This is a genomic window from Labrenzia sp. THAF35, assembly GCF_009363595.1.
GTDB lineage: Bacteria > Pseudomonadota > Alphaproteobacteria > Rhizobiales > Stappiaceae > Roseibium > Roseibium algicola.
Genome location: NZ_CP045380.1, coordinates 1615850 through 1670122 on the forward strand (window position 1 = coordinate 1615850; position 54273 = coordinate 1670122).

Below are 54273 nucleotides of genomic sequence, written 5' to 3' on the forward strand. Positions count from 1 at the left end.
ATGCGCGGGCAAAGCGGTCCGCCGCACGGTTGGTGCCCGGCAGCATGACGGTGCCGCCGATTTCCTTCCAGTACTGGTTCAGGGCCAACTGCTCTTCGAAGGTCGGCGAGTTGGTCATCACCTGGTAGGCGCGGCTGTGGTGGATCACCTGCTTGCCGTCGATATATTCCACGATGGCGCTGTCGCCGCTTGCATCCGACAGGGACAGGTGCAGGGTGGCGAGGCGTTCTTCGCCTGGAACATTGTCGCTGAAGAGGGTGAAGGGTTCGGCCTCCAGCGCGCGGACGGCCTCTTCAACGGTCGCGAAATTGTCGAGCACATATTGCGCCCAGGCGGCGATCGTCAGGCCGGGTTTGGAGCTGTCGTATTCTGGATACTCGGATTCCACCAGCCACAGCACATTGGCGACAAGCCCGGCTTCGTTCATGCCGTCGGTCGTTGAAATGTCGTAGCCGGAGGCAATGACACTGCCGTATTTCGAGGTCCATTCCAGGGAGTTTTCACCGGCCTCGCCGTTGCGCTTCATGCCGCGCGGGAACAGCCAGAGGTTCGTGCCGACATCGGTTTTCCAGTCCATCGAGCGGGCGGTGATCACCTGCTCGCTGGCACCGAGATAGACCACCCGGGTGCAGGCATCCGCAAGGCGTGGCGCCAGCAGGCCAGACGAGGCGATGGCCAATGCGCAGGCTGCCGTTACCGTGGTCTTGCCGATCTTCATGCGCCGTCTCCTTGCGGTTTGCCGATGGGGTGCCGAGTCGTCCCCGGCACAACTGGTGATATAGGGGCGGCCAGGTGTGACGCTGTCAAGACAGGCCGGCGATTGTGTGCCGGTTCGTCGGCAAACGGAAATGGCCCGCAATGTTGCCACTGCGGGCCCCGGACACGGAACTTGGGCGAGTTGGGTGAAACCCGTCCGGTCAAAGCGTCCGGAACAGGTTGACCGTGAAAAAGGCAAGCCCGGCGGTGACCGCGATCGCACCAACCGCGATGACGGGTTCCATCGCCGTATGGCCAAGCGCATAGGCGGCCAGCGCCGCCATCATCACCGGCAGTCCAAGCGCATGAAGCCAGAAGTGCAGGCGGGCAAACCTGTTGTCCGCCATGGCCGGGATTACCGTGTAGAGGAGCCCGGTCAGGGCCAGGGTTGCCCAGCCGAGAAGGTTGGCGTGCACATGAACCGGCGAGAGCGCGTGGTCATGGCTTGCCGCCATGACGATGCCGAGCACCAGTCCGATCAGCATCCAGAGAGCAGCAAGCCGGAACAGCCAGGCGGCCAGGGTTGGGATGCGGGTAGTCAAGTCTTTCGTCCTTTCTAGGAAGGTTGCGCCTTTGGGCACAAGCGGGGTGATGAAACCGGTGCGGACCGGGGGTAGAACGTGAGGGTGGAAGAAAGCCCGGGCAGGGCTTTCCTGAGGTGTCGAGGCTGGCGCGGTGCCGTCAGACCTGCCAGGCGAGGCGCAACCGCTCGCGGATATCGCCGAGCCTTTCTACCGGCTCGTTGGCGAAGACGAAACGCAGGTAGCGTCCGGCGATGTCCGCGCTGCCCCAGCCGGTCATCGGTGTTGCCGCGATCCGCCCCTTTTCGAACAGCAACCGGGAGGCTTCCACCGGGGAGTAGCCGAGCCCGGCGGTGTCGATCAGCAGCGACCAGCCGCCATCCGGGCGCACGACGGGCAGGTCCGACAGTGCCTGCAGGATGATGTCCCGGCGGGCTTTCCAGGTTGCCGTTGCAGTGGCGATGCCGTCGTCTTTCGCGGTGATGGCGGCCGCGGCACCCGGCATTGCGATGCCGACCTGGCAGACGACGTTGGTAAGGCTGACAAGGCCGATGTCCGCCATGATCGGGGCGGGGCCGACCGTCCAGCCGACCCGCCAGCCGATCATCCGGTATTCCTTGGAAACGCAGCCCACCGTTATCGTGCGCTCCGCCATGCCATCCAGGCTGGCCGGGTGGATCACCGGCTTGCCGGCGTAGAGAATCCGCTCCATGGCGGCGTCGTGCAGCAGGAACGCGCCGGTGTGCATCACGACTTCTGCAATGGCGTTCCATTCTTCCGCCGTGTGGACGATGCCAGTCGGCATGGACGGGCTCATGGTCAAAACGGCCCGGGTTCTGGCGCTGGCTGCGCGGCGCAGTTCTTCCAGATCAAGACGCCAGCCGCCGTCGACCACCCTCAGCGGAACCAGCTTCGGAACGCCGCCGGCCAGGCGGATGCGGTTGAGCAGGCCCGCATAGGCGGGATCGGTGATGATGACCTCGTCGCCCGGCTCCAGAATTGCCAGCAGGGCATTGAGGATGCCGGACAGGCCGCCCGCCGAAATGACGCATTGGGTATTCCAGTCGTAGGGCTGGCCGGTGGTGGCCGATATGCGGCTGGTTGCGGCCCTGCGGACGTCATTCGTCCCCAGGAACGGCAGATAGCTGTTGGCGTCATCCCGGCCGATGGCAGCCAGCGTTGCTTCCAGCGCCTCCTCCGGCGGGCGAAGGTCCGTATCCAGATTCTCCAACCGAAGCATGTCGGAATTTCCGACGTCATCGGCGGCCTGTCCCATCTTGTCCACGCCAATTCCCGGAATGTCCTTCAATCGCGAGACGGTCATCTGCAATATCCTTTTTGTATCCAAATTTAGAAACTGGATACATATTTGCCGGATTGCAGTCAAGTCGCTGATTGTCTACGAAGGCGGAAGGACCCAGCCGGACGGACAGATGACAGAGCGGACAAGCGCAAAAAGAACCGGAGATCAGGCCATTCGGGTGGCCGATGCCCTGCGGGAAAAGATCGTCTCGGGCGAGCTGAAACCGGGCGAGGCGCTGCGCCAGGAACGGCTGGCGGTGTTGTTCGAGACCAGCCGGATGCCTGTTCGCGATGCGCTGCGCCTGCTGGAGGCCGAAGGACTGGTGCAGATGCCGCCGAACAAGGGCGCCATCGTTGCTCCGCTTGATCCGGAGGAATTCAGGGAAGTTTACGAAATGCGGGCGGCGCTGGAGACACTGGCCTTGCGCCTTGCCATTCCGGAGCTGACCAACAGCCAGATCGACCGGGCCGCAGCCATTCAGGACAAGGCCGAAGCGTCGGACCTGGAAAACTTCGGAGCCTTGAACAAGGCGTTTCATTTCGCGCTGTATGAGCCCTGCGCAAGGCCGCGACTGCTGGCACAGATTGCCGCGCTCAATGAGGCCGGCGACCGGTACTTGAGGCTTGCGGCGGCGCAGCTCGACTACACCCGGCGCTCTCATCAGGAACACCGGGCCCTGCTTGAAGCCTGCCGCCGCCGGGACGGCGCGGAAGCCTGCGACATCCTGAGGCGACATGTCGAGGCTGCCGGAGAAGCACTGGTCGAGCGCCTGTCTGCAAGATTGCCCGCGCCGTGAAGGTGATCAGATGCGGCAGGTTGCGTCTGTCTCCCGCTGGCGAGGAAATGAATGTCTCGAAAAATCTACCGGATTGAAGCGGCAGTTGAGGCCGATGCGGAAAGGCTTGCCGACATTCGCGTCGAGGCAATGCGGCCGAGTCTCGAAGCCGTCGGGCGGTTTGACCCTCTCCGGGCCAGGGACCGATTCCTGGGCAGCTTTGTTGCCACAGACACAAGGATCATCCAGGTGGAAGAAGACATTGCCGGCTTTTTTGTCGTGCGCAGGCGCGCCGACCATTTCTATCTCGACCATCTCTATGTCAGCCCGGCCTTTCAGGGCCTTGGTCTTGGCAGAGATATCGTCGAGGGCCTGAAGGCTGAGGCAGAAGCGGCGGGACTGCCGATCCGGCTGATGGCCCTCAACGGCAGTCCCGCCAATGATTTTTACCTCGCCTGCGGGTTCCGATCCGTCTCGCAGGACGCACTGGACACCGTCTACGCCTGGATGCCCGGCACTTGAAGCCTGCCGGCCTGGAATCCGGCCGAATGGGCCGGGGATATTGCCCGGCCCGGTGTTGTGATGTCAGCTCGTCGCCGGGCTGCGCAGCTTGTCCGCCACGAATTCTCCGAACGCCTGCGTTGCGGCCGAGGGATTTGGCGACGCATAAGCCAGCGTGACGCCGATGCCGGGAAGCGGCGGCAGGCCGGCCTCCACGATGTGGAGATCATGCGGCACCGCGGAGCGGGTCACCACACTGATGGCCTGGCCGGACCGGGCAATCGCCAGCAGGCCCGCGAGGCCATTGCTGGCAAAGGCGATGCGATAGGGCTTGCCTGCCTGGTCCATGGCGGTGCGGGCGGCGCGATGGTCCAATGTGTCCGGCGCCGAAAGCGCAAGCGGAACAACATCCTTTCGCAGGACCTCCGGATCGGGACGATTGGCCACCCAGACAAAGCTTTCCGGCCTCAGGATGCGGGCGGACGCGTCTTCGCCGGGAACGGAAATCAGGGCAAGATCGATCCGTCTGCGCTGCAGCTGAAGGTGCAATTCCGTTGTCGGGGCACAGACCACCTCGATCTCGACATCGCCATGACGCGCGCCAAACCCTTTCAGAAGATCGGGAAAGAAGGCGGTCAGATAGTCTTCCGGGCAGCCGAAACTGATCAGACCATGCAGGCCTGCCCCCGGCAGGGTGGCAAGTGCTTCGTCGTGGACGGCAAGAATGCGTTCCGCCTGGACCAGAAACCTGTCACCTGCTGCCGTCAGTTCCACACCCCCGCGTGTGCGGCGCAGGATCTGCTGACCGACAATCGCCTCCAGCCGGTTCATCTGCATGCTGACGGCGGATTGTGTCCGCCCGACCTGCCGCGCTGCGGTGCTGATCGAGCCGCTGCGGGCGACTTCCATGAAACTGCGCAGCAAGGCGATTTCCAGAACAGGCATGAGATATCAATCCAATTGAATATCATAATCTAAATTATGAATTTTATTGAATGCAAGGCTTCTCCTAAACTTGCTGCAGTCAATTCAGCCGGCCGGATCAGGAGACGCATCATGGCATTGGAAAACGCCAGCAACAGCACGGATACCGGGTTCTGGTCCGACGTGTCGGATCACGTCCTGCGGTATGGCCCTGTGTTCGAACAACGTGTCATCGAACGTGCCGAAGGCAGTTATGTCTACGACAGCTCAGGCGCACCAATCCTCGATTTCACGTCCGGTCAGATGAGTTCCATCCTGGGGCATTCCCATCCGGATATCGTGCGCACCGTGCGTGAGCAGATCGGCCAGCTCGACCACCTGTTCAGCGGCATGCTGTCCCGCCCGGTCGTCGACTTGTCGAAGCGCCTCGGATCTCTTGTGCCCGGTCTGGAAAAGGTGTTGCTCCTGTCCACCGGGGCGGAATCCAACGAGGCCGCCATCCGTCTGGCAAAGCTGGTTACCGGCAAGCACGAGATCGTGGCCTTTACCAAGAGCTGGCACGGCATGACCGGGGCAGCCGCTTCCGCCACCTACAGTCACAACCGGCGGGGCTACGGGCCGGTCAATCCGGGGTCTTTTGCAATCCCCGCCCCCAATGCCTACCGGCCGCGGTTTACCGATGCGAACGGCAATCTGGCCTGGAAGACCGAGCTGGACGATGCCTTCGCGCTGGTCGACAGTCAGTCCACCGGCAATCTTGCTGCCTTCATTGCCGAGCCGATCCTGTCGTCAGGCGGCATCATCGAATTGCCGGAGGGCTATCTCGCGGCACTGCGCCAGAAGTGCGACGAGCGCGGGATGCTGCTGATCCTGGACGAGGCCCAGACCGGTATCGGCCGGACGGGGCATATGTTTGCCTTCCAGCGCGACGGGGTGACACCGGACATCCTGACTTTGTCCAAGACCCTGGGGGCCGGATTGCCGCTTTCCGCCGTGCTGACGAGCCGTGCCATCGAGGAAGAAGCGCACCGGAAAGGGTTCGTGTTCCTGACCACCCACGTGTCCGATCCTCTGCCCGCTGCTGTCGGACTGGCGGTGATGGATGTGGTGGAACGGGATGGACTGATCGGCCGTGCTGTTTCGGCGGGTCAGCGCCTGCAAGCCGGACTGGAAGGCTTGAAGCAGCGTTTTGAGTGTGTTGGCGATGTGCGCGGCCGTGGGCTGCTGCTCGGGCTGGAGATCGTGACCGACCGGGCCAGCCGCCATCCGGATCTCGCGATGGCAGACCGGATCGGCGCCGAGGCAATGGCACGCGGGCTCAGCATGAACATCGTCAAACTGCCGGCCATGGGCGCGGTCTTCCGCATCGCCCCGCCATTGACGATCTCGGATGACGAGATCGATCAGGGGCTGGACATCATGGCGTCGGCGATTGAAGCGGCTCGGGCCTGAGATGGCCCCTTAGGGTATGAGGCGATGCAAGGGAGCGTCAGCGCTCCTCTGCGGTCTGTCTTCTGCCGGTGAAATCGCTGCTCGGGATCCGCTCAATAAAGCGTTTTCCGGTAGGTCTCCTCCAGCGCAGCATCCAGCTTCTGCATTTCCTTTTCATCAGGCGCGCCGGTCGTCTGGTCCAGAATGATCTTGGAAAGCGAAGGCATTTCGCTGCGGTCCTGCTGGTGTTCGGGGTCCCAGAGGTGTGAGCGCCGGAACGCCTTGGCGCAGTGCAGGAAGACCTCGCTCACATTCACGACAATGGCGAGCCTGGGCGCACGGTCCTTCACGCTCATGGTTTGAAGAAGATCCGGATCGGTTACAAGCGTTGCCCTGCCGTTGACGCGCAAGGTCTCGTCAAATCCGGGAACAAGGAACAGAAGCCCGACATTCGGGTTGGCGACAATATTTGCCAGACTGTCGAGGCGGTTGTTTCCCGGACGGTCCGGAATGGCAAGCGTTTGCGGGTCGAGAACCTTGACGAAGCCGACCGGATCGCCACGCGGGCTGACATCCGCCTTGCCGTCCTTGTTCTGCGTGCCGAGGCACAGAAACGGCGAGCGGGCAATGAAGTCCCGAGCATGTTTGTCCAGTGCGCTCAGGCACTTTTTTGCTGCCAGCGGCGATAGCTCGGAATAGTGGCTCCGGAGCGTTTCCTCATCCGAAATGACGAACTCCGGGTTGATCTTGTAGGCTTCCATCACGCTATCCCTCGACCTTGATCCCTGTATGACCCTGCTTTGGCGGTCTTCGCCCGGCGGCTGATCCAGCGTTCGACTTGCCGAACACTGGGCCAATCTGCGTGGAAGGTAGCATAAACTGAGGTGCGTACATCAGAAATTGATAGGCCAAACATCGTAAGGTGGTAAGGGGCGGGTTGGGCATGTGATGCCCAACCCGTTTTTGCCGTCTGACCCGTGCGATGAAGCGTTTGCAGGGTCTGGTGCTAGTCCAGTCTGACTGCCTCGATCCTGCCTTCCAGCATATGCGGCAGGTAAAGGACGTCATCGTGGGTGGAAATATCGGCAAGGCCGGCGGGTTCGCTCATGATCTCGTTCGGTGTACCGTCAGAACCAATCTCGAAGACCTTGCCGTTGATCCAGTCGTTTAGGACGAGCTTGCCGTTCAGCCGTGCGATGCCATCGATGTTGCCGATATCCCGCGCCACGACGCTGATAGCCTTGGAGGCAGGATCAATGGCAAGCAGGCTGCCGGGTGCTTCAGTGGTGAAATCGGTCTTGAGGCCCTTGCCCCAGGCCCCGACAAGCAGGCGGCCGTTGTCCCAGTAAAGGCCGTTGGGGTGATTGAGCTCAGGGCTTTCCAGCCATTTTTCAAAAGTGCCATCTGCGTAACGCCAGATGGTGTTCGTCATCATGTCGGAAACGAAGATTTCGTCGCCGCTGGTGGTCACATCGTTCAGGAAAACCGAGCCTTCTGCAGGCAATGACTGCAGCAATTTGCCGGTTTGGGCGTCGACAACACGCAAACTGGTGAGATCGGCCGCGAAGACCTTGCCGTTCATCAGCGCCAGTCCCTTGGGAGCGTCCATTCCGGTTGCCCATTTGGCATCTATGATTTTCCCGTCCGTGGACAGAAGCGCCAGATGGCCGTTGCCGTCGACCGCATTCGGCGCGCCTTCCATGACACTGACGATGAGCCGGTTGCCCCCAGCGTCAAAGGCTACGGATTCAGGCATGTCGAAGCCGTCCGTTGACCAGAGTGAACCGGCTGATGAGGGGAGCGTTGAAAGGCCGAGCAGCAGCGCTGCGGCCAGGGGTTTGAAGGTCTGCATGGGACGTCCTTTCGCAGAGTTGAACTGGATCTCTCCTGCAGAAGACGAACTTTTCTTGCAATTGATGATGATTTGGTATCAAAAAACGATACTCAAACTGTTGAGTTCGGGATCAGGAATATGCGCGGTGATACCTTCAAGATCTTGCAGGGCGTGCTGAAGGCACGTGGCATGACCTATGCGGATCTCGCAAGCCGGATGGAAATATCGGAGCCGACGGTCAAGCGGATCTTCGCGGGGCACGATTGCAAGCTAAGCCGGTTGCTGGAGATCTGCGAAATTCTGGAGGTGCCGCTGGCGGACGTATTGCATCGGGCAGAGCGGAATTCGGAAGAGGCAAGCGTCCTGCCGGTGGCAACGGAAGCGCGGCTCGCTGCGGATCCGTCGCTGTTCTATCTCTTCATCCTGCTGCGTGAGCCGATCCCGCAACAGGAAATCGAGCGCCGTTTTGATCTCTCGGGAGGGGACATGTTCCGACTGGGCCGGGTGCTGGAGGCGCTGGGGCTGGCAGAAGTGCATCCAGGCAACCGCATCAAGATCACGCGCAAGGAGCCCTTCAGGTTCCGTCCGGACGGGCCGCTGATCCCGCTGCTGAAGGAAATCAACATGCGCTTTCTGGGGCAGGTGATAGCCAATCCGGGTGGCAACCAGTCCCTGTTCTTCACACTCTCCCGCCGCATGCTGCCGGACACGGGGGCGTTCATCCTGCGCGAGATCGAAACTCTGAAGGAGACCATCGCCGAGCTGGCCCGTCAGGACCAGCTGGTCTCGCGCGAGGAAGACCTGACCACCTTCAAGCTGACCGGAGCCTTCGCCCCCGTTTCCTTTCCGGACATTCTGACGATCGAACCGGGCCGGTGATAAGCGTCAGGTCCAGAATTTCGGTGTTTTCCGGGTTGCTTCCCAATACCCCTTGGCGTGCTGCCACATGGCCTGGCATTGGGCCTCGTGCCAGCCGATGACAAAACCGATGGCCTGGTTGGTTGCCAAGGCATTTGCCCCGCTGACCTTGCATTTCACCGGCAGTTGTTCGGCCATGGCGACATCGTTGAGATAGCCGAAGATATCCTGCAGCTTCTTCATCCGCTTCAGGAAGGGCTTCACGGTATCTTTCGGATAGAGGCAGCCGAAAAATTCGATGCCGTAGCGCATCTTCTTCATCGCCTTGCGCATTTCGTGGCGTTCGGGAACGGTAAGTTCTTCCAGTCGCTTGCCGTATTTCAGAACCTTCTTCCACTGCTTGGCAAGAGCTTCGCCGGCGTGAGTCTCGACAGGTTGGGCCAGAAGCTGCGTCTGGCCGAAGTTTTCCGGGTCCAGCCAGCCGCGCCCTTCCGTGTAGGCTGCAAGGTCGAGCAGGAAACCGTTGACCTCTTCCGATTGCAGGTGATCCGTCAGCGTGGTGCGGGTGCTTTCGTCCCGGAGTGCATTGAGATTTTTCAGAAGAGCGTCAAAGGAGAGGGTTCCGGGCGCCCTGTCGACCAGGGGCATAACGATCTCGTCGACCAGGACGTCGAGATCCCGCAGGGAACCGGCTTCGGTGGCAATGACCTTCGCGGTCCTGTCGAGCGGTGCCATGGTCGCCGGGTTCAGGATTGGCCGGAACAGGCGAAACGCACTGCGCAGGCGGCGCAGGCCTACCCGTAGCTGATGCGGGCCTTCCGGATCGTCCGACGACAGGACTGCAAGCCGGTTTTCGGAAATCTGGGTCAGGCAGGAACGCAGCACGTCGCGAAAGGCGTGCTCGGTGGTGATGCCGCTGTCGAAGGAAACATTCTCGGCAAAATACGGTGTCCGTTCCGCAGGCGCGGTACCCTCGGCAAAACGGTACCCGCGCTCGGCCTTGCTATAGGGCGAAAAGCGGAAGGGGATGTCCTTCAAAAGAGCCTTGGCCGCCTCGAAAAGGGCAAGGCTCGGGCCGGACTTCAATTCCATTTCGAGTTCGGTCAGCGGCTGGCTGCCGCTGCCGGCCAGAATATTGCCGCTGTCGAAGGCGAGTTCGATGAAGGTGCCGTCACTGTCCCGGGTCAGATTGCGTACGGTGCGCTTCATCACCGTTTCAAAGCACTCCGACAGGGGGGCATCGCCGATGATTTCCAGAAGACGGTCGTGGACGGCGGGGTCTTCGATGACGGAAAAGTCGAGCGCACGGCCCTTGACCGGATGTTCGGCTTCCACCGGCGAGGACAGGCCGCCCATGACGCCCGTGCCGAGCTTGACGGTCTGAACCCAGCTGTTGCCGGACTTGCGCACGCGAAGGGAAATCCTGGCCTTGCGAAGCGCCTGGTCCGGCGTGTCGAAATAGATCGACTGCAACGTCTTGTTCACGGCGCGGCTGGCAGTGAATCCGTCTATGGAACCGGCACGTTTCAAAGCGTCCTGTGCCGTCGTTTCCAGCTCGAGCTTAAGCTCAATTTCGCGTCCTGATTTGCTCATGCTGAATTTCTAGCCAAGCCATTTCTGCTTGTCCAGAAAAAGCGCACAATTTGCGCCTTTGTTTGCAGGCTAACAAATTCGCCCGCCGAAAGGCGCAGGGCGCCTTTCTTTCAAGACCTCATTCGGGAATGCGAGCCCGATATTTTAGCCGAAAAGTTTCTTCCCGACGCCTTTCAATCTCTCGAGGATGCGGGACTGATAATGCAGATACCAGGGAACCGGCTTCTGATTGAACGCAAGCTTGCGGATGTAGGTCGGCACTTCCCAAACGGCGGAAGTGCCTGCCGGGAAGAACAGGGTCACGCCGGGTTTGCCTTCATAGACATGGCCGGCCTCGTCGGTGATCCGGACTCCGCCTTCCAGAAACATGACCGACTCATCCCAGCCGTAGTGCCAGCGGAACTTGCCGGCAGTGCACGACCAGTGGCAGGCATCGCCCCAGCCGAACTTGTGCCTGGCCAGCACGGCGCACATGGCTTTCGGGTCGCCTTCAAGCACCCATTCGGGTCGGATCGGCGCTGGCATCAACTGTGATTTGTCAACGAAGGACTGTGTGAAAGCCTGCCCGTGCCGAGCGGCTTCGTTCACAGCAGAAGTTTTCGTGCGTTTCGCCTCTTGAAGGCCGCCAGCCAGTGTCATCCGTTTCTCCCAAACTTGTCTGACTGTCCACTTGCGCGAGCAGCAGTTGCAAACAGCTTAAATATGCGCCGGATTTCACCTTCTGAGGCTGTGTGGCAGGCGAATTCGCAGCCCAGGGTTAAGGGAGCGTAAAGAGAGAAGCTCAAATTCGATCAAATACGGCGCCCGCCGTACTTGCTGGCGGAAAGCCGCGGCGCGCTGGAACCGCTTGCATCGGACAAGGCCCCATGATAGGCACCCAATCCGATACCGGATTGCCCCCCTGGCGGAACTGGTAGACGCGCCGGATTCAAAATCCGGTTCCTTCGGGAGTGCCGGTTCGATTCCGGCGGGGGGCACCATCTCCAGCGGTTTGAATTGCTGCAGGAATGCGCCGGAGTGGTTCGAGGCTTGCCTCCCACCCGCACAGGTAACCAGCTACTTCAGCGTCACCGTGTCGAAGGCCAGGGAAGCGCTGGTCTGGTAGATGTCTTCCACTTTCTTGATGCGGCCCTGACGCGGGTGGCCGATTGCAATGCCGACGATGCCTCTCTGGCTGTCGGGCTTTGCCAGCGCGACCAACCGCACGAGGAGCTGGTCGCCATCCTTGTTGATGAAGTTGCCGACGATTTCGGATGCAGGCAGATCGCCCAGTGTAATCTGGCGGCGGATATTCAGGCGTGTATCGTCTGTGGTGCCGAGCTGTTTCAAGAGCTCGATGGCAACATAGTCGCCCACCTCGAGGCGCTTTTGCGGATCATCGGTCTTCATGGTGTAGGTGACGATCTGCAGGGACGAATAGATGCGTTTGGTTTCGTCGTCGGTGGTGAAGAAGATCTTGATCGGACCGCCGCCGGCCGGTTTCGCCTGGGCCAGAATTTGCTGTGCCTCGCGCCGGGGTGCGGCAAGGCTGAACGGGACGGGGACCTCCACATCGTGTTTTGCGCCGAACGCCGCATCCACCGTGTAGATCGTCGACAGGGTTACGCCCTGTGCTTCAAAAGGCGTCAGCTTGACCGATCCTTCCAGCTCGACCTGCTGGGCAACTGCCGCAGCTGGCGCGCTCATCGCGAGAACCAATGCCAGTTTGGCGATGCTTGAGGCCGTTCCGTTCATGTCCCCCTCCCAACGTCGTGTGAAACCTGGCGAGGTTTCAATGCTACCAGATACGGGCGAAAAGTCTGCCTAGTGTCTTGATGCGCGTTTTTGAGGTGGCTTCACATCAGGCTGGGATCGTATGTGCCGGTGGCTACGCGACAACGTGCTGCTCGCGGTGCGCATTTCCCTAGGTGACTTTTTGCAGCGCAGCGGCTAAGGGAAGCGCCATGATCAGACGCCTCTACGACTGGACCTTGTCCCTTGCCGCCGGACCGCGTGCGCCTGCCGCACTCGGCACCGTATCCTTTGTCGAAAGCTCGGTGTTTCCGATCCCGCCGGACATCCTGCTGATCCCGATGGTGATCGCCCGGCGTGAGAAAGCCTGGTGGTACGCGCTGCTGTGCACGCTGACGTCGGTCGCCGGTGGTATCCTGGGATATCTGATCGGCCTCTTCCTGTTCGAACAGGTGGCGGTGCCGATCCTGACTTTCTACGGCAAGATGGGGTTCGTCGACGAGTTCAAAGACATCTATCATCAGTACGGCTGGTGGTTCGTCTTTATCGCCGGGCTGACGCCGTTTCCCTACAAGGTGATCACCATTGCCTCCGGTGCGCTGGGGCTCAGCCTGCCGGTGTTCATTGCCGCGAGTATTGTTTCTCGGGGGATCCGGTTCTTTGTCGTCGCCGGATTGCTCTATCTGTTCGGCCCGCCGATCCGCGATTTCATCGAAAAGCGGCTTGGTCTCATGTTCACCATATTTGTGGTGCTGCTGGTCGGCGGATTTGTTGTGCTTAGGTATATCTGACAATAAGAGGGTGAGATGACAGCCGACCGGATTTCGCGCAATCTGACGGGGCTCTTGCTGGTGGGCGGCCTGGCGGCAATCGCGACCGCCTGGGGCTTTCAGCTGATTGGCGGCTATGTGCCCTGCAAGTTGTGCCTCGAGCAGCGCATTCCCTATTACGTCGGCCTTCCCCTGGCGTTGCTAGCGCTTTTCCTGATGCAGGCCAGGCGGACCGGGTTGGCGTTGGCTCTGCTTCTGGTCGTTGCGGCCGTGTTTGCCTATGGTTCCGGCCTCGGCATCTACCAGTCCGGCGCCGAGTGGCAGTTCTGGGACGGCCCGAGCGATTGCGGTGGCGGCACCTCGACACCAACGTCTGCGGCCAACATGCTGCAGGCGTTGAAATCGACGCGCGTCGTCAGCTGCACCGAGGCTAGCTGGCGTATGTTCGGCCTGTCCTTTGCCGGCTGGAACGCGGTTGCGTCCGGCGGGCTTGCCCTTCTGGCGCTTTTGGCCGCTTTCGGGTTGAAACGCCGTGGCAACACGGCCAGTGTAGGTGCATGAGCGAGAACAAGCACCCGAAGGAAAAACTGCGCGATGAAGCGCTCCGTACACTCGACCGGGTGAATGCGGAGAGCGAGACCGTTGCCGGTTCAACCTTCGTCCGCATGGCCGATCGGGCAAAGGATCACCTGAGCGCCGCCGACAAGGACGAAGACGACCGGATCGAGGTTTGGGGCAGCCGGATCGGCCGAGGTCTCGGGCTTGTGTTCGCAATCGGACTGGCGATTTATCTACTGGTCACCTACGTACTGCCCAACACCTGAATGAACCGATCCGTCAAAGGAACCGATATGGCATCCGTCCGGCCGGTCAGCCACAGCAGCTGGACCGAACGCAAAGCACCTGACCTGGAAGACTTCGAGGCGATGGCGAGCGAGATCCTCTCCGGGCTTCCGGATGATCTTCTGCTGCGCTGTGGTCATCTGCAGATCAGCCTTGCGGACTATGCGCCCGACGACGTTCTGGATGAACTTCGCATCGAGGATCCGCACGACCTTCTGGGCCTGTTCGAAGGCCAGGGGCTGAGCGAAGGCGAAGAGACCGTGATGACCGGCCAGATGCCCAACCGCATCTGGCTCTTCCGCCGGCCGATCCTCGACTACTGGGCCGCGATGGACGAGACTCTGGGCGATGTGGTTGCCCATGTGCTGATCCACGAGATCGGGCATCATTTCGGCCTGTCCGACCAGGATATGGAGCGCATCGAGGCGGCAGCGGAACGCTAATTCTGACCCTTGCAATGAAAAAGGCCTCCCGCGTCTTGCGACACTCGGGAGGCCTTTTTGATTTCGTCCGTTCGGAAGCGCTTATTCAGCGGCTTCCTTCTGGGCGCGTGCGATCGATTCGACGATCAGCCGCTTTGCGGATTCGACACCTTCAACACCGGTGATCTTCACCCACTTGCCCGGCTCCAGATCCTTGTAGTGTTCAAAGAAATGCTTCACCTGGGCAACGGTGATTTCCGGAAGGTCGGTCACGTCGTTGATGTTGTCGTAGCGCTTGCTGAGCTTGTGGGACGGAACCGCGAGGATCTTTTCATCCTGGCCGGATTCGTCTTCCATCAGCAGAACACCGATCGGACGGCAGCTCATGATGGCGCCCGGAACGATCGGGCGCTGGTTGACCACGATCACGTCGATCGGGTCGCCATCGCCACACAGGGTGTGGGGAACGAAGCCGTAGTTGCCCGGGTACCGCATCGGAGTGTACAGGAAGCGGTCGACGTACATCGCACCGGCTTCTTTATCCATCTCGTATTTGATCGGCTCGCCGCCAACGGAGACCTCGATAATGACGTTGATGTCTTCCGGCGGATTCTTGCCAATCGGCACAGCGTCGATACGCATTTAGGAAACTCCTGTTATTCGTTGCTGCGTCTATCGCAATCCCGCCGAAGAAGTTCAAGTCCTTTATTTTTGCATTGCACCTAATTGATTAACATGCGTCTATTCGCGCGGCAGGCTCTGGAGGAGATAGATTTATGAAACGGCTTACTGTTTCCCTTTTGATGCTCGGCGGATTGCTTGTGTCTCTGCAGGCTGCAGGGGCAGCGTCGGTCGACAGTGCCTATACCAAGATCCTGCTGGACAGCTGCCGGCTGATCGAAGCCGGGGACGAGGAAGAAGGCACCTTCGGCGGTGCCTGGCAGTGCCCCGGCTACAACGGAGAGGGTGTCTATGTTGCCGAGGGCGACCTGCGCATGTTCGTCTCCTTCGGTCCCGACGCCGCCAACGAGCCCGCGGCAGGCCAGACCCTGCCCAATTTCAACACGGTCAACGAAACGCTGGAATGGCGCCTCAGGGGCGGTGTTCCGTTTGCGACCATCCTGCGCTGGTTTCCGAGCCTCGACGAGGGGGCCAAGACCGGCAGCGTGCTGATCGTGACCCAATTGCAGCCCGGTGGCGGCACCTGTCAGATTGCCCGGATCGATGCCCAGGCCAACAAGAACGCCAACGATTTGGCGCGCCAGGCCGCTGATACCATGGCCGGTTCTTTCGACTGCACGCAGCCCCCGCAGATCATCGGCAATCCCGGAATTCTCTATTAGGCAAGTGCCCTGTGGCTCAGGTGCTGATTTGCGGCCAGGCGTAGATGCTGAGCTCCAGCCTGCGGCCGCCGATCCTGTACCAGGACTTTGCCGCAAGTTTGCCACCGACGGCCTTGTAGAATGAGCGCGCGGGCTCGTTGGCGCTCAATACCTGCACGGCGACACCGGGCATGCTCTTCGCCGACAGCGTTTCCCGCACATTCTGGAAAAGGGCCCGGCCGAAACCGAGGCCCTGATATTCCGGCTTCAGGTAAAGCTCGTAGATTTCGCCATCCATGCCGGTATCCCGCAGTCGGCACGGCCCATAGGTCGCGTAACCGGCGGGAATTTCGGCGATGCTGAGGATCTTGATGTCGACGCCCCTCGCAAGGGCACCGCGCCACCAGCTGCTGCCTCGGCGCGAAATCATCTTCTGAAGATCGACACCGTGCAAGACGCCGCGATAGGCGCCCAGCCAGGCTTCGCTATGGATGCCGGCGAGTGCCTCACAATCGGCGGTCCGGGCCGCGCGCAGATCTATCAGGTCGGTTGTCATGCTTTTAGAAAGATACAACAAGCAATCCGACGGAAAAGAGGCAATCGCGTCGTAGAAACGCCAATTATGCCGATTTCATTGCGTTCGGCATCCGGGAGTTGATCGGCCGGAGGGGCAACACGGTAATAGTGCCGAGACCCCTCCGGTCGAACCTTGTCAAAAGGCCTCAGGCGTTGGCGCCTTGCCGCAGCCGGGCGAGAATTTCCTCGGCCAGATCCTGCCGCACCTTGCCAAGCGATTTCAGCTCATTGGCCACCAGGTCGATTTCCTCGCCGGTCGCGCCCACCATCAGGGCAACGTTCTGGGCGTGCAGGGCCATGTGGCCTTTCTGGATGCCGGTGGTGGCAAGCGCGCGCAATGCGCCGAAATTCTGCGCCAGGCCGACGGCAACGATGATCCGGGCCAGTTCGTCTGCCGTGGTCACGCCGAGAATTTTCAGGTTGGCCTGCGCGGTGGGGTGGATCTTGGTTGCGCCACCGACCAGTCCGACAGCCATCGGCAGCTCCAGGATGCCGACAAGATTGCCGTCGCCGTCCTTTTCCCAGCGGGACATCGAGCGGTAGCGGCCGTCTTTCGACGCGAAGGCATGGGCACCTGCCTCCACGGCTCTGGTATCGTTGCCGGTTGCCAGAACCACCGCGCTGATGCCGTTCATGATGCCCTTGTTATGGGTGGCTGCCCGATAGGGGTCGGCATCGGCAAAGTGATAGGCCGACAACATGTCGTCCCGAACCTTTTCGCCTCCGATTTCCTCCAGCGGCCAGACAGCCCGCACGCGTGCGACGCGGCGGTCGGCGAGGTTGGTCAGGATCCGCAGGAGACTGCGGGCACCGGTCCATTCCTCTAGCTTGGGTGCAAGGGCCTCGGCCATGCTGTTGACGGCGTTGGCGCCCATCGCGTCGCGCGTATCGACGATGATGTGAACGATGGTCATCGGTCCTTCGGCAGTGTCGATGACCCTTATGTCGAGGTCACGGAAGCCGCCGCCAAGCTTCACCAGAAGCGGATCGATCTCTTCGCAGATGGTTCGGATGTCATCGATGCGTTCAAAAACCTGCAGGCGGACGTTTTCAGGGTCGCTGGCGCCCAGAAGCTGGATCTGGGCTGCCATCAGCGGGCCGCTTGTGGAGGTCTTGAAGCCACCGGTCGGCCGGCAGCGCTTGGCCGAGTTGCACACGGCGGCGATGACGGAGGATTCCTCGCTGGCCATCGGCACCAGAACGTCCCGTCCGTCCACGGTCATGTTGGTCGCGATACCGACAGGAATGGACATGGAAGAAATGGCGTTTTCGACAAGGCGGTCGGCCAGTTCGATGTTTCCGGATGCCGCTTCCACAAGGTCGGAGACGGACTTGTTGTCGAGATTCGCCTGGCGCTGGACCGCCTGGAGCCGGCCGGCCGGGTCCAGCTTGTGAAAACCTTCAATACGGGACGAAGTGACGTCACTCATCGGGGGAAACCTGTCTGTCAATTGATCATGGATTGCGGCAGCCACAACACCAGCTCCGGAAACAGGGCGCAGATGAAGATACCGATGGCTTGCAGCAGGATGAAGGGAACGATGGCACGGTAGACCGTGCCCATGCCGATGCCGGCGGGCAGGACGCCCTTCATGTAGAAGAGCGTATAGCCGAAGGGCGGGGAGATGTAGGCCATCTGCGCCGAAACGAGGAACAGGATGCCGAACCAGAGCCGGTCGAACTCGAGGAAATCGATCACCGGCAGGAAAACTGGCACGCACAAGAGGATGATGCCCATTTCGTCCAGGAACATGCCGAGGAAAAACAGAATGCCCAGCATGATGGCGAGAACGATCCAGCGGTTGGCATCGAGATCCTGAATGAAGGACAGGAGGAAGTCCGCGCCGCCGGTGCCGGTGAAGATTGCCACAAAGGCCCGCGCACCGATGGTGATCCAGAGGATCATGGCGGTCACCTTGACCACGTCGAGGGCGACACCGGATATGAGCTCCCAGCCGAACCGGCGCTCGATGAGCGAAGACAGGAACGCCAGGAAGACGCCGACGGCGGCTGCTTCCGTGGGTGTTGCGATACCCATGTAGATCGTGCCCAGGACGCCGACGATGATCAGCAGCGGCAGGATGAGGGATTTCAGCGAGGCAATGCGCTCTTCCCAGCTGGCCGGGGCGTCGTTGTCCGGACGCGGGGCGATGGATGGGTTGAGCGCGGACCGCAGAACGATATAGCCGATATAGAGCGAGGCGAGCAGCAGGCCCGGCACCACGCCGGCGATGAACATCTGGCCGATAGAGGCCTGTGCGGTCACGGCATAGACGATGGTGATCACCGAGGGCGGGATCAGGATGCCGAGCGTTCCGCCGGCACAGATCGTCCCGATCGCGAGCTCCGGACTATACTTGCGCTTCAGCATGGAGGGCAGGGCCAGCATGCCCATGGCGGCAACCGCGGCACCGACGATGCCCGTCATGGCGGCGATGATCGTGCAGATGGCGATGGTGCCCACCGCAAGGCCACCCGGTAAACGCCGCGACCAGAGCTCCATGGCCCGGTAAAGGCTTTCGATGACGCCGGAACGCTGAAGAATACTGGCCATCATCACATAAAGCGGGATCGCGAGGAGCGATTCCGACGTCATGGTGGAATAGAGGTTGAGGACGGTAACGGAGAGGGCGGCGGGGCCCCACAGCGTTAGCGTGAAAACGAGCGCAAGTGCGCCAAGCGTGAAGGCAAGCGGCAGGCCGGTGAGCAGCAGGCCCACCAGGCTGGCGAACATGATGGCAAGAACGAATTCGGAGCTCATGCGCTTGCTCCCGTCTGTTCCTGCGCCGGGCGCGTTGCGCTGTAGGCTTCAACAAGGGCTTGCAAAAACAGGAGCGCAAAGGACAGCGGCACGACGAATTTCAGCCACCAGACGGGTGGGTTCCAGGCGGAAAAGCTGGTTTCGCCGAGGGAGTAGGCGTTGATTGCAAGCGGCCAGCTGACCCAGGCAAAAACGCCTGCAAACACAGCAATGACGGCATAGGAGAACACGTCGAGAACCACTTTTGGCAATCCCGTCAGTTTTTCGCTGAAGATGTCGACGGCGACGTGGCCCTTCAGGTGCAGAAGGTAAGGTCCGGCCAGCATGAAATGCGGGCCGAAGATCAACGTGCTGGCTTCCATGGCCCACACCGTCGGCGCATCGAACAGGTATCTTGCGACCACTTCGAAAAGCAGGATCGGCACCACCGCGAAGATGAGCGCCGCCGCAAGGAGGAAGAACAACCGGTTGACGCCGGTGACGATGGAACTGACGGATTTCATGAAGCTGAGCATTTGCCGATCGAAAGGACGACCGGACGGTAGACGGCAGGGAGGTGCCGTCTGCCGTCCGGTGGGAGGAAGGGTCAGATCAGCCCGAGGGCTGTCATGAACTCAATCTGGCTCGCGAGCACGCGATTCGCCAGATCGTCTTCCTTGGTAGCCTTTTTCCAGGACTCGACAGCCTTGGACCGGTTGGCCGCGACATCGGCCGGGTCGAGCTGGATGATCTCGACGCCTTGTTCGCCGTATTTCTTCAGGACATCGACATTCTGCACCATGATGTGCTGGCGCAGCGATCCGGAGATCTCCCGAGCCGCAACGGCAAGCGCTGCCTTGTAGTCGTCCGGCAGCGCGTCATAGGCGCCCTGGTTGGCGACATAGCTCGTGGCGGTGGTCGGCTGGTGCACGCCCGGCAGGATGATGAACTTGGCGACTTCGCCAAGGCCTGCTTCGTAGTTGGCGGTGAGATCGCCGCGGTCGGCAAAATCGATCAGGCCTTTTTCCAGCGCCGTATAGACTTCCGCCGTCGGCAGCGGGGTCACGGAAACGCCCTGGTCGGCCATGACCGCGGAAGCGAGCCCGACAAAGCGGCCCTTCTTGCCGGCCATGTCGGCGATGGTTTCCATCTTGACGGTCGAGTGGATCGGCTCTTCGCCATAGACGGTGGGGGCAATGTAGAAGAGACCGGCCCTTGCATAGGCTTCGCGGGCGAGATCCAGACCACCCTTTTCGTAGAACCAGGCTTCATACTGGTCGGACTCGGGGAAGCCGAACGGGATGGTGGACGTGAAGGCAAATGCCGGGATCTTGCCGGCTTCGTAGCCGTCGAAGGTCTTCATCAGCTGGAAGGCGCCGGCGCGAACGGCATCGAATGCCTGGTTGGCAGGCACGAGCTGGCCGGCGGAGAACAGCGTGATCTTGAAGTTGCCGTCGGTCAGTTCGCTGACGCGCTCGACAAACTTCTTCTCGAATTCGAAAGGTGTGGTGCCGGCGTCCCAGAGAGCCTGCATGCGCCACTCAACCGCATCCTGTGCCTTGGCCGCAATCGGTGCTGCGAGGGCGGTGCCGCCAACGGCTGCACCTGCAAGAAGGCTGCGTCTACTTACTTTGGTCATTTTTCCCTCCCAAGGAAATTGCCATTTGCTGGCGTAATGGGGCAAACTGTCATAAAAATGATTGGGACAATCAAGGGACAGTTGTCGGATTTATGGGCAGCACTGTCCCAGTAAATTTTGAGGGACAATGAGGGTTACGGGTAGCGGTCGGAAACTGTCTCGCGTCGATCAGATCGTCGAGAAAGTCGCGCTGATGCTGGAGGCAGGGGCGTACAAGACGTTTGAGCGGTTGCCTTCCATTCGTCAGGCCGCGCGGGAGAACGGCGTTTCGAAAAACACGATGGCGGAAGCTTACGACCGGCTGGTCGCCCGAGGGCTACTGGAAGCGCGGGCCGGCTCCGGATACTACATGTCACAGGTCGGACCGGCTTCCAAGACCCCGCCTGCGCCACATGTCACGGCTGCTGTCGACGGCATGTCGTTGCTGCGGGAGCAGCTGGAACAGCATTATGAAGTGCGTCCGGGAGATGGGCGCCCGCCGCCGTCGTGGATGGAGGGGGCGGAGCTGCGCCGCCATTTCGCCAACGCCAAGACGCCTTTTCCCGAAGCGATCGAATTCGGCTACGGCAGTTCGTGGGGATATGGTCCGCTGAGGGACCGGCTGCGGATGCAATTGCTGGAACGATCGATCCCGGCCGATCCGCAGGGGCTTCTTTTGACCCATGGCGTCAACCATGGACTGGATCTGATCATCCGGCATCTGACGGAGCCTGGCGATACGGTTTTTGTCGATGAGCCGGGCTATTATCCGCTCTTTTCCAAGCTGACCTTCGCCAAGGTGCAGATTGTCGGTATCCGGCGGGACAGGGACGGTCCGGACCTGGAAGACCTGACCGCCAAACTCGCTCTTTACCGGCCGAAGATGTTTGTCACCCAGTCCCACGGCCACAATCCGACCGGCGGTTCCCTGTCACCTTCGCGGTCATTCGGGTTGATGCAGCTTGCCGAGCGCTGGGGGTTTCTCCTGGTTGAAAACGATGCGCTTGCCGACATTCTTCCGGCCACGCTGCCAAGGCTGGCGGCGCTGGACCAGCTGGAGCGGGTGCTTTATCTCGGTACTTTTTCCAAGACACTGTCGGCCAGTCTCAGATGCGGTTACGTGGCTGGAAATCCGGACATCATCCGCCAGCTTGCCGATATCAAGATGCTGACGGTGGTCAATTCATCCGACCACGTCGAACGCTTCGTGTTCAATCTGATGCAGGCCGGCCATTATCTGAGACATCTGCGACGTCTCAGGAGCCGGGTGGAAGATGCCTACAAGGCATCCTTCGGGACACTGGAGGCGATCGGGTTGTCCGTGCGGGAGTGCTCCATACCCGGGTTCTATCTCTGGGTGGAGTTTCCCGATGATGTGGATGAAAGGGAACTGTGCGCCGCAGCCAGCAAGCAAAGCATTTTCATTGCACCGGGCGCCGTCTTTTATCCGAACCGGGAGACCCGGCAGAAGCCGGCAATGCGGGTCAACGTCGCCTATGGAACCGATGCGCGGTTCCTGTCGTTCCTCAGGGATTTTCTGAAGTAGTTTGAAAGCAGAAAAACAGGCAGGGCCACAAATGAAAAGGGCCGGCATAATGCCGGCCCTTCAGTTGCCCTGATGTTTGACTCACTAAATCTGGTTGGCCAGTAAAAACCCCGGGGGGCTGGGGGGCTAATGCATTCCGCGGATTCTACGGGCCATACCCATCAGGGTATGATCCTAATATGGGTGTCTAAAATGGCTGGCCAAGGGCTGGAATGCGGCAAAATCAAGGAAATTTATGCATTCTTTCTTGGCAAAGTGCCGTTGCGTTCGTTTTTGCTCTTCTTCCCGTAAAACTTATTGGCAAAATTACTCTGGTTTCGGACCTCTGTCTGTCAATATGACGTTGCGGGCTTGCCAGAATGGCTAAAGAAGACGCATCATGACAGCCAGGTGACAGGCGTCTCCCGACGATTCTCTTGTCGGTTACCTGTCAGCAGCGAAACCGCGAACGGAATGGAGGCGGAATGAGCGAAGCCGACGACAGCGCGTTTCAGCGTGGTGCGGGTGCAAGCCCGTCGCCACAACATCAACCGGCTCCCCCTCCCAAACCCATTGTTGCATTCAACAGGCGCGAACTCGATGTCATTCTGAGGCTCTACGGGCGCATGGTCGCCGACGGCGAGTGGCGGGACTATGCCATCGACCTCCTGAAGGACCGGGCAATCTTCTCCGTGTTTCGCAGATCTTCCGAAATGCCGCTTTACAGGATCGAGAAGGACCCGAAGCTTGCCCGCCGCCAGGGCGCTTATTCGGTCGTGGCGACCGGGGGCATGATCCTGAAGCGTGGCCACGATCTGGCGCAGGTGCTGAGGGTTCTGGAGAAGAAAAAACATCTTCGGGTGGTCGACGCCTGACCAGGCATCCGGTCAGTCAGCTGATGGCCGGGTGAGGTTCATTCCCCCTGCGTTTATCCGGTCACAGGTATTTCCTTGATGGTGGCGTCAATGACCGGCCAATGCTGGTCGGTTACCCGCTGGCCGCGGACCAGACGGTTGGTTCGGCCAAACCTGGCAGCGCAGTGTTCTGCCGCTTCATTCCATTGATTTGCGCAAGGCTGGCGTTGACGCCCATTGGCGCAAGTGTCGGCGTGCGATGTGTCGGACAGTCGTTCGGCCACAAAAAAGCCCGGCACACGGCCGGGCTTTTCCGTTTGTTCAGTTTGGCTGCGCTTAGTCGCGGTTGCCGAACAGCTGCAGCAGCATGATGAACAGGTTGATGAAGTCGAGGTACAGACGCAGCGCGCCCATGACGGACTTCTTCGTGGCGACTTCACCGCTGTCGCCTTCGTAGTACATTTCCTTGATCTGCTGGGTGTCGTAGGCGGTCAGGCCGGCGAACACCAGAACACCGATCACGGAGATGGCGAACTGCAGGGCGGAAGATGCCATGAAGATGTTGACCAGCGACGCGATCACGATACCGATCAGGCCGATGAACAGGAACGAGCCCCAGCCGGAGAGGTCCTTCTTCGTGGTGTAACCGAACAGGCTCAGCGCGCCGAAGGTACCGGCGGTGATGAAGAAGACCTGAGCGATCGAACCCGGGGTGTAAACCAGGAAGATCGAGGACAGGGAGATACCCATTACGGATGCGTAGACCAGGAAAAGGGTCCGCGCTGCGCCGGCACTCATGGACTGAATGCGGAAGGACAGCCAGAACACCATTCCGAGCGGTGCGAGCATGACAACCCATTTCAGCGGGCTGCCGTAGATGGCAACACCCAGCTGGGTGAGCATGCGGCCGTTGCCAAGGCTGGCGACAGCAGAGTTCGGATCGGTGGTCGTTGCAAGCATGACCGTTGCCAGCGCAAGAAAGCCGGTCAGCGCAAGGCCGATGGTCATGTAATTATAGACGCCCAGCATGTAGGAGCGCAGGCCCTGATCGATGCCGGCCTCGGCGCGTGCGCCGGCGACGGTATACGCGCCTTGAGATTGACGGTCATAGGTCGACATGGTCGTAAAAATCCCCTTCTAGATAGACGTGCGCATGCAATCGCGCATGCAACACAACTCCCTCAACATATGGGAAAAGCCTATCCCGAGCACAAGTCGAATTCGATGAAAAATTCGTAATCTTTGCGCTCAGGACGTATTATTTGAACCTATCCTTAAAAACAGGCTCAGATTCAGTCGTATTATTTCATGGCTTTCAGTCGGGATTCGATCTGCCGGTCGCAGGTGCCGCCGGGGTTGCGAACGATTTCTTCCGACGCGAAATCGAGGATTTCCTTTTCCGGATCCTGCATCTGCTCGACAGTCACACCGGGCTTGAACCACTGCAGAACCGCATAGTCGCCACCAGCATCGGTGAGGAAAGCGATCGGCTTGCCATTTTCGGTAATGCCCATGCGGCCGACGCGGACTTCCGCAATCGATACCTTGCGCGCTTCGCCGTCGATGGTCAGCCGGTTTTTCGACACGTTCAGTTTCTTCAGCTTGGAGCCTTCAGTGCCGACCCAGTTACCGTAGAAGCGCTTGCCTTTTTTCTCGACGGAAAGGCAGGAGTTCTCGAAATTCGGGATGGAAAGACGAACGGCGGAAACCTCGATCGGATCCTCGCCCTTGGGCGCCAGCGTGTATTTCATTGCGTTGTCGCCGGTGCGGTACACCCGGATGCCGACCGGCGTATAGCCGGAATCGTTCATCGAACGGGTGAAGAAATCGAACTGGTTGGCGTCGTTGGTGCCGGCCCGGCGATAGAGCCAGCGCTTCGGCAAACCGTTTTCGAAGACCAGCCAGTCACTGACGACGAGGCCGCGCGGGCCTTCCGGCGTGTTCAACTGCCAGACCCCGGTATGAAACGGGCTTTCCGCCGACGCGGCAGGGGCGAAAGCCATAGCGGCAACTGCGGACAGGGCTGCAGCCCCGGCAATGGTCTTCAAACGAATTTTCGGGAGAAACTTGAACATGGAATGGCCCCTTCTTAACAAACTGCCCGGAGCTGAACCGGATAGCCAAGATCAATTCAGTATGCAAGTTGTGTGGAGCTGAAGTTTGTCGCGATTTGGTTGTATTTCAGGATTTTTTCCTGAACGAAGTTTGCCAAGAGCTGTGGGCGCCGGATCGAAATAGATCAGCGCCTGCCAAGAATTCGTTCGATCTTGTTTTCGGAAGTCTACCGGTTCACCGGAAATAGCCTTGCTGATCAAAGGAGGCACGACCGAAGCCGGCAAACGTCCTTTGATCAGCTATTTCCTGTGCGCACGTTGGCCGCTACAGCAGCTGACCGCATTTTGCGCTAGAGATTTCGCAGGACAGGTGCGGGCTTTTCACCCAGCACTCGCCATGTGCCGATGAGGCCGAAACCCACCGTCAGCACCAGCGCGATCAGCGCGGCACCTGCTGCGGTCACCGGCATCATCACGAACGACCCGTCCATGATCTGCGTTATCACGTACCAGGCGGCGACCCCTCCGGCCAGCAGGGCGAACACCGCCGTTGCAAGGCCCAGAATGGCGTATTCGAGTGCATAGGCGAAGATCAGGCGAGCCCGTGTCGCACCAATGGTTTTCAGAATGACCGCATCGTAGATCCGGCTGCGATGACCGGCGGCAAGTGCACCTGCCAGAACCAGAACACTGGCGATCAGCGTGATCGAGCTTGCGCCGCGGATGGCCCAGGCAAGCTGTGCCACCAGATCGTTGACCTGAGAGATCGCGTCCTTCACCCGGATTGCCGTCACTGTCGGAAAGGCGTTCGAGACCGTCTTCAACAAGGCAAGTTCCGTCTCTTCCGGCACATCATCGTCCCAGCCAAGGGTCATCAGATGGGCATGCGGGGCACCGGCAAAAGTATTCGGCGAAAACACCATCACGAAATTGATCGCAAGGGACTGCCATTCCACCGTACGCGTGTTGGCAATTTCCGCCGTGATTTCCCTGCCGAGCACATTGACCGTGATCCGGTCTCCGATCTTGAGGCCGAGATCGGTGGCGGCCTCTTCATCGAAGGACACCAGCGGAATGCCGGTGTAGTCCTCCGGCCACCAGGAGCCTTCTTCCAGCTTCGAGTTCTTGGGAAGACTTACATCATAGGTAATGCCGCGGTCACCGCGCAGCACCCAGCCGGAGCCTTCCTGGGCAGGGACGAACTTGTCGGCTGCAATACCGTTCAGCGAGACAATGCGTCCGCGCAGCATCGGGACGCTTTGCAGGTTGGCGTCGGATGCTTCAGCATTCAGCAAGGCCTCGAAGGCATCGCGTTCATGGCTCTGGATATCGATGAAGAAGAAGCTCGGAGCCTTGTCGGCAATGGTTGCGGTCAGCTCGCGCCGCAGGTTTCCGTCGATGAGGGCAAGCGCGACCAGCAGCGACAGGCCAAGTCCCAGCGACAACACGACTGACGGGGTCAGCGCTCCGGGGCGGTGAATGTTTGCAATCGCCAGCCTGAGCTCGGTCGAGCGGACACTGGGCAGGCGCCTGGCTATGGCCATGATCCCGCGTGCGACCAGCACCAGCAAAACGAACGCACCGGCGGATGCGGCGATGTAGGTGCCGGCCATGCGCTGGTCGTGGGCAAGCAGAATGGCGATGGCGGCAAGGGCAAGCACTGTTGCCGCGGTGGCAAACAGATAGCGTTTGCGCGGCAGCTTGGCGCCACCGGTCACGATATCCCGGAACAGGGCCGTCGGCGGTATGTCATGAGCCCGCCCCAACGGCCAGATTGCAAAGGCGAGAGCGGTCAGGAGGCCGTAGACGAGGCCAAGGGCAAGCTCGGTCGGATAGATGCTGGCCGCGAGCTTGACCGGCAGAACCGGCGCCAGTGCGGCATCGGCGGCAAAGGGGATCAGGGCACCCAGCACAAGGCCGACGACGATGCCGAGCAGCGCAAGCACCAGCATCTGAACCAGATAAATCTTGAAGACGAACCCGCCTGTCGAGCCCAGGCACTTGAAGCTGGCGATAACCTCGCGCTTGGTTTCCAGATAGGCGCGGATGGCATTGGCCACGCCAACACCGCCAACCACCAGCGCGGTGAGGCCGACCAGTGTCAGGAATTGTGCGAAGCGATCAATGCTGCGTTGAAGGCCTGGGGACGCATTGGCGCGGGAGCGGATACGCCATCCCGCGTCCGGCTGGGCGGATTTGGCCTCCTCAACGATCCCTTCCATTGCTTCCAGGTTGGGAGCCGGGGCCATTCGAACGCGGTAATGCCAGCGGACCAGGCTGCCGGGCTGGATCAGGCCGGTTTCAGGCAGGGCGGCATCGGAAATCAGAAGGCGCGGACCGAATTCCATGCCCCCGGCCAGTTTGTCCGGTTCATTGGCAATGGTGTCGGCAATTCGGATGGTGGCTCGCCCTAGGGACAGCGTATCGCCAACATTCGCACCAAGCCGCGCCAGAAGAGAAGGGTCCACAACGGCGCCCCAGGTCCCGTCTTTCCGGGCCAGAGCCGTTTCCAGGGCCTCTCCGGAGGCAAGTTCAAATGTACCGTAAAGGGGATAGGGACCGTCGACGGCTTTCAGCTCTACCAATGCCTGATCGCCGGTCTCAGGTCTTCTTGCCATTGCCCGCGTGGTCGCAACGCGGGACAGGTCACCAAGGCCGTTCAGATAGGCAAGTTGATCAGCGTCGGCCTGCCGGTGGATCAGGGAAAAATCGAGATCACCGCCCAGGATGGACTGACCTTCGCGCGAAATCCCTTCTGTAAGAGCCCGTGAGACAGACGTGACGCCTGCGATTGCCGCTACGCCGAGCGCGATACAGGCAATGAAAATGTAAAAGCCCTTGAGGCCGCCGCGCAGTTCACGAAAGGCAAACCGGGCAGCAAGGCGCATCGTCTGGTGGTTTGCCGGTGTGCTGCCCGGGACAAACGCGCTCATGCAGACACCTCGCGGCGGGCGCGGTCAGACGTTTCTTCTTCGATTTCTCCGGAGCGAACGCGGATCATGCGGTCGCAGCGGGCGGCAAGGCTCGGGTCGTGGGTGACCAGAACCAGCGTCGTGCCCCGGTTCTTCTGGGCGGTGAACATCAGGTCGACAATCTGTGCGCCGGTGCTTTCATCGAGGTTGCCAGTCGGTTCGTCTGCGATCAGGATCGCGGGTTCGACGACCAGCGCCCTTGCCACGGCGACACGCTGCTGTTCGCCGCCGGACAGTTGCGCCGGGTAGTGGTGCATGCGGTGGCCGAGCCCGACGGCATCCAGTTCCGCCTTGGCCTTGTCGAATGCGGCGGTATCCCCAGCAAGTTCCAGCGGCACGGCCACGTTTTCCAGCGCGGTCATGTTGGGAACAAGGTGAAACGACTGGAAAATGATCCCGACATTGCGGCCGCGAAACCGGGCCAGCTGGTCTTCGGACAGGGGGCCGAGTTCGGATCCGGCCACGTTGACCGAGCCTTCATCGGCGCGTTCCAGCCCCGCCATGACCATCAGCAATGTCGATTTTCCGGACCCTGACGGGCCGACAAGGCCGACGGAGGCCCCCTTCTCGATCTGAAGGTCGATCCCCTTCAGGATATGCACCCGCCCGGCGCCTTCGCCGAGGGTCAGGTGGACGTCTTTCAGGGCGATCGCGGGCGAATTTGTCATTCTCTGGCCTTTACAATGGGCGTGTGATCGTCTTCCTGACAGTCACAAGCCCTCGACAATTGGACGCTCTGCGACCATATGGGCCTGTTGAAGAGCGTCTTCCAGTCCCAAAAGAGTGTTCACGTGAACCGGTTTATTGCCTGCCTGACGATAATCATCCTGTCTTTCCTGCCAATGGCCGCCCAGTCGGCCGATCTGAAACTGGTGGTGCTGGGGGACAGTCTGTCCGCCGGCTATCAGCTGTCGGCAGGAGAGGGCTTCACGGATCAGCTCCAGAAAGCGCTTGATGCGAAGGGGCAATCGGTCGAGGTCGTCAATGCCGGCGTGTCTGGCGACACGTCAAGCGGCGGGCTGTCGCGGCTGGACTGGTCGGTGGGACCGGACACCAGTGCCGTCATCGTGGAGCTCGGGGCAAACGACGCGTTGCGGGGGATCTCTCCGGAGCTGACGCGCAAGAATATCGACGAAATCGTCCGGCGCCTGACGGAACGCGGGGTTGCCGTGCTTGTCGCGGGCATGCTGGCTCCGCGCAATCTTGGGCCGGAATATGCCGAGGCATTCGATCCGATCTACTCCGATGTTGCCAAGGCGCACGATGCGTTGTTTTATCCCTTCTTCCTCGAGGGTGCCGCCCTCAATCCCGATCTCAACCTTTCCGACGGTATGCATCCCAACGCCAAAGGGGTGGAAGTCATCGTCGAAAACATTCTGCCGAAAGTGGAAGAGCTTTTGGCCAAAGCCCGATCCTAGGGGCTTTGCTCTGGACCTGGGGTGGAAGCCGATCCGGCTTCCGGGACGCCCCGTTTTCAAAATTTGAAGGATAGTCTTATGGAAAAGCGCCGTCTTGGCCGCACGGATATACAGGTCAGCGCCCTTTGCCTCGGTACCATGACCTTCGGGGAGCAGAACTCCGAGGCGGAAGGTCACGCCCAGATGGACCACGCCGTGGAAAAGGGCATCAATTTCTTTGACGCGGCAGAACTTTATCCGATCCCGCCGAAGAAAGAGACCCAGGGCCGGACCGAGCGCATCGTCGGCACGTGGTTCAAGAAAACCGGCATGCGGGACAAGATCGTCATGGCCACCAAGGTGGTCGGGCGGACCGACATGGACTGGTTCCGTGAAAACGGTGCGAAGGCGAAACTGGTTCGCGAAGAGATCGAATTTGCGGTCGACCGCAGCCTGAAGAACCTGGAAACAGACTATATCGACCTCTACCAGATCCACTGGCCGGACCGGAACGTCGGCGGTTTCGGTTCAAACCCGACGCGCTGGGCGGATGTCGAACCGGCTCCGGACGAAAACAGCATCCAGTCGACGCTGGAAATCCTTGGGGATCTGGTCAAGGCCGGCAAAATCCGTCACGTCGGTGTCTCCAACGAAAGTGCCTGGGGCACGATGCGCTACGTCGCCGCGTCCGAGATGTATGACGTGCCGCGGATCGTCTCGATCCAGAACGCCTATTCCCTGGTCAACCGGACCTTCGAAACCGGCCTTGCGGAAGTTACCCGCCGGGAAGATGTCGGTCTTCTGGGATATTCGGCACTGGCCCAGGGATATCTGACGGGCAAATACCGCAATGGCGCCCTTCCGGCAGGTGCCCGCAAGACGCTGTTCAACCGTTTGCAGCGCTATGAGCACCCGCGCGCCATCGAGGCGGTCGATGCCTATCTGGACCTGGCGCAGGAGGCGGGACTTGATCCGTCGCAGATGGCACTTGCCTTTGCCATGTCGCGGTCTTTCATGACCTCGGTCATCCTGGGTGCGACGACCATTGAGCAGCTGGATACCGACATCGGAGCTGCGGACGTTGCGCTGAGTGCCGATGTTCTGGAGAAAATCGATGCGCTGCATCAGGAATTCGGCAATCCGGCGCCGTAACGGGTGTAACTTCCTGATCGATAAATCTTTTTAGAGAATCATCTGCAGATCGGAGGCCGGGCTGGTTATGAACCAGCCCGGTTTTCATTTGAGTGCGGCGCCGAATTTTTGAACGCGCTCAAAAACTTAGCTTTTTGTCTTGCGATTTTCATGAAGTTGATTCCTCATGGGATTCATCAGCGACAGCGGAGGGAACACCCATGCCGCGCCTATTTACAGGCCTTGAGATTCCGTCCCAGACGGCACTCATGCTTTCGATGCTCCGGGGAGGCCTTCGGGGCGCCCGCTGGATTGATCCGGAGAACTACCACATCACCTTGCGCTTCATTGGCGACATCGACGACCGTACGGCCGACGAGATCGCCGCCGCGCTTGATCGTGTCCGCAGGGATCCGGTGGAAATCCGCCTCAACGGACTTGGTTCTTTCGGCAACGGCAAGCCGCATGCGGTCTGGGCCCGGGTTGAGCCGACCGCTCAACTTGCCGAATTGCAGGCCGAGCAGGAACGCATCATCCAGCGTCTGCATCTGCCGGCCGAGCGGCGCAAGTATGTTCCGCACGTCACCCTTGCCCGTTGCAGGACCTCGACCAACGAGGACGTGGCCAAGTGGCTAAGCGAGCGCGGCAACTTCCAGGCGCAGCCCTTCATTGCCGGACGTTTTGTGCTGTTCTCGGCGAAATCAAGTGTCGGTGGCGGCCCCTATCTGGTGGAAGAGGCCTATCCGCTGGCCGCGTGACGCCCGCATTCTGGTGGCGTGCAGCGAGACCACAGGATTTGCGTATCGGCAGAATGAACCCAAGCCTCTGCCGGTTTTCGGGTCGCTTTTGGCTGAAACCCTGAAAAAGATTGCACCGACCCGACGCGAAAAAATGACGCACGCTGGCGTCCGCGCTCCTTTTGTGATGGTCAAAAGTGACAGGAGGGGGCCGAGAAACTGTGCGGTTTTTGGGCAGGCCGGAATTCCAGGGCAGTGAAAAAGGCTGTTTTGCCTAAATAATAAGTTGAATGAATTCTCTGAATGATTGAGTGGGTAGAAGTATAAACCTATGGTTTAGAAGATTAGTCGGCTCAGTATTCAAGTTGCGTAAAGGAAAATTAATGGCTTGAGCGTTTTCTGGACACACTGTGCAAGGCTCGACAAGAGCTGCCCCAAAAAAACGAGACCATTATGAAGTTCTTTGCAGATCTGCCCATCGCGGTGCGTGTCGGAGCGCTGTCCGCAATCGCCGTGGTTGCCATTGGCGTATTGCTTGGCACGGCGCTTTACAGCCAGCAAATCGTGTCGCACGAAATCGACAATCTGGCTGAATATTCGCAAATGGACTTCAAGGTGTCGCAGGTTCAGGCTCATGCCCAGAACATGCAGCGCAGCCAGAAGGACTTTCTTTTGAACAAGGACATGGCCTTTGTCGAGGAATACAAGGCCGAGTTCGAGAAAGCCCAGAGCAACCTGAACGATGTCGATACGAAGCCGCAATCGGCTTCCATCAAGGATAACATCGCCAAGCTTCGCGATGTTCTTGACCAGCACAAGGCAAAGTTCGACGCTCTGACCAGTGAGCTTACCCGAATGGGGCTTGATGAAAGCACCGGGCTGCAGGGGTCTCTGCGCACTGCCGTGCATGACGTGGAAAGCAAGCTGGATGCCGCCAATCTGGATGCCTTGACCGTCAAGATGCTGATGATGCGCCGTCATGAAAAAGATTTCATGCTGCGCGGTGACGAGAAATATATCGGCAGGATCAGCGAACGGCGGGCTGAATTCGCAGATCTGCTGCCGAAAAGCGGGTTGCCCGACGCCAAACAGGCTGAAATCGGCAAGCTGCTGGATACCTACCAGGCCTCCTTCCAGGCTTATGCCGAATTGTCCCTGAAGATTGCTGCCGACCTGGCCGAGATCGAGGCAATCTACGCCCAGGTTGCTCCGGAATGGGCGGTGATGTCAGAAGCGGCCTATGCGGGCAAGCTGGCCGCCGGGGAAACGCTGGACACTGCCCAGGCCTTCTCCAAAACAACATTCCTGACCGTCTCCGCCATCGCGCTGGTGCTGTCCATCGGGCTTGGCTGGCTGATCGGCCGCAGCATTACCAGGCCGGTGAAAACGCTTACCGGAACCATGGGAACGCTCGCTGGCGGATCCATCGACATCGACGTCCAGTACACCGACCGCAAGAGCGAGATCGGCAGCATGGCCCGCGCCGTGGAAGTTTTCCGCGCCAATGCCGTCCGGACCCGCGAACTGGAAGCGGAGCAGAAGGAACAGGCAGCAAGAACCGCCGCCGAGCAGAAGCGGATGATGATGGAGCTTGCCGATAGTTTCGAAAGCTCCGTTGGTGAAATCGTCCAGGCGGTATCGTCCTCGTCGTCCCAGCTGGAATCGAGCGCAAGTTCCATGAGCGCCACCGCCGAGCAGACCCAGCAACAATCCTCGAACGTTGCCGCGGCAGCCGAGCAGGCATCTGCCAACGTTCAGACCGTTGCCTCCGCAGCCGAAGAGCTGTCGTCGACGGTTTCGGAAATTTCCCGACAGGTCGCCCAGTCTTCAAATGTTGCTGCCACGGCAACGGCGGAAGCCAAGAAGACCAACGACCAGGTTCAGGGGCTCGCCGAAGCCGCTTCGCGCATCGGTGAAGTGGTGAAGCTTATTTCCGATATCGCCGAGCAGACCAATCTTCTGGCGCTCAATGCCACCATTGAAGCGGCCCGTGCGGGCGAGGCCGGCAAGGGATTTGCCGTCGTTGCGTCGGAAGTGAAGGAACTGGCCAGCCAGACGACCAAGGCGACCGAGGAAATCTCCCAACAGATTTCCGGTGTCCAGTCGGCGACCCGTGACGCTGTCTCTGCCATCGACGGCATCACCAAGACGATCTTCGAGATCAACGAGATTGCCGGCGGGATCGCGGCGGCTGTCGAAGAGCAGGGCGCGGCAACCACCGAGATCGCGCGCAATGTGCACGAAGCTTCCACCGGTACACGCGATGTGACCCGCAACATCAGCAGCGTCAGCGAAGCAGCCACCCAGTCGGGGCATGCGGCGGAAGAGCTGCAGGCGGCGTCCGGCACTCTTGCAAGCAATGCCCGGGCGCTTCAGGCCGAGGTCGACGGCTTCCTGGCACGCGTACGCGCCGGCTGAGATCAGGTGCCCAGCAGGCCGGCATAAACACCGAGCGTGCGGGCGCACATGGTTTCGACCGAGAAATTCTGGCGGACATGGGCGAGAGCCCGGTCCGCCATTTTGTTTTTCTCATCCACGTCCTGGCCCAACACACGGACAATGGCATCCGCCAGAGCCTGAGGGTCGCCCGGTGCCACCCGCCAGCCGGTGCGTTCGCTTTCGGCCGCATCGGGCGGGGAAAGGACGGTTTCAGGTACCGCCCCGAGGTTGGAGACGATTACAGGCACCCTTGCGGCCTGTGCTTCAACTGCCGCCCGGCCGAAGGCTTCCGGTTCGACAGAAGCAACAATCGCAATATCGGCCAATGCCATCGCAGCGGGAACGTCGGCACAGTGACCGACGATCCGGACCTTGTCCTGCAGGCCGTTGTCGGCAATCAGCTTTTTCAACTCCGCCAGATATCCGTCACGACCCTGGGCATCGCCCGCCAGAATGGCGATCGGGTCGGAAGGTAGCCTGTCTTGCAGAAGCGCCATCGCCTCGATCACGACACGCTGTCCCTTCCAGGCGGTCAGCCGTGCCATGTTGAGAAGTATCGGCCGTCCCGTCGGGATGCCCCACTGGTCCTTCAATGCCTGCAGCCGCAGGGCGCTGACATTGTCGGGTAGCAAGCCTTTCAGATCGGATCCGCGCTGGATGACGGTGATCTTGCCTTTTGCGAACGGGTGCCGGTCTTCGATCAGCCCGCATATGAAATGCGAATTGGCAATCACCGCATCCCCCCGCGCCATGACCGAATTGTACCAGCTCTTCAGTGCATTCGACTGGTTATATGTGCCGTGGTAGGTGGTCACGAAAGGGGTTCTGGTGCGCCGTGCGGCCCAAAGGCACGACCATGCCGGGGCCCGGCTGCGAGCGTGAAGCAGGCTGACCTTGCGTGTGGTCACGATGTCCGCCAGCCTGGCTGCATTCTTCCAGAGGGTTGCCGGGTTCTTCGACTTGACGGGCAGGACAATGTGTTCCGCGCCAAGGGCTTCCAGTTCCGGCACCATCTGGCCGCCCTGGCTTGCAACGAGAGCCTTTCCACCGGCTTCCACCACAGCTTTGGCAACGTCCAGCGTCGTGCGCTCGGCGCCACCGGAGTTGAGATCCGGGATCACTTGCAAAATCGTGGTCTCAGAAGGCAGATGAACCAAATCGGATCTCCGGTGAACTGGTCAAGGCGGGGCGTCTGTGCCAAATGGCATAAACAGAAAACATCTATCAGAACGAGAGCCTTAATATGGGTGATTCCGAACCGCAATTCATCCAGATCGGAAAAAACGACGCGAAACGCCGGATTGCCGTGCGGAATGCGCCGGGTTCCGGGGCAAGTTCGTTACCCGGCATCTTGTGGTTGTCCGGGTTCAAGTCGGACATGTCCGGCAAAAAAGCCGAGGCATTGGCCGAGGAGGGGGCACGAAACGGGCAGGGTGTGGTGCGGTTCGACTATTCCGGCCATGGCCTGTCGGAGGGTGATTTCGAAGATGCCTGTGTTTCCGACTGGCTGGAGGAAGCGCTTGCCGTTTTCGATGCTTGTTGCCCGGGCGAAACCGTATTGGTCGGCTCCTCCATGGGCGGCTGGCTCGCATTGTTGCTGGCGCTCGCCCGCAAAGACAGTGGCCGCATCAAGGGGCTGGTTCTGATTGCTCCCGCGGTTGATTTTACCGAAGAGCTGATGTGGAAGCAGCGCTTCAGCGATGAGATCCGTGCCGCTATTCTTGCCGATGGCCGCTGGGAACAGCCTTCAGCCTATAGCGGCGCGCCCTATGTGATCACGCGCAAGCTGATCGAAGATGGCCGCAATCACCTTCTTTTCGGGGCGCCGCTTCATCTCGGTGCTCCCGTTACGATCCTGCAGGGCGCGCAGGACCCGGATGTGCCGGAAAGTCATGCACGCCGCCTGGTTGAGGCCTTGCCGCTGGACGATGTCACCTTTTCGCTGGTGCCGGATGGCGATCATCGTCTGTCCCGGCCGGAGGACATCGATCTTCTGTTGCGGGCCGTTGCGGACATGTCGGCCCGATAAGGACCACACCCTAGACCGGCAGGGTTTCCCGGCCCTGTTTTTTCACCTTGTACCAAGCCCAGAAGAGACGGGCGGCGACAGCTCGGTGCGGTGTCCAGGCCTCGGCGATGACGTCGAGCTCTTTTGGTGCCGGACGTTCTGCCAAGCCGAGGGACTCCTGAACCGCAACTTGCAAGGCCAGGTCACCGCTCGGGAAGACATCAGGATGACCCGCGCAGAACAGCAGGAAGATATCCGCGGTCCAGCGGCCGATGCCCTTTATCTCGCATAATGCGCGGTGGGCTTCATCCGCCGGCGCCTGTGCCAGATGAGCAAGGTCGAGACCATTGCCGCATGCTTGCGTCAGCGCGCGCAAGGTCCGGATTTTCGGTCGGGACAGGCCGGCGCCTGCCAGTTGCTCGTCGGTGAAGGTTGCCAGGTTTTCTGCCGTCAGCGGCGCAATCAGCACCTGAAGGCGTGCGAAGATGGCAGCCGCGCTGGCAACCGACACCTGCTGTCCGGTGACAATCTGTGCAAGACCTTCAAAATTGGCCGCGCGACGGCGCAATGGGATCGGGCCTGCTGTTCCTGCAATTTCCTGCAGGCGCGGGTCGAGACGGATCAGCGCCTTGAGACCGGCTTCGATGTCTTCTTCGGTGGTAATCGGGGTCATGTCGGCGGGGCTTGTCCGGAGATGTCTTGAACTGCCGGGCGATACTGTCTCTTGCGCGGCGGCTGGGGAATGATAGGTAGGACTTCACTCATCAGCCCGCTCCGCGTCAACAGCCTTTGCCGATCTCATGACCCAGCCCGTGTTCCGCTTTGCTCCTTCGCCCAATGGGCACTTGCATCTGGGGCATGCGCTTTCGGCTCTCCTGAATGCGCGTGCAGCTGTTGCGCTCAGTGGCCGGTTTCTCGTGCGGGTGGAAGATATCGACCAGACCCGGTGCACACCGGACCTGGAACGGGAGATGTTCGAGGATCTCGCCTGGTTGGGCGTGCCGCTCGATGAGCCCGTGTTGCGCCAATCGGAAAATTTTCCGCAATACCGGGCAGCCCTGGAAAAGTTGCAGGACATGGGCCTGGTTTATCCTGCCTATCTGACCCGTGCTGAAATCAAGGCGTTCGTTTCAGCCAAGGAAGCCGATGGAGAAAGCTGGCCGCGAGATCCTGACGGTGCGCCGCTTTATCCTGGCGATGCCGCGGTTCTTTCGCCGGAAGAGCTCAGGAGCCGGGCGGCCAGCGATGCGCCGTTCTCACTGCGTCTCGACATGCAGCGCGCCCTCGCGCAGATCGGAAAGGCGCTGTCGTGGCAGGAAACGGGGGCGGAAGGCGAAAGCCTGTTTGCCGAACCTGTCGCGGTGCCTGTCGAGGCGGCAGCGTGGGGTGATTTTATCCTTGCCCGCAAGGACACGCCGACGAGCTATCATCTGTCGGTGGTGGTCGATGATGCCAGGCAGGGCATCACCGATGTGCTGCGCGGACAGGACCTTTATCACGCAACCAGCGTGCACAGGGTCCTGCAGGAACTGCTCGGCCTGCCGTCACCGGTCTACCGGCATCACAGGCTCGTTCTGGGGGCCGACGGGCGCAAGCTCTCGAAGTCGAGCAAGGACACCAGTCTCCGGTCGTTGCGTGAGGCCGGCATGACCCATGCCGAATTGCGCAAGAGGATCGGGCTCTAGCGCGTTCAGGGATTAGCGCAGGCTCATGCCGAACCAATGATCCAGGAACCAGATCCACAAGCTGGCTGTAACGATGGCACAGAGCGTGGTCATGGTAATCGCATTTGCGGACATGGAATGGCCGGTGCCGTAGCGGTTGGCGAAAATATAGGCGTTGACACCTGTCGGGCAGCTGGCCGTCAAGGTCGCAACGGCTGTCCACAGAGGCGGCAGATGGAACACGAAGGCCCCGAAACTAAAAACGACGATCGGCATCAGCAGCATCTTGATGATGCTGAGGATCAGTCCTGGCACAATATTGCCGCGCATGCCGTATTGCACGAGGCTCATGCCCAGTGACAGCAGTGACAGAGGCAGTGCCGTGGCGGCGATGCGGCTGATAACGTCGAGACCGATCTCCGGCAGCTCCAGGCCTGTCTGCCGCCAGACAAAGGCGGCGACGATGGTGACGACGAGGGGGTTCTTCACCAGGCTTTTTCCGGCTCCCATCAACAGTTGGGAAATGGGAGGGGAGGCCGTGCCGTTGTCGATCGCAGCTGCCCGCTCCATCATCACCGCCATCAGCACTGTCATTGTGGCCAGATGGATCGAGATGATCAGTAGCAGCGGGGCCAGACCTTCGTCGCCGTATACCGAGGCGACCAGCGGCAGTCCGACCAGAATCGTGTTGGCGAAGGCGGCGGATATCCCGCCGATCGCGCTTGCCCGGGCATCGCGGCCGAAACCCTTGCGAATGATCAGCGATCCGAGCAGCCAAGCAAAGCCGACGCCGATAAAGTAGGTTGCCCAGAGCGCCAGCGGAACACCCGCGCTGAGGTCAGCGCCGATCAGCGATCGGAAGATCAGCACCGGGATCGCCACGATATAGACGAACTGCCCGAGTGCTTCGCTGATGCTCTGGTTCAGAATGCGGGTTTTGGCAAGGCAGTAGCCAATGCCGATCAGCAGGAAAACCGGGGCGACGATCGTAAGTGTTTGAGCAAGCATCTATGCGGCAACCCAAAGGCTGTTTCCGGTTGATTTGGGACTGGGTGCAGGTGGATGCCGGTCTGGATGGACAGCGGCCACACGGCAAGGTAAGCAGAATTTCGACCAACTTGGCTTTTTGGCGCGTGTCTGGCAAGCCCGGTTGAGACCCATTCAGGCGAAGGATCTCCGGCCGCATGGCAAATCATGACGAGGACAGCGTCAAACTTGCGCTTCTGGCCCACGATCTCAGAACGCCGCTTGCCGCCATGCGCCTGACGGCGGAGCTGATCGGCACCGGTCCGCTGAACGGGACACAAAAAGATCAACTGTCGATCCTCATTCGCTCCATCGATGCACTTACGCAGATGACGGGCGAGCTTGTCACGGCTGCCGAACCGGGATCGCAAGCGGAAACAAGACCCAGTCGGATCGCAGATGTCGTTTCGGAAATCGCCGACCTTTTCCAGGTCGCGGCCGAAGCAAAAAACCTGACCTTGACGCTGAAAATAGACGACGAGGCCCGCGAGGCGGTTACATCAAGTGGTGGGACACTGCGCCGGGTGATCACGACATTGCTGGACAATGCCGTCAAATACACTGCTGAGGGCGGGGTCACGGTCGAGGTTCGCGCAGCCGGCCACAAATCGGAGGATGCATCCGGTCAGGGCAATCCTTCCTCCATCCTGATTTCCGTTGCAGACAGCGGCCCTGGCATCGAGCCTGAAGAAGGTGCACGGCTGTTCCGGCCCTTCGTCCGGGGCCGGCACGGCCGGGAAACCGCGCCTGGAACGGGTCTTGGTCTTTGGGGGACGGCGCAGTTCGTCCGGGACATGAATGGCCGGTTGACACTGGCGCGTTCCGAGACCGGCGGCAGCCGGTTCAATGTGGAAATTCCGCTCGGCGAGGGCGATGACGGCCTGTTGCAGGCCGAGGCAGACCAGCATGGAACGTCGGAATCATCCGAAGATGCGTCTGTCACCGGGCCCTTGTCGGCGCATGTGCTTATTGTTGATGACAACGAGACCAATTGCCGTCTGCTGGCAGCGCTGCTGGAATCCTTCGGTATTTCGTCGGAGGCCGCCAGATCGGGCGAGCAGGCTGTCGGTCTCGTTCAAAAGAGCGACTTCGATGCCGCGTTGCTCGATCTGCACATGCCCGGCATGAGCGGTGTCGAAACGGCCGAGGCGCTCGGATCTCTGCGCCCGGACCTGCCGCTGATCGCCGTGACGGCGGCTCTGGAGTCTGTTGGCGACACGCGTTTGCGGGATGCAGGGTTCCGGGAAATCCTGACAAAACCCCTGTCACCTGCCGCCCTTTTCGAGGCGATGAAACTGGCGAGCGGACGCAAAGCGGGCTGAGGGCCACACCTTACGGCCTCTATGCTGTCAGGGCTGTTTCATCTCGGCGCAGGGTCAGAACCTCGACGCCATCGGCGGTAACGGCGACCGTGTGTTCGAACTGCGCTGACAGCTTGCCGTCTTTGGTCACAACCTTCCAGCCGTCCTCTTCGGTTGAAACTCGGCTGGTGCCCTGGTTGATCATCGGCTCGACGGTGAAGACCATGCCTTCGCGCAATCTCATGCCCGTTCCGCGCCGTCCGAAATTCAGCACGTTGGGCTCCTCGTGCATTTCACGGCCGATGCCGTGTCCGCAATAGTCGCGCACCACCGAGTAACCGTTCTTCTTGGCGTGTTTTTCGATTGCATGGCCGATATCGCCCAGATAGGCGCCCGGCTTTACCTGCTCGATCCCTTTCCACATCGCTTTCTGGGCAACGCGCACCAGCCGCCTTGCGGCCGCACTGGCGTTTCCGACGACATAGGTCTTGCTGGAATCGGCAATGAAGCCGTCCTTTTCGAGCGTGATATCCAGATTGATGATGTCGCCGTCGCGGATGATCTCGTTCCGGTCCGGAATGCCGTGGCAGACGACCTGGTTGATCGAGCAATTCAGCACAAATTCAAAGCCGTATTGACCCTTGCTGGCCGGACGGGCAGCAAGGTCCTCGGTTATGAAACGCTCCACCATGTCGTTGACAGCGAGTGTCGACATTCCGGCAAGGTCAACGCCATCGAGCATCTCGAAGACGGAGGCGAGCAACCTGCCCGAGTTGCGCATGAGTTCCAGTTCTTCGGGGGTCTTGACCATGTCAGGCAACCGCCGCATCTGCCGAGGGTGCCTGCGCTGCGTCGAGCTGCATCTTGATGATGTCGCTGAAGGACAGGGTCGGGTTGGCCTCGGCCAGCATGCCGATCTTCATCCAGAATTCGGCCTGCGCATTGATGGAGCGGCACATGACGGTGCTGGCTCGGCGGATTTCCTCGTGCAGACCCTCGTCGATCTTGACGATGCCCATGACTGTCTCCCGAAATGGCTGGTTATATGAAACGTATATGTTTCGTATATAGCCTTCGATCTCGGGTCCCGCAAGCCGGGTTTTGTGTTGGGCTATCGGATGAATGCGAGGCGGTCTTCAGGCGTCTGTTTCAACCAGGTTTCCGGCTGCCTCGAGGGCCTGTTCCAGCCGATCGTCGCCCCAGTAGAGGTCTCCACCTGGAATGACGAAACTCGGTGCGCCGAAGATGCCGAGTTTCTCGGCTTCGGTAACGGCTGCGCGCAGACTTATCTTGTTTTCCCGGCTGTGGGCGGTTGCCAGGGCCGTCCGGGCCGGAGCGCCGATTTCCAGCAGCAGTTCGGCCATCAGGCTTTCGTCGGCGATGTTCAGCCCCTGTCCGAATTCAGCGATGAAGACTGCACGGGTAAAGGCCCCTATCCAGGGCTGGTTCTGTGCTGCGTGTGCGATCCTGGCGGCCAGCAGCGCGTCCTGGGGAAAGGGAGACGGCAATGTGAACGGCAGGCCGTATTGTCTGCAAAGCCTTTCCATGTCGCGCCACATGTAGTGGCCCTTGGCGGGATAAAGGTTGAAGGGAGAGGTTGGCCAGCCCTGCTTCTTGAAGATCGGACCGAGCAAAAATGGCCGCCAGGCGATCTCAACGCCATAGTCGCTTGCAAGCGTTTCGATCCGCATGGCCGAGAGATAGCTGTAGGTGGATGCAAACTCGTACCAGAATTCCACCACCGGTTTCCGGTCCTGCCGCAATGACACTATATTCGTGCCGGTAGGGGCCGCAGGCGGCTGACTGTTTTTCACATTCCGCATCTCCGCAAAATCTGAACCGGCCGGTTTCAGGAAGGGATTGGATCGGGCAATTGGATGCGTTAAAGAGCAGCCATGACGCAAACCCAGCCCCAGCAGCATAATCCCAAGACCGGACTGAGCAAACTATCCATCTGGTGCATTAACCATTCGATGGTGTGCGTTGGGCTCTATATCTGCCTTGTGTCCCTGTTCTTTCTGGCCTTTCCCGGCGTCGATCTCTGGGCGAGCGGGCTTTTCCATTTTGGCGATGAGGGCTTCAAGGCCGAGAACGTCGCGTTCTTGCGCGATGTCCGTCACTTGGGACCGTTTCTTGTCCGGGTGATCGCCATCGTCTGCGTGGCGGTTCTGCTCATCAAGCTGCTGGTGCCCGGCCGTCAGCCGCTGATGCCACTGCGTCAGCCGGTGTTCCTGCTGTCGACGCTGATCCTTGGACCGGGGGTTCTGGTCAATCTGATCCTGAAAGACAACTGGGGCCGCCCGCGGCCCCGCAATGTCGAGATCTTCGGTGGGGATCTGCCGTACCAGCCGGTCTGGAAAATCTCGAACTATTGCGACAGCAACTGTTCGTTCGTGTCCGGGGAAGGGTCGGCTGCCATGTGGCTGGTGGCGGCAATTACCTTGCTTGTGCCAGCAACCTGGCGCAAGGGCGCACTCGTCTTTCTGATCCCGCTCGGCCTGATCCTGTCAGCCAACCGGGTGGCTTTCGGCGGGCACTTCCTGTCCGATACGCTGTTGTCCTGGGGCGTGACGCTGCTCCTGATCCTGGCGATCCACCATCTGCTTTATCGCAAGACCCCACCGCTGGTGAGCGATCGCCAGCTTGACGAGTGGTTCACCGTGAAGGGGCGGCGCTTGCAGCGGGTGTTGCAACGGCTGGCGGTTCGGGGCCGACGGGCACTTCGCGGCATCGGTCGCGTTTTTGCCGAACGCTGACGAACACTCTACTTCTTGCGTGGTCTCGTGCGTTTCAGGATGCGGGCAAAGCGCAAGGGCGAGCGGTCTTCCACCCAGGTAATTGCATCATTGAGCGGCGGCGTCTTGCGTCTTCGGCTGCGCAGCATGCGTGCCGCGCTCCGGTTCGTGCCGACAATGACAATCATGCCGAGCGCAAGCAGGGGGACGCCGGTCGGGATCGGCAGCCAGACCGTTACCAGCCCGGCCAGGATCAGCGCAGCCGCAAGAGACCACCACAGAATTTTCATTTTGGTGCCAAGGAAGTCGTGCAGATCAGACACCCATACACCGGTGTCTGAGACGGATTTATGAACCCGTGCCCGGCAATCCCCGGCTTGTCGTGTGGTCAAGCAGCGTGCCTGGCTTTGTCAGGCGCTCGTCATCAGGTCCTGAAAGAGACGTTGACCACCAGTGCGCACGAGCTGGTACACCTGTTCAAAGCCGTCCGGGCCGCCGTAATAGGGATCGGGAACATCCTGCGGCGGTCTGTTCAAAAGCAATCGTAGCCGGGGGCTGCTCGCTCCGCCCATGCGCTTGAGGGCCGCGAGATTGTCCCTGTCCATGGCGACGATAGTGTCGAAGCGGCGGAAATCATCTGCCCGCACCTGCCGTGCCCTTTGGGCGGAGATATCGACCTCATGCCGCGCGGCTATGTCGATGGAGCGTGGGTCCGGTGGATTGCCGATGTGCCAGGCACCGGTTCCCGCGCTATCGACCACGAAACTGTCTGCCAGCCCTGCCTCCTGCACGATGTCGCGGAAAACGCCTTCCGCAAGTGGCGACCGGCAGATGTTGCCAAGGCAAACGAAGAGGACGGCGTGGGGCAAGCGGGTTATCCTTGAAACAGGCGCTAAGCGGATGCTGGCAGCCCGCCATTGGGCTGACACAGAACTGGATTAGGTGCACGGCAGGCAGGCGGCTCGTTTTCGAGCCGGGCCGTTACACAAAACAGGAGGACCAGATGGTTGAACGACTGAAGCCGGAAGACCGCGCCGCCGGATTGAACGATCTGCCGGGCTGGCACATGTGCGAAGACCGGGAGGCGATATCGAAATCCTTCAAGTTTCACAATTTCCGCGAAGCCTTTGCCTTCATGACCCAGATCGCGCTGGTGGCGGAAAAGATGAACCACCATCCCGAATGGTTCAATGTCTATCGCAGTGTCGATATCACCCTGTCGACCCATGACGTTGGCGGTCTCAGCAAACTGGACCTCCAGCTTGCGGCGGACATCGACAAGATTGCCGGCAAGATGCAGTGACACTTCAAGCCGGGTACTGATCGTTTGTTGATCTAGCCGCCCTTGGTCAGCACGAACCGGTGGCCGCCCTCTATGCGCTCTGCTTCCAGCAGGGTATGGCCCTGCTCGTTGCAGAAATGGGGAATGTCGATTTCCGCCATCGGGTCCGTGGTCAAAACCGTCAGTTGCTCGCCGCTGGATAACCGGGTGAGGGCCTTGCGGGTCTTTAGCACGGGCAGCGGGCATTTTAGGCCCTTCAGATCGAGTGTCGTTCCGGTCGTCAACAAAGTCTCCGTTTCAGGGGCGCCGGTGGCGGGTCGAAATTTCTTCCCTTGGTTGGCCATTCATACAAGATTAGGAAGTCAAAACTAGCCTGATTTACCGGTGTCATCGGGGTACAGGGATGAAAACCGTCCCAGACTTGAGGCCAGGTAGGTCCGGTTCCGGATTGACGGCTGTCGCAAAAGCGCACCCGCAATCCGCCGGCAGGGTTTAACTGCGAGAAACGGCTTTTTCAAAGGTGCGGGACGATTGTATGGTGCAGGAATGAAAGCAGGACTCCGGAGCGCAATCATGCTTGCGGCCGCGGCCCTTTCGCTTGTTTCCGGCCCGGCAAAGGCAGACCCCGCCGAAATCCAGATCGTCACCCAGAGTTTCGCACCGCTGCAATGGGACAACGCGGGCAAGCCGGACGGTTATGTCACGGCCTATATGCTCGAAGTTGCCAGGCGGGTCGGGGAAACAATCCCACTGAAGATCGGCGCTTACGAATTCCTGCCTTGGAAGCGGGCAATGCTCCTGGCCGAAACCGTGCCGAATGTGCTTTTTTTCTCGCTGTCGCGAACGCCGGAGCGAGAAGATAAATTCATCTGGCTGGGCGAAGTCTCGCCCTATGGGCAGAATTTCTACCAGCTCTCGACCAGACCGAAGATCGAAGCCGACACGGTCGAGGACCTGCGTGATCAGAAGGTGCGGATCGGTGTTCAGGACGGCTCCAATCTTCTGTCCCACCTCAAACAGCTCGGGTTCGAGAAAACCGGGAACCTGGTGCCGATCACCGATTTTCACCAAGGTATCGAGATGCTTTACCTGGAGCGGATCGATGTGCTGCCGCTGACCGGGTTCCTGGCAGAGGCCAGCGCCTGCAAGCAGGGATATGACGGCGGCCTGCTGCAGCCGGTGGTCTTTGTCGAAGCACTTGCCAACCCGCTGTGGGCCGTGTTCAGCCAGGGAACGGATCCCGCGCTGGTCGAGGCGTTCAGGCAGGAAATGACCGCCCTGAAGGACAGTGGCTTTCTGAACGCCCAGATGCGGCAACACCAGGTCAACTGGCAGACATTGGCCTGCGGCGCGTTGACAGCGGGCAAGTGAAGCTGGCAGGAACGGATCGCACCCGTTCCACTCCTTCATCTCCGGAAATTGCCGCCATGACAGACCAGCCGATCACCTCCCTCGACGTTCTCGATTTCTGGTGGAGCGCCGGGCCGGCGAAATGGTTCGCAAAGGACGACAAGTTCGACAAGTTGTGCCGGGACAGGTTCCTGGCCGCTATCGAGGATGCGGCAGAGGGCAAGCTCGATGGCTGGGCGGATACGGCCGATGGTGCGCTCGCGCTCCTGATCCTGCTTGACCAGTTCCCGCGCAATGTCTTCCGCGGCAGCCCCAAGGCTTTCCGGGCGGACCCGAAGGCCGTAGAGGTCGCCGAAAAAGCGCTTGATCGTGGTTTTGACAGGGCGTTTCCCAAGGAGGCGCGCGGCTTTTTCTACCTGCCGTTCGAGCACGCAGAAGACATGGCGCATCAGGAAAGGTCTGTTGACCTGTGCCGCGTCCTTGGTGACACGGAACTCTATCACTACGCGCTGATCCACCTCGACGTCATCCGCCGCTTCGGCCGCTTTCCGCATCGCAATGCCGTTCTCGGCCGGCAATCGACACCGGAAGAAATCGCCTATCTGGAAAGCGGCGGCTTCTCAGCCTGAGGATCTGCCCGGGAGCTGCTTCTGCGGTTGAGGCATTGACCGAGTTGCCCTGTCTTCAGGACGGCCTTCGGAGGCCGTCCCGACGCAGCATGCGGTCTGCTTACTGATTGGAAGCGCCGCTCAAGCCGTCATACATTGCATGCATCAGATGATGCGCTGCTTCCGGATTGCCGAAGACCGGAAATTGCGGGGAGAGGTCGCCCCGACGGCTGTCTTTCTGTGCGTCATAGACCAGATTGCCGCCTTTCACTGTCCCTTCGATCTTTATCCCGGCCAGCTTCTCCGGGTCGATCGCCGTCGGGTCTTCGGACAGCAGAACGAAATCGGCCAGCTTGCCGACTTCGATCGACCCCTTGTCAACTGTCGCAGCGTTCTTCTCCGACCAGGCTTTCAGCGTTGCCTGCAAGCTGGCGATATCCGTGACGTCGCCGTCCGGCGGCGCAAGCAAGTTCGCCGAAAGGGCCTGAATTCCGCCCATGACCACGTGTCCGTGGCTATCTACGAACCCCGGTAGCATCGTCCGGCCGTTCAAATCGAACGCCTCCGTCGTTTCGCCCTTAAAGGTCGAAATATCGGCCAACGTTCCTGCCGCCAGTATTCGCCCGTCTTTCACCGCGACGGCTTCAACCTTGGGCTGGCCGTCATTGATGGTCAGGATGGGACCGCCGGAATAGATGGTGTCGGCCACGTCCTGCGCGTTCGCAAGACCCGGCAAGAACGAAAGGGCGATGGCCGCTAGCTTGGCACTGTGTCTCATTTCAGCCTCTGCCGGTTGGTCCGTTGGGATGGGGTCATTGAAAATGGCAAAGCAACTAATGGCTGCATCTGTCAGGGTTACGTCTGAAAAGTATACTCCAGGATCCCGAACAAGCTCGAACTTATTCGATGTGGCGGCTCTTACTCTGGAGGGGTGGGACACAGGCGTGCAGCGCCAATCCTCCATCTGGAACTTGAGATACGGATTGTGCCTCCGCACTGAGACGGTAGCTGCTTTCGCGGCGGGCTGCCGCCGCAGTGGCGAAGCACGGCCATTTGCACTGCCGTAACTTTGTTGACCGGGTCAGGTGCCGCATTTTTATGCGAGGAGCGATTGCTGGTCTTTTATGCACAATTTTTAACCCTCAAAGTGCGCTCTGTGCAAAAAATAGGCAGAAAAACTGCCTGAAAAGCCGCCATCCCATTTATGCCACAAAGTTGGCTCCGGCGTTTTTTGCACTGCAAAACCGCGGGATTCCGCGAAAGACTCTCCGAAAAAGCCAAGTTGGCACGGTCCTTGATTAGTAAGAGCCGACACCGGCCCGGGGCCACGACACGTGGTGAAGCCGAAGACCTGAGAAGATCCTTCCAGAGGGGGACAGAACCAGGCGCAGTTTCCGGGGTGGTAGGCCGAGCTTCTTCGACGGGAAGGGGCGCTAAGAAGGGGAATGGAACGAGCAATGAAAATAGTGATGGCCATCATCAAGCCGTTCAAGCTCGACGAAGTGCGCGATGCCTTGACCAGCATCGGCATCCAGGGGCTGACGGTGACTGAAGTGAAGGGCTATGGCCGCCAGAAGGGGCACACCGAAATCTATCGCGGCACCGAGTATGCCGTCAGCTTCCTGCCGAAGCTGAAGATTGAAGTCGCTGTGGATGCCGCCTCCGTCGACAAGGTCGTCGAAGTGATTTCCGGCGCTGCCAAGACCGGCCAGATCGGGGATGGGAAGATCTTCGTCCATTCGATCGATCAGGTCGTGCGCATCCGTACCGGCGAAACCGACGCCGAAGCTCTGTGATTTAGGTAAGGAAACGTATCATGAAAAAACTAGTCGCTAAGGGCGCGACGGCGCTGGCTCTGCTGAGCCTTACGGCTCTGCCGGTGCTTGCGCAGGATACCGAGGCTGCCGCTGCAGCTCCAGCCGCAGTCTCTCCCGAGGTTGCCTATATCTTCAATACGCTGCTGTTCCTCATCGGTGGTTTCCTGGTCATGTGGATGGCCGCCGGTTTCGCAATGCTTGAAGCTGGTCTCGTCCGCTCCAAGAACGTTTCGATGCAGTGCTTGAAGAACATTACGCTCTACGCCATCGCTGGCCTGATGTTCTGGATCACCGGCTACAACCTGATGTACACCGGCGTTGACGGCGGTTTCATGGGTTCCTTCGGCCCTTACGCGTTTGACGCCGTCGGCGGCGACGCACTCGACACCGGTTACTCCACGGCGTCCGACTGGTTCTTCCAGATGGTCTTCTGTGCGACCACCGCGTCGATCGTGTCCGGCACGCTCGCCGAGCGCATCAAGCTTTGGCCTTTCCTGGCATTCACCGTTGTCCTGACGGGCATCATCTACCCGATCACCGGTTCCTGGGAATGGGGCGGCGGCTGGCTCAACGGCGAAGCCGTGAAGGCTATCGGCGGCGCTGAGTTCTCCGACTTTGCCGGTTCCACTCTGGTTCACTCCGTCGGTGGCTGGGCTGCTCTGGCCGGTGCGGTTATCCTCGGTGCCCGTAAAGGCAAGTATGGTGCGGATGGCTCCGTGCACCCGTTCCCGGGTTCCTCCATGCCGCTCGCAACCCTCGGCACGTTCATCCTGTGGCTGGGTTGGTTCGGCTTCAACGGTGCCTCCCAGCTCGCTATGGGTTCCATCGGTGACGTCTCCGACATCTCCCGCATCTTCGCCAACACCAACATGGCTGCTGCTGCCGGTGTCGTCGTCGCGGTTGTTCTCACCCAGATCCTCTACAAGAAGGTCGACGTGACCATGGCTCTGAACGGCGCTCTGGCAGGTCTGGTTGCCATCACCGCAGAACCGCTTGCACCGAGTGTGTGGGTTTCCGTCTTCGTCGGCGGTGTCGGTGGCGTGATCGTGGTCTTCGCGGTTCCGATGCTCGACAAGCTGAAAATCGACGACGTCGTTGGCGCCATCCCGGTTCACCTGCTGGCAGGTATCTGGGGCACGCTCATCGTACCGCTGTCCAACTCCGACGCTTCCTACGTCACCCAGCTGATCGGTATCGTTTCCATCGGTGCGTTCACCCTGGTCGTAAGCTCGGTGATCTGGTTCGTCCTCAAGGCCACCATGGGTATCCGGGTGTCCGAGGAAGAAGAGGCCCTTGGTCTCGACAAGGTCGAAATCGGTGTGGAAGCCTATCCGGAATTCGGAACCGGCTCCGGCCGCCTCTAAGGCGGCACCGACAAAAATCTCCCAGGCGGTCTATTGGCTCAGACCGCAAACTTGGAAAGCCCGGGGGCAACCCGGGCTCTTTTTTTGGTTGGTTGCCCTGAGTTTCTGTTTTTGCCTAAAAAACTTGCGAATGATTACAAAATAATCGATCCCCACACTTCCGCCGGTGGGGTCTCCAAAGGTTTCGATTAAAAAATCGGCTGATTTCCGGGTCTTTTTTGAGCTTTTGCCCGTTTGGCATGCAGTTTGAATGCTGTGCGCTCCGAAACGCAAAAACAAACGGCAAATTGCCTATCTGGGGGTCAAAATGAATGAAACCGGGGTCGGGGCGGACGTCTTTTTCGTCCTTGTGGGAGCTATTCTCGTTTTCGCCATGCACGGCGGCTTCGCTTTTCTTGAAGTCGGCACCGTCCGTCAAAAGAACCAGGTCAACGCGCTAGTAAAAATACTTGTCGACTTTGCCCTGTCGACAGTGGCGTATTTCTTCGTCGGATATGCGGTTGCCTACGGCACCACGTTCCTGGTGAACGCGGCGACCTTGTCAGGTGGTGGTGAAGGCTTCGAACTTCAGGGCCTGAGTCTGGTGAAGTTCTTCTTCCTCACAACATTTGCCGCCGCAATTCCGGCGATCATCTCCGGCGGTATCGCGGAACGCATGAAGTTCTGGCCGCAATGCCTGGCCACCGTTGCGCTGGTCGGTATCGTCTATCCGTTGTTCGAGGGTTTGGTCTGGAACGGCAATTTCGGTTTCCAGGGCTGGCTGGAAGCGACCTTCGGCGCGCCGTTCCATGACTTTGCAGGCTCTGTGGTGGTGCATGCGGTCGGCGGCTGGATCGCGCTCGGCGCCGTTCTGCTGCTGGGTGCCCGGATGGGCCGTTACGACCGCAACGGCCGTCCCATCGGTATTCCGCCCTCATCGCTGCCCTGGCTCGCCATGGGATCGTGGATGCTTTGTGTCGGCTGGTTCGGTTTCAACGTGATGACGGCTGCCTCTCTTGAGAGCATTTCCGGTCTTGTGGCGATCAACTCGTTGATGGCCATGGTTGGCGGCATTCTTGTGGCGCTGGTCGTCGGCCGGAATGATCCGGGCTTCGTGCACAACGGTGCGCTGGCCGGTCTCGTTGCCGTCTGTGCCGGTTCGGACGTCATGCACCCGATCGGCAGCCTGATCGTTGGGGGTGTCGCCGGCGGCGTCTTCGTAATCGGTTTCGAGATCTGCCAGAACAAGCTGAAAATCGACGACGTTCTGGGTGTCTGGCCGCTGCATGGCATCTGCGGAGCGTGGGGTGGTATCGCCGCTGGTTTCTTCGGGCTCGAGGCCCTGGGCGGCCTTGGCGGTGTGTCTCCCGTTTCGCAGGTTATCGGTACGGTTCTGGGGGCGGTCTACGCCCTTGGGGCGGGTCTTGCCGTCTACGGTATCCTGAAAACGACGATGGGTCTAAGGCTGTCTCAGGAAGACGAGCACCGCGGAGCGGATCTTTCGATCCACAAGATCAGCGCAAATCCGGAACACGATCTCGGGCGCTAGAATGGCCTGCCGCGTGCCGGGTAACGGCGCGCGGATCTCTCAGGAGCATTCGGGTTCTGTCAGATTTTTTGGATCGGCCCAAAACAGCCTCAGGCTGCTGTGCTTTCACTGATCAGCAGAGCGGCCAGGTTGTCGTGGCTGTCGACGACCCGATGTGCACCGGCGGCAAGCAGCTGTTCCGCGTGGCCATCGTGACAATGACCGCCGCCGACAAAACCCCAAACCGTCATGCCGGCGGCAAGGCCCGCCTTCACGCCGTTGACACTGTCTTCCACGACAAGCGCGGCTTTCGGGTCTACACCCAGCTTATCCGCCGCGAACAAAAACAGATCGGGCGCGGGTTTGCCGTTGGTTACCTGCTCGCCTGAATAGATATGCGGCTCGAAATAAGGGAAGAGCCCCGTGTGCTGAAGCTTGTGGGTCAGCCGGTGCAGGCGGGAGGAGGAGGCGACGGCACGTGGGCCGTCATGGGCTGCCAGCAGCTGTTTGATGCCCTTGATTTCCGCCAGTTCGCGGTCGATCCGCGCCTGGGTGGCAGCGTCCAGATCCGGTCCGAATGTTGCTGGCAGCGGTCCCTTGCCAAGGGTCTGGTAATCCGCGTCGAGCGCCGCCCAGAAATCCGTGCTGCCCAGGCCCTGGAACCGGTCCATATACTCATGAAGCTCGTACTTCAGGCCGATCCGGGCCAGATGTTCGCGTTCGACATCGACATAGATGATTTCCGAATCCACCAGAACGCCGTCACAGTCGAACAGGATCGCTTCAAATGCCATGGATGAGGTGCCTTTCGGGTCGTTCTGGAAAAATTGGGGCAGGGACCGCCGGTTTCAATGCCGGATGTCGTCAGTGTGAGCCGTCGAACAGGCCTTTAACGACTTGTCGTTGAAACAATATGACAAGCAGGGCCGGAGGCACGAACGCGAGTACCGCCAGCATCAGTCCGCGCAGGCTGGAATTGCCGAAAAACTGCATGCCGCGCACCAAGGTGTAGGTGCTTTCCTCCGAGGTGACCATTACCGGCCACAGATACTGGTTCCAGCCGTTGACAAACATGACCAGGAACAGCGCGGCCGCTGTCGGCGCCGACAGGGGAACCAGAATGTCCTTGAAGAACTTCAGCGGACCAGCGCCGTCGATCCTGGCCGATTCCAGCAGCGCATCCGGAACCGTCATGAGGAACTGGCGGAAGAACAGCGTCCCAAGGCCGGAGGCGACCAGCGGCAGGATGAGGCCCGCACGCGTGTTGACGAGGCCAAGTTCGACGGTCACGGCATAGGTCGGCAGGAACCGGGATTCCAGAGGCAACAACAGGGTCAGCAGAAGCACGGCGAAGATGGCGCTGGCAAAGCGAACCCGAAAATAGATCAGCGCATAGGCTGTCATGAGGGACAGAACGACCTTCAGGGTCGCAAATCCGGCGCCCAGCAGGAAGGAATTCCACATCATCGACAATGCTGTGACGTCACCGGAAAAGCCCGCGCCGGTCTGCAGAAAGTGTCCGTAGTTTTCCAGCGTGCTGTCGCCAAGGTCGAGCCGCGGCCGGACCCTTCCGCCCTCATGGGTGGTTGCGGCGAAGATCGAATAGACAGGCAGCGTCATCAGAAGGGCACCGCCGATCAGGATCAGATGATCAAGAAGCTGGGCCTGCCAGCGCCGCCAGTTGGGCATATGAGACTGGTTCCTCAAATCGTTCCGAAGTAACCGGGGCGTGCTGCGGGGGCGGAGCGGGGAAATCTCGACGTTGCCGGGGCAGGCGCCAAGACAGTTCCGCAGTGAGCATTTGCCCGGTGCTGACCCGTCAGTGAGACGGCGGCGAGGATCGCCGGGTGCAGAGTATTATGGATTGTGACGGGCGAGGGCAAGACGCAATTCGGTCTGCCTGCAGGTGCCGCCGGCGGGAGACAGGCTGGTTGGCCGGGCCGGAAAAGACCTCGTCCGATGACGTAGCGTTCCGAAAGTGCTGCCATTTTAAGGGGGGCGTTCTGGAAGTAGATTTTACCCCGATCCTGTCCCTTGAGTGACAGGGAGCAGTTCTTCAGGCAATATTTCTCGGTATTACGAGACTTTCTTCATCCTGAAAGCCATGTTGCACATTTGGTGCCGGGGGGCGCGATATGACACGGATACTTCTTTATAATGGTGAGCTTGATTTTTTGACGCGGGGATATATGGCCGCGCATTCCGGTTACAGCTATTCCTCGACCGATGAAATTCTGGGTCATCTGGTTCAAAACGCGCCATCAGGTGGCTTCGGCGTGGTCGAGCTGGTCTTTCACAGCGGCGTTCCCGGTCAGGTGACCCTTCTGGATGCAGACTGCGTAGGCGGATTCACGGCGGCCAGTCCGGTCGGGATGGTGTCTCACAGTTCCGGGATGGAGAACTTCTGGAGAACGCTGGGCCAGTATATCCGCCCTGGCGGCGTTCTTTCCCTCAACGCCTGTTCGATCGCGGAGGGGCGCGCCGGCGGGCACCTGCTTCGGCATCTCTGCCGCGCCATCGGTGGTGGCAAGCGGGTTTGCGGTGGGCTGGGCGACCAGACCTCCGGTGTCTTCGAGTATAACAACGCCTCGCTCATGCGCGGTTATCCCTACTATTTTTAAGACAAGAGGGTTCGGGCCACCGCCTAGAGCACCACAATGCCAGAATGCTTGGCCTTGTGTTCCGGTTCGACGTGAATGGTGATCCGGGCTCCGGGGACATCTTCGACAATGGCAATCTCGATCCGGTCGCAGATCTCATGTGCCTTGTCGACGGACATTTCGCCCGGCACCACCAGGTGAAAGTCGATGAAGGTGGATTTGCCGGCAATGCGAGTGCGCAGGTCGTGTGCCTCCAGGGCGCCTTCGCCATGTTCGGAAATCAGAACACGGATCTTGTCCAATGTGTCGTGCGAGGCGGCTTCGTCCATCAGTCCGCCGACGGATTCCTTGACGAGACCCCAGCCGGACCAGAGAACGGTGAGGCCGACAAGAACCGCAAGCGCGGGATCCATGACTTTCCAGCCGGTGAGCATCACCAGCACAACACCGCCCAGAACCCCGACGGAGCTGACCACATCGGTCATCAGATGCTTGCCGTCCGCAACAAGGGCAGGTGATCTTGCGTGTTTGCCATATCTCATCAGGTACCGCGCCCAGGCGCCGTTGATGACGGCGGCAAGCAGGTTCATGCCGATACCGGCTGGCGAATATTCCGGACTGTCGCCACTGATGAAGCCGAGCCAAGCCGCGCGGAAAATCGACAGGGCGGCAAGCACGATCATCACACCGACGAGAACCGCCGCGAAATACTCAACCTTGTCGTGGCCGTAGGGGTGGTTGCTGTCGGCGGGTTTGGCGGCGAACCAGACGGCTGCAAGCGTAGCGATAGCGGACGCGATATTGACCGTCGTTTCCAACGCGTCTGAATAAAGCGCTATGGAGCCGGTCAACAGGTAGGCGCCGATCTTGAGACCGAGAACGACCACGCCGAAAACGATGCTCAAAAAGGCTATCTGAAGCCTGCGCTTCAACTTCATGCGTTCCCCCAGGACCGATTTGCTTCACCAGACGCCGGCAAAGCAGAGAACCTGACCGGCCACTGCGTTTCGCAAATTGCCCTTGCTTTGGGCGTTTACGATCCCGAGGCGGGTCGAACGGGGCAAGGGGTAGCAGTTTTCTCGGGGGTTACAACCCGGCTTCGAGGCCGGTGGGCTCGTTTTTCAGAGGGAATTGATATTTGGCCACACCACAGCGGCGGTTCACAGACCGCCGCTCTTGTTCATGGTTGCCGCGCCGATGATCCGGCCGGGGCCGTCGGGATTCTCAAGCTGCACGACAACTGCGCAGCGGGCGTCGCCTTTCAGCATCAGTTTGGACTTCGGCATGCGGAATGTCTCCTGGCCGCCGGACCACATTCCCATCGGCAGCAGATTGCGCACCACGTTGACGTAACGCACCTTGCGGCCCGCGTTTTCGCCGCGGC

General features: G+C 60.1%; 59 protein-coding genes and 1 tRNA gene (2 of these 60 only partly in view). 27 read left to right on the top strand and 33 right to left on the bottom strand.

The annotated features are described in order from the left end of the window. The 3 genes from FIU93_RS07405 to FIU93_RS07415 form a co-directional block, all read right to left on the bottom strand. Positions 1 to 718: the 5' portion of a linear amide C-N hydrolase gene (locus FIU93_RS07405; protein ID WP_152505244.1), read on the bottom strand. 350 nt of this gene lie to the left of the window's left edge; 718 of the gene's 1068 nt are visible here — the first part of the coding sequence; it begins with the start codon at positions 716 to 718; its stop codon lies off the left edge, out of view. A gap of 199 nt (positions 719 to 917) precedes the next feature. Then, complete coding sequence (locus FIU93_RS07410) at positions 918 to 1298, bottom strand: hypothetical protein (RefSeq protein WP_209010301.1); 381 nt, start codon at positions 1296 to 1298, stop codon at positions 918 to 920. A 139-nt stretch (positions 1299 to 1437) separates the two neighbouring features. Then, complete coding sequence (locus tag FIU93_RS07415; RefSeq protein ID WP_152505245.1) at positions 1438 to 2601, bottom strand: pyridoxal phosphate-dependent aminotransferase; 1164 nt, start codon at positions 2599 to 2601, stop codon at positions 1438 to 1440. 109 nt (positions 2602 to 2710) lie between these two features. Between FIU93_RS07415 and FIU93_RS07420 the strand changes: the two genes are divergently transcribed. Together FIU93_RS07420 and FIU93_RS07425 are read left to right on the top strand one after the other, a co-directional pair. Continuing rightward, complete coding sequence (locus FIU93_RS07420; RefSeq protein WP_152505246.1) at positions 2711 to 3376, top strand: GntR family transcriptional regulator; 666 nt, start codon at positions 2711 to 2713, stop codon at positions 3374 to 3376. 51 nt (positions 3377 to 3427) lie between these two features. Continuing rightward, complete coding sequence (locus FIU93_RS07425) at positions 3428 to 3877, top strand: GNAT family N-acetyltransferase (protein ID WP_152505247.1); 450 nt, start codon at positions 3428 to 3430, stop codon at positions 3875 to 3877. Positions 3878 to 3940: 63 nt separating this feature from the next. On the opposite strand, the gene FIU93_RS07430 is transcribed toward FIU93_RS07425, so the two are convergent. Continuing rightward, positions 3941 to 4801 carry a LysR family transcriptional regulator gene (locus FIU93_RS07430; RefSeq protein WP_152505248.1) on the bottom strand — a complete coding sequence of 287 codons (861 nt, stop codon included), beginning with the start codon at positions 4799 to 4801 and terminating at the stop codon, positions 3941 to 3943. Between the two features lie 111 nt (positions 4802 to 4912). Between FIU93_RS07430 and FIU93_RS07435 the strand changes: the two genes are divergently transcribed. Further along, positions 4913 to 6232 carry an aspartate aminotransferase family protein gene (locus tag FIU93_RS07435; RefSeq protein WP_152505249.1) on the top strand — a complete coding sequence of 440 codons (1320 nt, stop codon included), beginning with the start codon at positions 4913 to 4915 and terminating at the stop codon, positions 6230 to 6232. Positions 6233 to 6324: 92 nt separating this feature from the next. Here the strand turns inward: FIU93_RS07435 and FIU93_RS07440 are convergent, their stop codons facing one another. Together FIU93_RS07440 and FIU93_RS07445 are read right to left on the bottom strand one after the other, a co-directional pair. Then, positions 6325 to 6972, bottom strand: a complete 648-nt coding sequence (locus FIU93_RS07440; protein WP_152505250.1) for a pyridoxamine 5'-phosphate oxidase family protein — start codon at positions 6970 to 6972, stop codon at positions 6325 to 6327. Between the two features lie 245 nt (positions 6973 to 7217). Next, positions 7218 to 8063 (bottom strand): ATP/GTP-binding protein, encoded by an 846-nt coding sequence (locus FIU93_RS07445; protein ID WP_152505251.1) that lies wholly within the window; start codon positions 8061 to 8063, stop codon positions 7218 to 7220. Positions 8064 to 8183: 120 nt separating this feature from the next. Between FIU93_RS07445 and FIU93_RS07450 the strand changes: the two genes are divergently transcribed. Beyond that, positions 8184 to 8924, top strand: a complete 741-nt coding sequence (locus FIU93_RS07450) for a helix-turn-helix transcriptional regulator (protein WP_152505252.1) — start codon at positions 8184 to 8186, stop codon at positions 8922 to 8924. Positions 8925 to 8930: 6 nt separating this feature from the next. Here FIU93_RS07450 and FIU93_RS07455 read toward each other — a convergent pair whose 3' ends face one another. Both FIU93_RS07455 and FIU93_RS07460 read right to left on the bottom strand, forming a co-directional pair. Beyond that, the gene (locus FIU93_RS07455; RefSeq protein ID WP_152505253.1) at positions 8931 to 10496 is read right to left on the bottom strand and encodes a CYTH and CHAD domain-containing protein; all 1566 of its coding nucleotides are present in this window, start codon (positions 10494 to 10496) and stop codon (positions 8931 to 8933) included. A gap of 144 nt (positions 10497 to 10640) precedes the next feature. Further along, positions 10641 to 11135, bottom strand: a complete 495-nt coding sequence (locus tag FIU93_RS07460) for a cupin domain-containing protein (RefSeq protein ID WP_023002681.1) — start codon at positions 11133 to 11135, stop codon at positions 10641 to 10643. 256 nt (positions 11136 to 11391) lie between these two features. Here FIU93_RS07460 and FIU93_RS07465 point away from each other — a divergent pair. Next, positions 11392 to 11476: transfer RNA gene (locus tag FIU93_RS07465), tRNA-Leu, on the top strand. A gap of 76 nt (positions 11477 to 11552) precedes the next feature. On the opposite strand, the gene FIU93_RS07470 is transcribed toward FIU93_RS07465, so the two are convergent. Continuing rightward, the gene (locus tag FIU93_RS07470; RefSeq protein ID WP_152505254.1) at positions 11553 to 12230 is read right to left on the bottom strand and encodes a hypothetical protein; all 678 of its coding nucleotides are present in this window, start codon (positions 12228 to 12230) and stop codon (positions 11553 to 11555) included. 209 nt (positions 12231 to 12439) lie between these two features. On the opposite strand from FIU93_RS07470, the gene FIU93_RS07475 reads away from it, so the two are divergent. The 4 genes from FIU93_RS07475 to FIU93_RS07490 are packed head-to-tail and all read left to right on the top strand — an operon-like array spanning position 12440 to position 14283. Next, positions 12440 to 13018 carry a YqaA family protein gene (locus FIU93_RS07475; RefSeq protein WP_023002683.1) on the top strand — a complete coding sequence of 193 codons (579 nt, stop codon included), beginning with the start codon at positions 12440 to 12442 and terminating at the stop codon, positions 13016 to 13018. Between the two features lie 15 nt (positions 13019 to 13033). Next, positions 13034 to 13558 (top strand): disulfide bond formation protein B, encoded by a 525-nt coding sequence (locus FIU93_RS07480; protein WP_023002684.1) that lies wholly within the window; start codon positions 13034 to 13036, stop codon positions 13556 to 13558. Beyond that, on the top strand, positions 13555 to 13821 hold the full coding sequence (locus FIU93_RS07485) for a hypothetical protein (RefSeq protein ID WP_023002685.1): 267 nt from the start codon (positions 13555 to 13557) through the stop codon (positions 13819 to 13821). The genes FIU93_RS07480 and FIU93_RS07485 overlap by 4 nt, the downstream gene beginning before the upstream one ends. A gap of 27 nt (positions 13822 to 13848) precedes the next feature. Then, positions 13849 to 14283, top strand: coding sequence for a metallopeptidase family protein (locus tag FIU93_RS07490; protein WP_031270101.1), 435 nt, complete (start codon positions 13849 to 13851; stop codon positions 14281 to 14283). Positions 14284 to 14364: 81 nt separating this feature from the next. Here FIU93_RS07490 and ppa read toward each other — a convergent pair whose 3' ends face one another. Beyond that, positions 14365 to 14904 carry an inorganic diphosphatase gene (ppa, locus tag FIU93_RS07495; protein WP_023002687.1) on the bottom strand — a complete coding sequence of 180 codons (540 nt, stop codon included), beginning with the start codon at positions 14902 to 14904 and terminating at the stop codon, positions 14365 to 14367. A gap of 134 nt (positions 14905 to 15038) precedes the next feature. Here ppa and FIU93_RS07500 point away from each other — a divergent pair, with 134 nt between their 5' ends. Then, positions 15039 to 15605 carry a hypothetical protein gene (locus tag FIU93_RS07500; RefSeq protein ID WP_152505255.1) on the top strand — a complete coding sequence of 189 codons (567 nt, stop codon included), beginning with the start codon at positions 15039 to 15041 and terminating at the stop codon, positions 15603 to 15605. Between the two features lie 16 nt (positions 15606 to 15621). On the opposite strand, the gene FIU93_RS07505 is transcribed toward FIU93_RS07500, so the two are convergent. The 5 genes from FIU93_RS07505 to dctP all read right to left on the bottom strand — a co-directional run bounded on the left by FIU93_RS07505 (position 15622) and on the right by dctP (position 20539). Then, positions 15622 to 16158 (bottom strand): GNAT family N-acetyltransferase, encoded by a 537-nt coding sequence (locus FIU93_RS07505; protein WP_208992223.1) that lies wholly within the window; start codon positions 16156 to 16158, stop codon positions 15622 to 15624. A 148-nt stretch (positions 16159 to 16306) separates the two neighbouring features. Beyond that, entirely contained in the window at positions 16307 to 17590 is a 1284-nt protein-coding gene (locus FIU93_RS07510; RefSeq protein WP_023002690.1) for a hydroxymethylglutaryl-CoA reductase, degradative, read from the bottom strand. Positions 17591 to 17607: 17 nt separating this feature from the next. Then, complete coding sequence (locus FIU93_RS07515; RefSeq protein WP_152505256.1) at positions 17608 to 18921, bottom strand: TRAP transporter large permease subunit; 1314 nt, start codon at positions 18919 to 18921, stop codon at positions 17608 to 17610. Continuing rightward, positions 18918 to 19424, bottom strand: coding sequence for a TRAP transporter small permease subunit (locus FIU93_RS07520; RefSeq protein WP_209010302.1), 507 nt, complete (start codon positions 19422 to 19424; stop codon positions 18918 to 18920). The genes FIU93_RS07515 and FIU93_RS07520 overlap by 4 nt, the downstream gene beginning before the upstream one ends. Before the next feature lie 83 nt (positions 19425 to 19507). Then, positions 19508 to 20539, bottom strand: a complete 1032-nt coding sequence (gene dctP / locus FIU93_RS07525; protein ID WP_023002693.1) for a TRAP transporter substrate-binding protein DctP — start codon at positions 20537 to 20539, stop codon at positions 19508 to 19510. Positions 20540 to 20666: 127 nt separating this feature from the next. On the opposite strand from dctP, the gene FIU93_RS07530 reads away from it, so the two are divergent. Together FIU93_RS07530 and FIU93_RS07535 are read left to right on the top strand one after the other, a co-directional pair. Further along, the gene (locus FIU93_RS07530; protein WP_023002694.1) at positions 20667 to 22064 is read left to right on the top strand and encodes a PLP-dependent aminotransferase family protein; all 1398 of its coding nucleotides are present in this window, start codon (positions 20667 to 20669) and stop codon (positions 22062 to 22064) included. Between the two features lie 464 nt (positions 22065 to 22528). After that, positions 22529 to 22918 carry a DUF2794 domain-containing protein gene (locus tag FIU93_RS07535; protein ID WP_023002696.1) on the top strand — a complete coding sequence of 130 codons (390 nt, stop codon included), beginning with the start codon at positions 22529 to 22531 and terminating at the stop codon, positions 22916 to 22918. 315 nt (positions 22919 to 23233) lie between these two features. Here FIU93_RS07535 and FIU93_RS07540 read toward each other — a convergent pair whose 3' ends face one another. From FIU93_RS07540 to FIU93_RS07555, 4 genes are all read right to left on the bottom strand, one after another. Continuing rightward, the gene (locus FIU93_RS07540) at positions 23234 to 24016 is read right to left on the bottom strand and encodes a Bax inhibitor-1/YccA family protein (RefSeq protein WP_023002698.1); all 783 of its coding nucleotides are present in this window, start codon (positions 24014 to 24016) and stop codon (positions 23234 to 23236) included. Positions 24017 to 24198: 182 nt separating this feature from the next. Beyond that, positions 24199 to 24972, bottom strand: coding sequence for a hypothetical protein (locus FIU93_RS07545; protein ID WP_023002699.1), 774 nt, complete (start codon positions 24970 to 24972; stop codon positions 24199 to 24201). Positions 24973 to 25301: 329 nt separating this feature from the next. After that, a complete protein-coding gene (locus tag FIU93_RS07550; RefSeq protein WP_209010303.1) occupies positions 25302 to 27884 on the bottom strand; it encodes an ABC transporter permease in 2583 nt (860 codons plus the stop codon). Next, positions 27881 to 28591: an ABC transporter ATP-binding protein gene (locus FIU93_RS07555; protein ID WP_023002702.1), complete on the bottom strand. Its 711-nt coding sequence runs from the start codon at positions 28589 to 28591 to the stop codon at positions 27881 to 27883. The genes FIU93_RS07550 and FIU93_RS07555 overlap by 4 nt, the downstream gene beginning before the upstream one ends. 123 nt (positions 28592 to 28714) lie before the next feature. Here FIU93_RS07555 and FIU93_RS07560 point away from each other — a divergent pair, with 123 nt between their 5' ends. The 4 genes from FIU93_RS07560 (at position 28715) to FIU93_RS07575 (ending at position 33606) form a co-directional block, all read left to right on the top strand. Beyond that, a complete protein-coding gene (locus tag FIU93_RS07560) occupies positions 28715 to 29341 on the top strand; it encodes an arylesterase (RefSeq protein ID WP_031270103.1) in 627 nt (208 codons plus the stop codon). Positions 29342 to 29419: 78 nt separating this feature from the next. Further along, a complete protein-coding gene (locus FIU93_RS07565) occupies positions 29420 to 30472 on the top strand; it encodes an NADP(H)-dependent aldo-keto reductase (protein ID WP_152505258.1) in 1053 nt (350 codons plus the stop codon). A gap of 200 nt (positions 30473 to 30672) precedes the next feature. Beyond that, the gene (gene thpR / locus FIU93_RS07570) at positions 30673 to 31209 is read left to right on the top strand and encodes an RNA 2',3'-cyclic phosphodiesterase (protein WP_023002705.1); all 537 of its coding nucleotides are present in this window, start codon (positions 30673 to 30675) and stop codon (positions 31207 to 31209) included. A 432-nt stretch (positions 31210 to 31641) separates the two neighbouring features. Further along, the gene (locus FIU93_RS07575) at positions 31642 to 33606 is read left to right on the top strand and encodes a methyl-accepting chemotaxis protein (RefSeq protein WP_152505259.1); all 1965 of its coding nucleotides are present in this window, start codon (positions 31642 to 31644) and stop codon (positions 33604 to 33606) included. Positions 33607 to 33608: 2 nt separating this feature from the next. On the opposite strand, the gene FIU93_RS07580 is transcribed toward FIU93_RS07575, so the two are convergent. After that, positions 33609 to 34784: a glycosyltransferase family 4 protein gene (locus tag FIU93_RS07580; RefSeq protein ID WP_353621963.1), complete on the bottom strand. Its 1176-nt coding sequence runs from the start codon at positions 34782 to 34784 to the stop codon at positions 33609 to 33611. An 86-nt stretch (positions 34785 to 34870) separates the two neighbouring features. Here FIU93_RS07580 and FIU93_RS07585 point away from each other — a divergent pair, with 86 nt between their 5' ends. Next, positions 34871 to 35656, top strand: coding sequence for an alpha/beta hydrolase (locus FIU93_RS07585; RefSeq protein WP_152505260.1), 786 nt, complete (start codon positions 34871 to 34873; stop codon positions 35654 to 35656). Positions 35657 to 35666: 10 nt separating this feature from the next. Here FIU93_RS07585 and FIU93_RS07590 read toward each other — a convergent pair whose 3' ends face one another. Then, positions 35667 to 36308 carry a DNA-3-methyladenine glycosylase gene (locus FIU93_RS07590; protein ID WP_152505261.1) on the bottom strand — a complete coding sequence of 214 codons (642 nt, stop codon included), beginning with the start codon at positions 36306 to 36308 and terminating at the stop codon, positions 35667 to 35669. A gap of 127 nt (positions 36309 to 36435) precedes the next feature. Here FIU93_RS07590 and gluQRS point away from each other — a divergent pair, with 127 nt between their 5' ends. Continuing rightward, complete coding sequence (gene gluQRS / locus FIU93_RS07595) at positions 36436 to 37320, top strand: tRNA glutamyl-Q(34) synthetase GluQRS (RefSeq protein ID WP_152505262.1); 885 nt, start codon at positions 36436 to 36438, stop codon at positions 37318 to 37320. A 12-nt stretch (positions 37321 to 37332) separates the two neighbouring features. Here the strand turns inward: gluQRS and FIU93_RS07600 are convergent, their stop codons facing one another. Beyond that, the gene (locus tag FIU93_RS07600) at positions 37333 to 38307 is read right to left on the bottom strand and encodes an AEC family transporter (RefSeq protein WP_055659947.1); all 975 of its coding nucleotides are present in this window, start codon (positions 38305 to 38307) and stop codon (positions 37333 to 37335) included. Positions 38308 to 38483: 176 nt separating this feature from the next. Here FIU93_RS07600 and FIU93_RS07605 point away from each other — a divergent pair, with 176 nt between their 5' ends. Beyond that, positions 38484 to 39647 (top strand): hybrid sensor histidine kinase/response regulator, encoded by a 1164-nt coding sequence (locus FIU93_RS07605; RefSeq protein WP_152505263.1) that lies wholly within the window; start codon positions 38484 to 38486, stop codon positions 39645 to 39647. A 19-nt stretch (positions 39648 to 39666) separates the two neighbouring features. Here FIU93_RS07605 and map read toward each other — a convergent pair whose 3' ends face one another. The 3 genes from map to FIU93_RS07620 form a co-directional block, all read right to left on the bottom strand. Beyond that, positions 39667 to 40437: a type I methionyl aminopeptidase gene (gene map / locus FIU93_RS07610; protein WP_152505264.1), complete on the bottom strand. Its 771-nt coding sequence runs from the start codon at positions 40435 to 40437 to the stop codon at positions 39667 to 39669. Between the two features lies 1 nt (position 40438). After that, positions 40439 to 40645, bottom strand: coding sequence for a ParD-like family protein (locus FIU93_RS07615; protein WP_055659940.1), 207 nt, complete (start codon positions 40643 to 40645; stop codon positions 40439 to 40441). A 117-nt stretch (positions 40646 to 40762) separates the two neighbouring features. Further along, positions 40763 to 41440 (bottom strand): 2-hydroxychromene-2-carboxylate isomerase, encoded by a 678-nt coding sequence (locus FIU93_RS07620; RefSeq protein ID WP_353612649.1) that lies wholly within the window; start codon positions 41438 to 41440, stop codon positions 40763 to 40765. Between the two features lie 81 nt (positions 41441 to 41521). Between FIU93_RS07620 and FIU93_RS07625 the strand changes: the two genes are divergently transcribed. Next, positions 41522 to 42382 carry a phosphatase PAP2 family protein gene (locus tag FIU93_RS07625; RefSeq protein WP_209010304.1) on the top strand — a complete coding sequence of 287 codons (861 nt, stop codon included), beginning with the start codon at positions 41522 to 41524 and terminating at the stop codon, positions 42380 to 42382. Between the two features lie 8 nt (positions 42383 to 42390). Here the strand turns inward: FIU93_RS07625 and FIU93_RS07630 are convergent, their stop codons facing one another. Next, complete coding sequence (locus FIU93_RS07630) at positions 42391 to 42651, bottom strand: hypothetical protein (protein ID WP_023002717.1); 261 nt, start codon at positions 42649 to 42651, stop codon at positions 42391 to 42393. Between the two features lie 120 nt (positions 42652 to 42771). Further along, positions 42772 to 43239, bottom strand: a complete 468-nt coding sequence (locus FIU93_RS07635; protein ID WP_209010390.1) for a low molecular weight protein-tyrosine-phosphatase — start codon at positions 43237 to 43239, stop codon at positions 42772 to 42774. A gap of 125 nt (positions 43240 to 43364) precedes the next feature. Here FIU93_RS07635 and FIU93_RS07640 point away from each other — a divergent pair, with 125 nt between their 5' ends. Further along, on the top strand, positions 43365 to 43664 hold the full coding sequence (locus FIU93_RS07640) for a 4a-hydroxytetrahydrobiopterin dehydratase (RefSeq protein WP_023002719.1): 300 nt from the start codon (positions 43365 to 43367) through the stop codon (positions 43662 to 43664). Between the two features lie 32 nt (positions 43665 to 43696). On the opposite strand, the gene FIU93_RS07645 is transcribed toward FIU93_RS07640, so the two are convergent. Next, positions 43697 to 43930, bottom strand: coding sequence for a sulfurtransferase TusA family protein (locus tag FIU93_RS07645; RefSeq protein WP_055660494.1), 234 nt, complete (start codon positions 43928 to 43930; stop codon positions 43697 to 43699). 286 nt (positions 43931 to 44216) lie between these two features. Between FIU93_RS07645 and FIU93_RS07650 the strand changes: the two genes are divergently transcribed. Next, on the top strand, positions 44217 to 45014 hold the full coding sequence (locus FIU93_RS07650; RefSeq protein WP_173017289.1) for an ABC transporter substrate-binding protein: 798 nt from the start codon (positions 44217 to 44219) through the stop codon (positions 45012 to 45014). A 56-nt stretch (positions 45015 to 45070) separates the two neighbouring features. After that, on the top strand, positions 45071 to 45622 hold the full coding sequence (locus FIU93_RS07655; protein ID WP_152505267.1) for a DUF924 family protein: 552 nt from the start codon (positions 45071 to 45073) through the stop codon (positions 45620 to 45622). A gap of 100 nt (positions 45623 to 45722) precedes the next feature. Here FIU93_RS07655 and FIU93_RS07660 read toward each other — a convergent pair whose 3' ends face one another. After that, the gene (locus FIU93_RS07660) at positions 45723 to 46379 is read right to left on the bottom strand and encodes an amidohydrolase family protein (RefSeq protein ID WP_173017290.1); all 657 of its coding nucleotides are present in this window, start codon (positions 46377 to 46379) and stop codon (positions 45723 to 45725) included. Between the two features lie 679 nt (positions 46380 to 47058). On the opposite strand from FIU93_RS07660, the gene FIU93_RS07665 reads away from it, so the two are divergent. The 3 genes from FIU93_RS07665 to FIU93_RS07675 all read left to right on the top strand — a co-directional run bounded on the left by FIU93_RS07665 (position 47059) and on the right by FIU93_RS07675 (position 50310). Next, positions 47059 to 47397 (top strand): P-II family nitrogen regulator, encoded by a 339-nt coding sequence (locus FIU93_RS07665; protein ID WP_006938248.1) that lies wholly within the window; start codon positions 47059 to 47061, stop codon positions 47395 to 47397. A gap of 20 nt (positions 47398 to 47417) precedes the next feature. Beyond that, entirely contained in the window at positions 47418 to 48782 is a 1365-nt protein-coding gene (locus FIU93_RS07670; protein WP_055659930.1) for an ammonium transporter, read from the top strand. Positions 48783 to 49089: 307 nt separating this feature from the next. Then, the gene (locus FIU93_RS07675; RefSeq protein WP_075282230.1) at positions 49090 to 50310 is read left to right on the top strand and encodes an ammonium transporter; all 1221 of its coding nucleotides are present in this window, start codon (positions 49090 to 49092) and stop codon (positions 50308 to 50310) included. Between the two features lie 89 nt (positions 50311 to 50399). Here the strand turns inward: FIU93_RS07675 and FIU93_RS07680 are convergent, their stop codons facing one another. Together FIU93_RS07680 and FIU93_RS07685 are read right to left on the bottom strand one after the other, a co-directional pair. Continuing rightward, complete coding sequence (locus tag FIU93_RS07680) at positions 50400 to 51083, bottom strand: HAD family hydrolase (RefSeq protein WP_077291491.1); 684 nt, start codon at positions 51081 to 51083, stop codon at positions 50400 to 50402. 70 nt (positions 51084 to 51153) lie between these two features. After that, a complete protein-coding gene (locus FIU93_RS07685; protein WP_152505269.1) occupies positions 51154 to 51978 on the bottom strand; it encodes a carbohydrate ABC transporter permease in 825 nt (274 codons plus the stop codon). 446 nt (positions 51979 to 52424) lie between these two features. On the opposite strand from FIU93_RS07685, the gene FIU93_RS07690 reads away from it, so the two are divergent. Then, positions 52425 to 52910, top strand: a complete 486-nt coding sequence (locus tag FIU93_RS07690) for a hypothetical protein (protein ID WP_023002729.1) — start codon at positions 52425 to 52427, stop codon at positions 52908 to 52910. 23 nt (positions 52911 to 52933) lie between these two features. On the opposite strand, the gene FIU93_RS07695 is transcribed toward FIU93_RS07690, so the two are convergent. Further along, positions 52934 to 53827: a cation diffusion facilitator family transporter gene (locus FIU93_RS07695; RefSeq protein WP_023002730.1), complete on the bottom strand. Its 894-nt coding sequence runs from the start codon at positions 53825 to 53827 to the stop codon at positions 52934 to 52936. 222 nt (positions 53828 to 54049) lie between these two features. Continuing rightward, positions 54050 to 54273, bottom strand: the final stretch of a protein-coding gene (locus FIU93_RS07700) for a DUF1223 domain-containing protein (protein WP_209010305.1). 550 nt of this gene lie beyond the right edge of the window; 224 of the gene's 774 nt are visible here — the last part of the coding sequence; the start codon falls outside the window, past its right edge; its stop codon occupies positions 54050 to 54052.

Excerpts from the sequence above, each read along its gene's own strand:
- FIU93_RS07445 (WP_152505251.1), bottom strand. The coding sequence starts at position 8,063 with ATGCAGACCTTCAAACCCCTGGCCGCAGCGCTGCTGCTCGGCCTTTCA.
- FIU93_RS07545 (WP_023002699.1), bottom strand. The coding sequence starts at position 24,972 with ATGTTCAAGTTTCTCCCGAAAATTCGTTTGAAGACCATTGCCGGGGCT.
- FIU93_RS07420 (WP_152505246.1), top strand. The coding sequence starts at position 2,711 with ATGACAGAGCGGACAAGCGCAAAAAGAACCGGAGATCAGGCCATTCGG.
- FIU93_RS07440 (WP_152505250.1), bottom strand. The coding sequence starts at position 6,972 with ATGGAAGCCTACAAGATCAACCCGGAGTTCGTCATTTCGGATGAGGAA.
- FIU93_RS07590 (WP_152505261.1), bottom strand. The coding sequence starts at position 36,308 with ATGACCCCGATTACCACCGAAGAAGACATCGAAGCCGGTCTCAAGGCG.
- FIU93_RS07615 (WP_055659940.1), bottom strand. The coding sequence starts at position 40,645 with ATGGGCATCGTCAAGATCGACGAGGGTCTGCACGAGGAAATCCGCCGA.
- FIU93_RS07530 (WP_023002694.1), top strand. The coding sequence starts at position 20,667 with ATGAGGGTTACGGGTAGCGGTCGGAAACTGTCTCGCGTCGATCAGATC.
- FIU93_RS07670 (WP_055659930.1), top strand. The coding sequence starts at position 47,418 with ATGAAAAAACTAGTCGCTAAGGGCGCGACGGCGCTGGCTCTGCTGAGC.
- FIU93_RS07585 (WP_152505260.1), top strand. The coding sequence starts at position 34,871 with ATGGGTGATTCCGAACCGCAATTCATCCAGATCGGAAAAAACGACGCG.
- ppa (WP_023002687.1), bottom strand. The coding sequence starts at position 14,904 with ATGCGTATCGACGCTGTGCCGATTGGCAAGAATCCGCCGGAAGACATC.
- FIU93_RS07690 (WP_023002729.1), top strand. The coding sequence starts at position 52,425 with ATGACACGGATACTTCTTTATAATGGTGAGCTTGATTTTTTGACGCGG.
- FIU93_RS07500 (WP_152505255.1), top strand. The coding sequence starts at position 15,039 with ATGAAACGGCTTACTGTTTCCCTTTTGATGCTCGGCGGATTGCTTGTG.
- FIU93_RS07435 (WP_152505249.1), top strand. The coding sequence starts at position 4,913 with ATGGCATTGGAAAACGCCAGCAACAGCACGGATACCGGGTTCTGGTCC.
- gluQRS (WP_152505262.1), top strand. The coding sequence starts at position 36,436 with ATGACCCAGCCCGTGTTCCGCTTTGCTCCTTCGCCCAATGGGCACTTG.
- FIU93_RS07475 (WP_023002683.1), top strand. The coding sequence starts at position 12,440 with ATGATCAGACGCCTCTACGACTGGACCTTGTCCCTTGCCGCCGGACCG.
- FIU93_RS07515 (WP_152505256.1), bottom strand. The coding sequence starts at position 18,921 with ATGAGCTCCGAATTCGTTCTTGCCATCATGTTCGCCAGCCTGGTGGGC.
- FIU93_RS07680 (WP_077291491.1), bottom strand. The coding sequence starts at position 51,083 with ATGGCATTTGAAGCGATCCTGTTCGACTGTGACGGCGTTCTGGTGGAT.
- FIU93_RS07455 (WP_152505253.1), bottom strand. The coding sequence starts at position 10,496 with ATGAGCAAATCAGGACGCGAAATTGAGCTTAAGCTCGAGCTGGAAACG.
- FIU93_RS07490 (WP_031270101.1), top strand. The coding sequence starts at position 13,849 with ATGGCATCCGTCCGGCCGGTCAGCCACAGCAGCTGGACCGAACGCAAA.
- FIU93_RS07520 (WP_209010302.1), bottom strand. The coding sequence starts at position 19,424 with ATGAAATCCGTCAGTTCCATCGTCACCGGCGTCAACCGGTTGTTCTTC.
- map (WP_152505264.1), bottom strand. The coding sequence starts at position 40,437 with ATGGTCAAGACCCCCGAAGAACTGGAACTCATGCGCAACTCGGGCAGG.
- FIU93_RS07640 (WP_023002719.1), top strand. The coding sequence starts at position 43,365 with ATGGTTGAACGACTGAAGCCGGAAGACCGCGCCGCCGGATTGAACGAT.
- FIU93_RS07540 (WP_023002698.1), bottom strand. The coding sequence starts at position 24,016 with ATGTCGACCTATGACCGTCAATCTCAAGGCGCGTATACCGTCGCCGGC.
- FIU93_RS07665 (WP_006938248.1), top strand. The coding sequence starts at position 47,059 with ATGAAAATAGTGATGGCCATCATCAAGCCGTTCAAGCTCGACGAAGTG.
- FIU93_RS07415 (WP_152505245.1), bottom strand. The coding sequence starts at position 2,601 with ATGACCGTCTCGCGATTGAAGGACATTCCGGGAATTGGCGTGGACAAG.
- FIU93_RS07650 (WP_173017289.1), top strand. The coding sequence starts at position 44,217 with ATGCTTGCGGCCGCGGCCCTTTCGCTTGTTTCCGGCCCGGCAAAGGCA.
- FIU93_RS07555 (WP_023002702.1), bottom strand. The coding sequence starts at position 28,591 with ATGACAAATTCGCCCGCGATCGCCCTGAAAGACGTCCACCTGACCCTC.
- FIU93_RS07630 (WP_023002717.1), bottom strand. The coding sequence starts at position 42,651 with ATGAAAATTCTGTGGTGGTCTCTTGCGGCTGCGCTGATCCTGGCCGGG.
- FIU93_RS07655 (WP_152505267.1), top strand. The coding sequence starts at position 45,071 with ATGACAGACCAGCCGATCACCTCCCTCGACGTTCTCGATTTCTGGTGG.
- FIU93_RS07605 (WP_152505263.1), top strand. The coding sequence starts at position 38,484 with ATGGCAAATCATGACGAGGACAGCGTCAAACTTGCGCTTCTGGCCCAC.
- FIU93_RS07575 (WP_152505259.1), top strand. The coding sequence starts at position 31,642 with ATGAAGTTCTTTGCAGATCTGCCCATCGCGGTGCGTGTCGGAGCGCTG.
- FIU93_RS07600 (WP_055659947.1), bottom strand. The coding sequence starts at position 38,307 with ATGCTTGCTCAAACACTTACGATCGTCGCCCCGGTTTTCCTGCTGATC.
- FIU93_RS07430 (WP_152505248.1), bottom strand. The coding sequence starts at position 4,801 with ATGCCTGTTCTGGAAATCGCCTTGCTGCGCAGTTTCATGGAAGTCGCC.
- FIU93_RS07480 (WP_023002684.1), top strand. The coding sequence starts at position 13,034 with ATGACAGCCGACCGGATTTCGCGCAATCTGACGGGGCTCTTGCTGGTG.
- FIU93_RS07660 (WP_173017290.1), bottom strand. The coding sequence starts at position 46,379 with ATGAGACACAGTGCCAAGCTAGCGGCCATCGCCCTTTCGTTCTTGCCG.
- FIU93_RS07625 (WP_209010304.1), top strand. The coding sequence starts at position 41,522 with ATGACGCAAACCCAGCCCCAGCAGCATAATCCCAAGACCGGACTGAGC.
- dctP (WP_023002693.1), bottom strand. The coding sequence starts at position 20,539 with ATGACCAAAGTAAGTAGACGCAGCCTTCTTGCAGGTGCAGCCGTTGGC.
- FIU93_RS07460 (WP_023002681.1), bottom strand. The coding sequence starts at position 11,135 with ATGACACTGGCTGGCGGCCTTCAAGAGGCGAAACGCACGAAAACTTCT.
- FIU93_RS07425 (WP_152505247.1), top strand. The coding sequence starts at position 3,428 with ATGTCTCGAAAAATCTACCGGATTGAAGCGGCAGTTGAGGCCGATGCG.
- thpR (WP_023002705.1), top strand. The coding sequence starts at position 30,673 with ATGCCGCGCCTATTTACAGGCCTTGAGATTCCGTCCCAGACGGCACTC.
- FIU93_RS07565 (WP_152505258.1), top strand. The coding sequence starts at position 29,420 with ATGGAAAAGCGCCGTCTTGGCCGCACGGATATACAGGTCAGCGCCCTT.
- FIU93_RS07535 (WP_023002696.1), top strand. The coding sequence starts at position 22,529 with ATGAGCGAAGCCGACGACAGCGCGTTTCAGCGTGGTGCGGGTGCAAGC.
- FIU93_RS07685 (WP_152505269.1), bottom strand. The coding sequence starts at position 51,978 with ATGCCCAACTGGCGGCGCTGGCAGGCCCAGCTTCTTGATCATCTGATC.
- FIU93_RS07510 (WP_023002690.1), bottom strand. The coding sequence starts at position 17,590 with ATGAGTGACGTCACTTCGTCCCGTATTGAAGGTTTTCACAAGCTGGAC.
- FIU93_RS07675 (WP_075282230.1), top strand. The coding sequence starts at position 49,090 with ATGAATGAAACCGGGGTCGGGGCGGACGTCTTTTTCGTCCTTGTGGGA.
- FIU93_RS07485 (WP_023002685.1), top strand. The coding sequence starts at position 13,555 with ATGAGCGAGAACAAGCACCCGAAGGAAAAACTGCGCGATGAAGCGCTC.
- FIU93_RS07695 (WP_023002730.1), bottom strand. The coding sequence starts at position 53,827 with ATGAAGTTGAAGCGCAGGCTTCAGATAGCCTTTTTGAGCATCGTTTTC.
- FIU93_RS07470 (WP_152505254.1), bottom strand. The coding sequence starts at position 12,230 with ATGAACGGAACGGCCTCAAGCATCGCCAAACTGGCATTGGTTCTCGCG.
- FIU93_RS07550 (WP_209010303.1), bottom strand. The coding sequence starts at position 27,884 with ATGAGCGCGTTTGTCCCGGGCAGCACACCGGCAAACCACCAGACGATG.
- FIU93_RS07450 (WP_152505252.1), top strand. The coding sequence starts at position 8,184 with ATGCGCGGTGATACCTTCAAGATCTTGCAGGGCGTGCTGAAGGCACGT.